The organism is Zavarzinella sp., assembly GCA_041399155.1.
Lineage (GTDB): Bacteria > Planctomycetota > Planctomycetia > Gemmatales > Gemmataceae > JAWKTI01.
This window is the reverse complement of sequence record JAWKTI010000001.1, coordinates 1,499,458-1,557,128: the sequence shown is the minus strand read 5'-3', so window position 1 is coordinate 1,557,128 and position 57,671 is coordinate 1,499,458. Positions and strand designations below refer to the sequence as shown.

Annotated in this window: 38 protein-coding genes (2 of these 38 only partly in view); 24 read left to right on the top strand and 14 right to left on the bottom strand. The window is 46.9% G+C overall.

The genetic code is table 11. The features are described 5' to 3' along the window. A protein-coding gene (locus R3B84_06455; protein MEZ6140197.1) for a DUF4921 family protein crosses the window boundary here: on the top strand, positions 1-106 show its 3' portion. The gene continues 851 nt to the left of window position 1, outside the view; only the last 106 of its 957 coding nucleotides appear in the window; its start codon lies off the left edge, out of view; it ends in the stop codon at positions 104-106. Between the two features lie 6 nt (positions 107-112). Here the strand turns inward: R3B84_06455 and R3B84_06450 are convergent, their stop codons facing one another. Continuing rightward, the gene (locus tag R3B84_06450; GenBank protein MEZ6140196.1) at positions 113-1,318 is read right to left on the bottom strand and encodes a vWA domain-containing protein; all 1,206 of its coding nucleotides are present in this window, start codon (positions 1,316-1,318) and stop codon (positions 113-115) included. Between the two features lie 261 nt (positions 1,319-1,579). Between R3B84_06450 and R3B84_06445 the strand changes: the two genes are divergently transcribed. Then, positions 1,580-4,099: a serine/threonine-protein kinase gene (locus R3B84_06445; protein ID MEZ6140195.1), complete on the top strand. Its 2,520-nt coding sequence runs from the start codon at positions 1,580-1,582 to the stop codon at positions 4,097-4,099. A 100-nt stretch (positions 4,100-4,199) separates the two neighbouring features. On the opposite strand, the gene R3B84_06440 is transcribed toward R3B84_06445, so the two are convergent. Together R3B84_06440 and R3B84_06435 are read right to left on the bottom strand one after the other, a co-directional pair. Beyond that, positions 4,200-4,841: a hypothetical protein gene (locus R3B84_06440; protein ID MEZ6140194.1), complete on the bottom strand. Its 642-nt coding sequence runs from the start codon at positions 4,839-4,841 to the stop codon at positions 4,200-4,202. 133 nt (positions 4,842-4,974) lie between these two features. Next, the gene (locus R3B84_06435; protein MEZ6140193.1) at positions 4,975-5,370 is read right to left on the bottom strand and encodes a hypothetical protein; all 396 of its coding nucleotides are present in this window, start codon (positions 5,368-5,370) and stop codon (positions 4,975-4,977) included. 887 nt (positions 5,371-6,257) lie between these two features. On the opposite strand from R3B84_06435, the gene R3B84_06430 reads away from it, so the two are divergent. The 4 genes from R3B84_06430 to R3B84_06415 all read left to right on the top strand — a co-directional run bounded on the left by R3B84_06430 (position 6,258) and on the right by R3B84_06415 (position 13,797). Further along, positions 6,258-9,035 carry a pyruvate dehydrogenase (acetyl-transferring), homodimeric type gene (locus tag R3B84_06430; GenBank protein MEZ6140192.1) on the top strand — a complete coding sequence of 926 codons (2,778 nt, stop codon included), beginning with the start codon at positions 6,258-6,260 and terminating at the stop codon, positions 9,033-9,035. Between the two features lie 93 nt (positions 9,036-9,128). After that, positions 9,129-10,748, top strand: coding sequence for a 2-oxo acid dehydrogenase subunit E2 (locus tag R3B84_06425; protein ID MEZ6140191.1), 1,620 nt, complete (start codon positions 9,129-9,131; stop codon positions 10,746-10,748). A gap of 44 nt (positions 10,749-10,792) precedes the next feature. Continuing rightward, a complete protein-coding gene (gene lpdA / locus R3B84_06420; protein MEZ6140190.1) occupies positions 10,793-12,220 on the top strand; it encodes a dihydrolipoyl dehydrogenase in 1,428 nt (475 codons plus the stop codon). A 608-nt stretch (positions 12,221-12,828) separates the two neighbouring features. Next, on the top strand, positions 12,829-13,797 hold the full coding sequence (locus R3B84_06415; GenBank protein ID MEZ6140189.1) for an OB-fold nucleic acid binding domain-containing protein: 969 nt from the start codon (positions 12,829-12,831) through the stop codon (positions 13,795-13,797). Between the two features lie 52 nt (positions 13,798-13,849). Here the strand turns inward: R3B84_06415 and R3B84_06410 are convergent, their stop codons facing one another. The 3 genes from R3B84_06410 to R3B84_06400 form a co-directional block, all read right to left on the bottom strand. Continuing rightward, positions 13,850-14,626 carry an FkbM family methyltransferase gene (locus R3B84_06410; protein ID MEZ6140188.1) on the bottom strand — a complete coding sequence of 259 codons (777 nt, stop codon included), beginning with the start codon at positions 14,624-14,626 and terminating at the stop codon, positions 13,850-13,852. A 98-nt stretch (positions 14,627-14,724) separates the two neighbouring features. After that, entirely contained in the window at positions 14,725-15,951 is a 1,227-nt protein-coding gene (locus tag R3B84_06405; GenBank protein ID MEZ6140187.1) for a PQQ-binding-like beta-propeller repeat protein, read from the bottom strand. A gap of 54 nt (positions 15,952-16,005) precedes the next feature. After that, positions 16,006-17,376 (bottom strand): DUF1501 domain-containing protein, encoded by a 1,371-nt coding sequence (locus R3B84_06400; GenBank protein ID MEZ6140186.1) that lies wholly within the window; start codon positions 17,374-17,376, stop codon positions 16,006-16,008. Between the two features lie 169 nt (positions 17,377-17,545). On the opposite strand from R3B84_06400, the gene R3B84_06395 reads away from it, so the two are divergent. After that, complete coding sequence (locus R3B84_06395; protein MEZ6140185.1) at positions 17,546-18,808, top strand: PQQ-binding-like beta-propeller repeat protein; 1,263 nt, start codon at positions 17,546-17,548, stop codon at positions 18,806-18,808. A 68-nt stretch (positions 18,809-18,876) separates the two neighbouring features. Here R3B84_06395 and R3B84_06390 read toward each other — a convergent pair whose 3' ends face one another. Then, on the bottom strand, positions 18,877-20,496 hold the full coding sequence (locus R3B84_06390) for a sialate O-acetylesterase (GenBank protein MEZ6140184.1): 1,620 nt from the start codon (positions 20,494-20,496) through the stop codon (positions 18,877-18,879). A gap of 240 nt (positions 20,497-20,736) precedes the next feature. Here R3B84_06390 and R3B84_06385 point away from each other — a divergent pair, with 240 nt between their 5' ends. Continuing rightward, entirely contained in the window at positions 20,737-21,324 is a 588-nt protein-coding gene (locus tag R3B84_06385) for a hypothetical protein (protein ID MEZ6140183.1), read from the top strand. A 1-nt stretch (position 21,325) separates the two neighbouring features. On the opposite strand, the gene R3B84_06380 is transcribed toward R3B84_06385, so the two are convergent. Next, the gene (locus tag R3B84_06380) at positions 21,326-22,474 is read right to left on the bottom strand and encodes a hypothetical protein (GenBank protein MEZ6140182.1); all 1,149 of its coding nucleotides are present in this window, start codon (positions 22,472-22,474) and stop codon (positions 21,326-21,328) included. Between the two features lie 183 nt (positions 22,475-22,657). Between R3B84_06380 and ileS the strand changes: the two genes are divergently transcribed. Together ileS and R3B84_06370 are read left to right on the top strand one after the other, a co-directional pair. After that, entirely contained in the window at positions 22,658-26,233 is a 3,576-nt protein-coding gene (gene ileS, locus R3B84_06375; protein MEZ6140181.1) for an isoleucine--tRNA ligase, read from the top strand. 243 nt (positions 26,234-26,476) lie between these two features. Further along, positions 26,477-27,178, top strand: coding sequence for a hypothetical protein (locus R3B84_06370; GenBank protein ID MEZ6140180.1), 702 nt, complete (start codon positions 26,477-26,479; stop codon positions 27,176-27,178). Between the two features lie 68 nt (positions 27,179-27,246). Here R3B84_06370 and R3B84_06365 read toward each other — a convergent pair whose 3' ends face one another. Together R3B84_06365 and R3B84_06360 are read right to left on the bottom strand one after the other, a co-directional pair. Beyond that, entirely contained in the window at positions 27,247-29,121 is a 1,875-nt protein-coding gene (locus tag R3B84_06365; protein ID MEZ6140179.1) for a DUF11 domain-containing protein, read from the bottom strand. A 171-nt stretch (positions 29,122-29,292) separates the two neighbouring features. Next, on the bottom strand, positions 29,293-29,640 hold the full coding sequence (locus R3B84_06360) for a hypothetical protein (protein ID MEZ6140178.1): 348 nt from the start codon (positions 29,638-29,640) through the stop codon (positions 29,293-29,295). Between the two features lie 88 nt (positions 29,641-29,728). Between R3B84_06360 and R3B84_06355 the strand changes: the two genes are divergently transcribed. The 3 genes from R3B84_06355 to R3B84_06345 all read left to right on the top strand — a co-directional run bounded on the left by R3B84_06355 (position 29,729) and on the right by R3B84_06345 (position 35,135). Continuing rightward, positions 29,729-31,339 carry a glycosyltransferase family 39 protein gene (locus R3B84_06355; GenBank protein ID MEZ6140177.1) on the top strand — a complete coding sequence of 537 codons (1,611 nt, stop codon included), beginning with the start codon at positions 29,729-29,731 and terminating at the stop codon, positions 31,337-31,339. A 60-nt stretch (positions 31,340-31,399) separates the two neighbouring features. Then, positions 31,400-33,403 carry a hypothetical protein gene (locus R3B84_06350; GenBank protein MEZ6140176.1) on the top strand — a complete coding sequence of 668 codons (2,004 nt, stop codon included), beginning with the start codon at positions 31,400-31,402 and terminating at the stop codon, positions 33,401-33,403. 118 nt (positions 33,404-33,521) lie between these two features. Continuing rightward, the gene (locus R3B84_06345) at positions 33,522-35,135 is read left to right on the top strand and encodes an alkaline phosphatase D family protein (protein ID MEZ6140175.1); all 1,614 of its coding nucleotides are present in this window, start codon (positions 33,522-33,524) and stop codon (positions 35,133-35,135) included. Between the two features lie 24 nt (positions 35,136-35,159). Here the strand turns inward: R3B84_06345 and glgX are convergent, their stop codons facing one another. Together glgX and R3B84_06335 are read right to left on the bottom strand one after the other, a co-directional pair. Continuing rightward, on the bottom strand, positions 35,160-37,364 hold the full coding sequence (gene glgX / locus R3B84_06340) for a glycogen debranching protein GlgX (protein MEZ6140174.1): 2,205 nt from the start codon (positions 37,362-37,364) through the stop codon (positions 35,160-35,162). A gap of 82 nt (positions 37,365-37,446) precedes the next feature. After that, complete coding sequence (locus R3B84_06335) at positions 37,447-40,035, bottom strand: WD40 repeat domain-containing protein (GenBank protein ID MEZ6140173.1); 2,589 nt, start codon at positions 40,033-40,035, stop codon at positions 37,447-37,449. Positions 40,036-40,210: 175 nt separating this feature from the next. Between R3B84_06335 and R3B84_06330 the strand changes: the two genes are divergently transcribed. The 8 genes from R3B84_06330 to glnA all read left to right on the top strand — a co-directional run bounded on the left by R3B84_06330 (position 40,211) and on the right by glnA (position 51,144). Further along, a complete protein-coding gene (locus R3B84_06330; protein MEZ6140172.1) occupies positions 40,211-40,924 on the top strand; it encodes a DNA alkylation repair protein in 714 nt (237 codons plus the stop codon). Continuing rightward, positions 40,924-41,298 (top strand): hypothetical protein, encoded by a 375-nt coding sequence (locus tag R3B84_06325; GenBank protein ID MEZ6140171.1) that lies wholly within the window; start codon positions 40,924-40,926, stop codon positions 41,296-41,298. The genes R3B84_06330 and R3B84_06325 overlap by 1 nt, the downstream gene beginning before the upstream one ends. Then, positions 41,295-42,239 (top strand): amidohydrolase family protein, encoded by a 945-nt coding sequence (locus R3B84_06320; GenBank protein ID MEZ6140170.1) that lies wholly within the window; start codon positions 41,295-41,297, stop codon positions 42,237-42,239. The genes R3B84_06325 and R3B84_06320 overlap by 4 nt, the downstream gene beginning before the upstream one ends. Before the next feature lie 47 nt (positions 42,240-42,286). Beyond that, a complete protein-coding gene (locus R3B84_06315; protein ID MEZ6140169.1) occupies positions 42,287-43,342 on the top strand; it encodes an FAD-dependent oxidoreductase in 1,056 nt (351 codons plus the stop codon). Next, entirely contained in the window at positions 43,339-43,908 is a 570-nt protein-coding gene (locus R3B84_06310; protein MEZ6140168.1) for a class I SAM-dependent methyltransferase, read from the top strand. Before R3B84_06315 ends, R3B84_06310 begins: the two co-directional genes overlap by 4 nt. Positions 43,909-44,508: 600 nt before the next feature. Continuing rightward, positions 44,509-47,697: a YCF48-related protein gene (locus tag R3B84_06305; protein ID MEZ6140167.1), complete on the top strand. Its 3,189-nt coding sequence runs from the start codon at positions 44,509-44,511 to the stop codon at positions 47,695-47,697. 143 nt (positions 47,698-47,840) lie between these two features. Then, positions 47,841-49,652, top strand: coding sequence for a hypothetical protein (locus R3B84_06300; GenBank protein MEZ6140166.1), 1,812 nt, complete (start codon positions 47,841-47,843; stop codon positions 49,650-49,652). 61 nt (positions 49,653-49,713) lie between these two features. Then, positions 49,714-51,144 carry a type I glutamate--ammonia ligase gene (gene glnA / locus R3B84_06295; GenBank protein MEZ6140165.1) on the top strand — a complete coding sequence of 477 codons (1,431 nt, stop codon included), beginning with the start codon at positions 49,714-49,716 and terminating at the stop codon, positions 51,142-51,144. Positions 51,145-51,170: 26 nt separating this feature from the next. On the opposite strand, the gene R3B84_06290 is transcribed toward glnA, so the two are convergent. Next, positions 51,171-51,824: an outer membrane beta-barrel protein gene (locus R3B84_06290; protein ID MEZ6140164.1), complete on the bottom strand. Its 654-nt coding sequence runs from the start codon at positions 51,822-51,824 to the stop codon at positions 51,171-51,173. After that, positions 51,802-52,593 carry a hypothetical protein gene (locus R3B84_06285; GenBank protein MEZ6140163.1) on the bottom strand — a complete coding sequence of 264 codons (792 nt, stop codon included), beginning with the start codon at positions 52,591-52,593 and terminating at the stop codon, positions 51,802-51,804. Before R3B84_06285 ends, R3B84_06290 begins: the two co-directional genes overlap by 23 nt. A gap of 383 nt (positions 52,594-52,976) precedes the next feature. Here R3B84_06285 and amt point away from each other — a divergent pair, with 383 nt between their 5' ends. From amt to R3B84_06270, 3 genes are all read left to right on the top strand, one after another. Next, on the top strand, positions 52,977-55,184 hold the full coding sequence (gene amt, locus R3B84_06280) for an ammonium transporter (GenBank protein ID MEZ6140162.1): 2,208 nt from the start codon (positions 52,977-52,979) through the stop codon (positions 55,182-55,184). Between the two features lie 61 nt (positions 55,185-55,245). Then, positions 55,246-55,599, top strand: coding sequence for a P-II family nitrogen regulator (locus R3B84_06275; protein ID MEZ6140161.1), 354 nt, complete (start codon positions 55,246-55,248; stop codon positions 55,597-55,599). 146 nt (positions 55,600-55,745) lie between these two features. Further along, on the top strand, positions 55,746-57,671 hold the 5' portion of the coding sequence (locus tag R3B84_06270; protein ID MEZ6140160.1) for a glutamine synthetase III. 252 nt of this gene lie beyond the right edge of the window; only the first 1,926 of its 2,178 coding nucleotides appear in the window; the start codon lies at positions 55,746-55,748; its stop codon lies off the right edge, out of view.

Genomic DNA, 57,671 nt, shown 5'->3' with positions numbered 1-57,671 from the left:
ACGGACGCAGACGATTGCAGGGTGGGAATTGGCAACAGGTCAGTTGTTTAATACGGTCGATCCAGCCCACGCTAGTTTCAAACTGCGGGCAATTCTTGAATCATAATTTATGTTAACGTTCTTCCAGATCGATATCGGGTGGCTTGTCGAACTCCAGTTCAAAATCGAGTTCCGGATCTTTGGGCTTATCCAGTTCCTCAGTAATGTCCAACTCCCGATCCTGGGTAGTACCAGTATCGCGTGCAACTGCATCTTCGAATGATTGCTCTGTTTCTTTTGTAACAGTGGGAGGTTCTTCCGCACCTGGCAGGTGGGTTGCTTCTGGAACTTTTTCTGGCTGTGGCTGAATTTCCTGCTCTGCATCCGGCAATTGTCCCACTGGCTGGGCAAAAGGAGCGGTTTCTTCTGTCTTGGGTGCGGGTTTCCCATCCATCAGCGATTGATGAATCCGAAAACCAGGAATTTCGAGTGTGAAAAACGGTATGCTCGCAGGAGCATCGAACTCGATGTATGCGGGGACACCTGTGTCCTCATAATCCTTTAATACTTTGCCATTCGGATCGACAATTCTACCTTTTGGTGCTACCCGAGCATTCTTATCGACAACTTCAGCGAAGATCTGTTCAAGTACCCGCAACTCACTGGCTAGTTTGTGATCCCACAAATCGACTTCAGTGTCCAGATCGTCCAATTCACGCATCTGTTCGGTATCGACATCATTTCCAACACCAAGCAGGATCAGCTTGACCGGATTACGTTTGCCAGCAGCGATTTTTTCTGAAAGTCTGATGGTGTAAGACTTTACTTCATCGAAATCGTGGACCTCTCCATCGGTGACAAATACATAAAAGCCCCACGGTGCGTCTTCGAATCTCTCCAGAAAATAGCGAAGTGCAGGTAGTAATTGTGTGCCAGTGCCAAAGTTTGCAGGTGCACGGAATTGGTGTTTCTCTGCCTCGGCTGCAGTCAGGTCGCCGATTACTTCGATTTCAGACCCACCTGGACCGATCGACCAATAAATGCAGGTTGTGCCACCATCTGCATCGATTTTGCGAGCAAGATAACTGCAGATTTTTTGGGCAACGGGTGTGATAATGTTGTTAGCGGTTGCTTTTCCAAATACCGGAGATAAAGTTGCTCCTGAATTTACACCGTACCACTGAGACATCGAACCAGACCCATCCAATGCAATGCCTGTCTGGGCACCTTCTTTGTTCGGTTCCATCAAGATCGTCGCAGTAACGCGTACTTTCCCACCTGGTGCAATGCGAACATTTACTTCCCCGAATGGATCCACCACATCTTTCAATTGAGCCATGATTCCCTCCCTGATCTGGGACTGCCCATTATTAGGTTATTCGTTTACGCACGCATTTGATTTTGAGAATCCCTTCAGGCGGCAGTAAAATTCACGCAAAAGTTGAAAATTCTACCACAGAAAGAATTTTTTGCCCATAATTCAGTCAGGAGTGCAAAATTTTCTCAAATTCGTGCACAAGGATTCATTCCAGCTTCCTGTTCTTCATTTTTCTGTTGTAAGAATTGATATAGACTTGCACAGCGACGGGATACTCCACCCATGGCGACGATTACCACGAACAGCTTCGTTGAACTGATCAGGAAGAGTCAGCTTCTGTCGGAACAAACCCTGAATGACTTTCTGAAAAGGGTTGGTTCCCAAATAGAGACGATTGATCCCAACGCACTTGCAGCAATGCTGGTGAAAAACCGCATTTTGACAAAGTTCCAGGCCACCCAACTACTTTCAGGTAAGCACAAGGGTTATTTTCTTGGCCCCTACAAAATTCTGGAGCCAATCGGGCAGGGGGGGATGGCAACGGTTTATCTGGCCGAACATTCCTCTTTGAATCGTCGCGCAGCAGTCAAGTTGATCTCTTCGATTGCCAGCAAGCCAGACACAATCGAGCGATTTCTACGCGAAGCGCGATCCAACGCCAAGCTGGATCACCCTAATATTGTGAAAGTTTATGATGTGGGTGAAACGGATAATGTGCACTACATCGCGATGGAGTACATTGAAGGGAAGACACTGGAAAAGATGGTGTCTGAACATGGGCCGATGAATGTTTCACAGGCGGTTCAGTACATTGCTCAGGCTGCGTTGGGACTAGCGCATACACACGAAAAAGGGCTTGTTCACCGCGATGTGACGCCATCCAATCTGATACGCGATAAGAATTCCGGTCTGGTGAAGGTGCTTGATCTGGGACTCACGCGTGAATTCGCCAATGAAGATGATGATGTCACCCGACGTTACGATGGTCAATATGCAGTTACTGGGACTGCTGATTACATGTCTCCTGAGCAGGCCGCGGGTGAATCACAGGATTTCCGCACGGACATTTACAGTCTCGGAGCCACTCTGTACAAGATTCTGGCTGGCAAAGGTCCATTTAAAGGTTCCAATACACAAAAATTAATTGCACATCAGCTACATAGCGTCCCGCCTCTCAGTTCAGTGCGTGGGGATATTCCGGCAGAATTGGATGCAGTGCTGGACAAAATGATGGCAAAATCACCCACCCAGCGCTACCAGTCGATGGCTGAAGTTATTATCGCTCTCGATCCATGGCTGGAACCTGGTTGGGATCAGGAATTTTCCAAAGTTTCCACAATTATTCGCAAAGGTACAACGACCAAACATTTTGTACCACAGGTTGAAAAGCAAACCCCCACTAACGAATCGGTGCGGCAGTCCAAACCACCTGTATTCTGGTATGTATTCAGTGCGGTGGTGGTGACATTGCTGGTGGCAATTGGTGCGGTATTTTTCCTGACTCGTGATCAGGGAACAGACCCCAAAGTAGTTGAACGTGCTCCAGGGCAAACTTCTGCAGCACCGACAACGACGAAAACTATTTCCAGTCCGGCTAAAACAGTCCAACCAGTTACACAGCCATCGACCACACCGGTAGAACAACCCAATCGGATGCCAATTCAAGAAGTGCTCGCACCACTTCATGGTCGTAAACCATTGTTGAATGTAAACTTACGTCAGACACCCACTCAGGGATATCTTTTCGATGATCCCGCGATTAAAGGTTCGAAAGTATTTAGAAATCTGCCTGCGGCACTGCAAGTAAATCCTTATTTCCTGAAAGAAAGTGGTTTTCAGATGGAAGCGAGTGTGCGCGATTTGAATAATGAGAGAGTTTTAAGTTTTCGTCAGGAAAAAGGTCACTATGGCTCTCAGATACTTGTAAGGTTATCTGAATCATTACCCACTAAAGCCTCCGGTTGGTATGTGGCTCGCCTGATTTATTCCGCAGATGGTGCGGGCACTGCCTACGCCGGGGTGCAGTCTTTGAAAGCACCGTATACGCGACTAACCAGACAATTATTAGGAAACTCTAATAATCAGTGGCGTGTTATTGACATTCCATTCGCACCAAGTGGCACCAATGAATGGAGTTTTTTGATGGAAACCGGTGAAAAAACGGGCACTGTGACACCATTTACAGGTTGGATGAATTTTCATTCATTACAAATCTGGGATCAAAAAAATCTCCCACCTTTGGGCACCCCGAGAATGAATTCAAAACCTTTATACAGCACCACTTTCAAGGATTTTCCTAACCAAATGGTGCGAGTGGACAAAAGATTAAGCCTTTCTCAGATAGACGGGAAGCCATTGCCGAAAACATGGGTGATGAACACTTATCAGGATAATACCAAAGTCAGTTTCGCGGCACGCACTTTTGGCAATTTTCAGGCAATTGGTTACGAATGGACAGGAGGTTCTACGCCACCGCAGTTGAAAACGAAATGCAATGATGTTCTGGAAAATCTCCCCCCCACTGCCCAGATTGTCGTTCGTCTTACATACCAGGCGAGCAATGATACCTACCCTGTTCGACTGAATTCAATGGTACGTGGTGCCAAAAACTTTTTCCCATTTCAGACTTATTTGTTGCCAGAAAGCACCAATCAATGGAAAACAGAAGATTTTATCTTTCAACGAGGTGAAGATGGCGAATTCTCATTAGTTATTTCTCATCTTTCTGGCACTGAGCCAATTCAGGCTGCCCAACCGTGGGTATGGATTCGATCCATGGATGTATATCTGGTAGAAGAGTAATTTTCTGGTTTTCGGATCAGTTTAAACCCCATCTCAAAACGAAAAAAAATCCACCGTATAGGTGGATCTTGAACAGCAGAACTTCTTATTTCACAACCACTTAGCGGATTTGGATTCCCAGGCGGAAGTTGCCTTTACCGATGGTGATCGTCTTGGTGGGAGGCACGAACACTGGTTGTTGCACCACCACAGGCTGGGGAATAACTTGCACTGGTTGCTGGAAACCACCATGACCGTGTCGAGGGAAACCACCACCGTGGCTGGGGAAGCCGTGGCCACCATGTACTGGATGAACAGGAACCCGATTGGTGCGGTACAGTTCGTTCTGCATTGCCACAATGGTTCGGTCCAGGTCGAGCACGCTCGATTTCAGGTGGATGTATGCCCGTTGATCACATGGGTGAAACCGCAGTTGATCCACCAGTCCGGAAATATGACTGTTCAGTTTATCCAGATCGTGCACTGCAACTTTCATGGTTCTAAAGTCGGCGTTTCGGGTAGCCAGTTCGTGAATCTGCCCCGCCAACGCTTCCATCTGCTCGATATCTTCGTGCAGGTGACGGTACAGTGGGGTGTTCTTGAAGTGGGCATCCACTTCGGCATGAACCCCGCGTGCCTGACGATCCAGTTGCAAAGCCAGCCGATCGATCACCGCACAGGATTGTGCGTTTGCGGCAGAACCACTAAAGAAACCCGCTGCTACTACGATTGCTACTACTGAGTATTTGCTGATCATGTTCATTGCCGTTCTCTCTTGTATTCAGTTTTTTCTGTGTTGTTGAGTGTTTTTCAGTTTTGTCACTCAAGTACACCAGAAGAATGGTCGAAAATGATCTGTTTGCGCGAAATCTGGAAAAATGACTGCTGGGAACTGCCTACTTGGGTAACGGGACCCCACTCAATTCAAACGGTATCGCAACCTCTCTCATAGTGGCAGGTGTCTGGTAAGTTGCATTCCATCCTTGGGAGAGTACCTTGGCCCCACCACGGAACAGGTAAGTAATGTTGTCATCGCCAATTTGAAAATTATCTGCTTGAAGTGGGGTTTTCTGACCAGTTGGCACCAGTTGGAGGCGATTGGAACGCATCCAATAACTTTCGTAACTCTCCCACTTTGCACTGGTTTTTGGATATATCAGTTGGGCTGTAATCAGATAGTCGTTGCCCGAAGTTTTACCTGTTAGTGAAACAGTTACTCCTTCTAACAATTTCTGCCCACTACCACTTTTTCCATCAATTTGGAACAGAAGAAAGCGATCCGCCATGGTCATCGTGATCTCTCCTTTGAGATTTATTCCCATTGCGGTGCGAGGTAAATTTGTAAACTGGATTACAAACGTTGTTGCAATTCCGGAAACTGGATTTCGCGTGTCCAGACGATTTGTTTTCAGCTGCGGGTTGATGGACACGCCTGCGTCATCATAAGTAGTGCAAATCTTGACATTCGCATGGCTATCTGATCGAAAAACTGGCAGCGAAGCCGGCCAAGCTACCTGAACGGTCATTTGGTGGGTGGAAATCTGGGTTTCGTAATCGATTTTTGAGTTCAATTGTTGTGGGGCAATAAAAAATGGCCCACTAACATCAAAAATTTGTTTCGACTTTGCTGAATGGAATTCAATGGAATTCCCACGGACCCAAATTTGAGAATCTGTTGCCTCAGCACATATTCGAATTACATCCCAAAATGGTAATTTCGAACGCGTGAAATCTACCTGCTGTTGAAATTTATTGCTGCTGCCGAAAATTATTTTTGTTCCCGTCTGAATTTGTGCGGCTTTGAGTGCGTCGTTGGGCGATAAAGTCGGTGAGGGCAGGGTAGTTGTGTGAGGGTTTTTTAATAAATCGTCCCCTACGACCGCGCATGGGGCAACGAGAAAACCAATTATTAACAGCATCATGCGTTTTTTCATGTTTGTATGTTCCGCAAATGAAGAAAAGCGTTCACAGCAAGAGCAAAAGGTATCTTGCCCATTCTCAAAGTTTGTAGACAGGATGCCATCAGAAACCTATCTTAACATGGTAGACGATTGTGTTGCATACACTAAACGCGGTGCGGGCACGGTTGATGATTTGAAAGATCGAATCTACACTGACAATGATTTGCCCTCAATATCTGCCATAATGTACACTGCCACTCGACTGGAGAGACGAATCCATGATCGTCCGTTCTGAAGACTTGGTTCAACGATCAGCTATTTCAAACGAGTTAGTCGACGTTGATCCCTTAGAAACCTACGAATGGCTCGAATCGCTCAGTGCAGTGATCAAAGGCCAGGGTTTAGAGCGGGCACAATTTCTTCTGGATCAGTTGTCGCACAGGATGCAGGCGGCAGGTTCCACTCAGAAAGTTGGCTCGCTTCACTCACCGTACATCAACACGATTCCTACCGAATTGGAAGTTCCATTTCCTGGCGATCGGGAAATGGAACGGCGTATCAAAAGTCTTGTACGCTGGAACGCAATGGCCATGGTTGCCAGGGCAAACAAGACCACCAACGTAGGTGGCCACATAGCCACTTTTGCATCAGCAGCTACGCTCTATGAAATTGGTTTTAACCATTTTTTTCGTGGTATGACAGACGATTCCAGTGGTGATGTCGTCTACTTTCAAGGTCATGCCTCGCCTGGGATGTACGCTCGTGCCTTCTTAGAAGGTCGCCTGAACAAAAAGCAATTAGAAAACTTCCGCCAGGAGTTACAGGAAGGTGGTGGCCTCAGCAGTTATCCTCACCCCTGGCTGATGCCGGATTTTTGGCAATACCCCACGGTCAGCATGGGACTTGGGCCAATCATGGCGATCTACCAGGCTCGCTATGCCCGTTACTTAAAGGGGCGTGATCTGTGCAATACTGAAAACACCCACGTCTGGGCATTTCTGGGTGATGGTGAATGCGATGAGCCTGAAACCCTTGGCTGTCTGTCAATTGCAGCACGTGAAGGGTTGGATAATCTGACTTTTCTGGTGAATTGTAATCTGCAGCGACTTGATGGTCCGGTCCGTGGTAATGGCAAAATCGTTCAGGAGCTGGAAGGTATCTTCCGAGGTGCTGGCTGGAATGTCATCAAATGCGTTTGGGGTTCTGATTGGGATGAATTACTGGCACGGGATACCACTGGTGCATTGACAAACAGGTTGTTAACGATTCCCGACGGCGAATACCAGGAATACGCTTACCACTGCAAGAAAGGTAATTTTGCCATTATTCGGGAAAAATTGTTCAATACGCCAGAACTCAAGGCGCTAGTTGAACATCTGACGGATGAAGATCTTGCCAGCCTTCGTCGCGGTGGGCATGACCCGGTTAAAGTTTACAATGCCTATCGTGCAGCGATGAATACCCGGGGCAAACCATCTGTTATTCTTGCAAAAACAGTTAAAGGTTACGCGACATCATCTGAAGCGAACAATACTGCCCACCAGGAAAAGAAACTAAAAGTTGTGTTGACTCAAGAAGAGCTCGAGCAGATGCTCGATCCCTCGGACAAAGAACACAAAATGGAACTCAAGGCACTTCAGGGTTTCCGTGAACGGCTGCAAATTGATATCCCAGATGCGGTTCTGGAAAAATGCGACTTGTATCACCCAGGTGATGACGCACCTGAAATCAAATACCTGCATGAACGACGGCGGTCATTAGGTGGCTACCTTCCCGCCAGAAATAATGTTTTTGTGCCTTGTAAGGCACCTGCCGCTGAGAGTTTTGAGCGAACGATGCAGGGAACACCTCCCGGAAAGGGTCAATCAACGACTCTTGCCTGGGTGACCTTGATGCAGTCGCTAATGAAGGACCCCAACGTTGGCAAGTTGATTGTGCCAATTGTTCCTGATGAAGGCCAGACTTTTGGTTTGCCACCTTTGTACAAAACCTTTGGCTTGTACAGTCCTGCTGGCCAGAAGTATGTTCCTGTAGATAAAGGAACAATGTCCGAATATCGCGAAGCTTCTAACGGACAGATATTCCAGGAAGGAATTAACGAAGCGGGCAGTATGGCTACCTTCATCGCCGCAGGTACTGCTTACAGTACGCACCGGACGAATACGATTCCGTTTTACATTTATTATTCGATGTTTGGATTTCAGCGAGTCGGGGATTTGATCTGGGCCGCAGCTGATGCCCGAACCCGAGGCTTTCTAATGGGTGCCACAGCGGGTCGCACCACATTGAACGGTGAAGGCCTGCAACATGAAGATGGACATAGTCACCTCGCCGCAATGACCGTCCCTACCTGTCGTGCATATGATCCCGCGTGGGGTTATGAGCTGGCAGTGATTATTGAAGACGGTATTCGCAGGATGTTTGTCGATAATGAAGAGTGCTTCTACTACTTGACTGTCTACAACGAAAGCTACGATATGCCAGCCATGCCTGAAGCTACACGCGAAGGGATTATTCGTGGCATCTATTCTTATCGTGAACGCAAGGTGGCTGAAGCGAAAGCGACAGTTCAATTACTGGGCAGTGGGGTGATTTTGCAGCAAGTTCTGAAGGCACAGGAACTTCTGGCAGAAAAATACAGCATTGAAAGTACCGTATACTCGGTAACCAGCTACCAGCAACTGATCCGTGATGGTGTTGAATGCGAACGAATGAATCGCCTACATCCGGAAGCAGAACAGAAAGTACCGTATATTCAGCAGGTGCTGGCTGATACGGATGGTCCAATTGTTGCTACCAGCGACTACATGCGGGCACTGCCGACTCAACTGGCAACGTATTTAGGTGATCGTTTCCTGCCTCTCGGCACTGAAGGATTTGGTCGTTCTGAAACCCGTCAGAATCTTCGCAGATTCTTTGAAGTTGATGCTCAGCACGTAGTAGTTGCCTCCCTGTACAAACTGGAATTGATCGGCAAAGTACCAGTTGGCACAACAACACAAGCAATTAAGGATTTTGATATTAATCCAGACGCACCTGCCCCCTGGACGGTATAGTGCAGCAATATTGCGATATGATAATACAGTAATTATTTCTGGTTGTTGGAATTTGACAACCATACCCTCCGTTACTCAGAAGAATATTAGATCATGACAGAATTCCGACTGCCTGAACTTGGTGAAGGGATCGAAGATGGGGTGATTGTCGAAATCAAGGTACAACCTGGCGACTCAATTTCACCACAGCAGGAAGTGTTTGTCATTGAAACAGATAAGGCGTCGATGCCAATCGAGTATCCACACGCGGGTGTGGTGGAATCGATCGCTGTGAAGGCGGGGCAACGTGTCAAAGTTGGCCAGATTCTGGCTAACTTCGCTGGAGCTAATGGCAAGGTACCAGAAAAACAAGCACCTAAAACGAACTCAGAATCTCCTAAAAGTGAAGCACCTCCAAAAAATTCTGATGCTGAATCAGCCACTGTCGCCGAATTGAACACTTTTGATTTCGTGCTGCCGGACTTAGGCGAAGGGATTGATTCTGGTGTGGTTGTGGGCATCGCTGCAAAAGTTGGTGAATCTGTAGAAAAAGATCAGGAACTTTTTACGATCGAAACGGATAAAGCTGCAATGCCGATTCCCGCGCCAGTCGCAGGAGTAGTTGAAGCGATCCTTGTGAAAGAGGGTGATCGTCCAAAAATCGGTGCCACTCTGGCAAAAATGAAAGTATCTTCACAATCTTCGCCTACTGCACCGAAACCTGCGAGTGCTCCCACCAAAAAAGTTGCACCCGCACCTGCAGAAAAGTCGGTTACGGAGACTTCATCAACGCCTTCAACTGGTGTGGTGAACGCCACTGGGCCAGTGCCTGCCAGTCCATCTACAAGAAAATACGCCCGCGAACATCAGGTCGATCTGAATCAGGTTGCTGGCACTGCACGTGGCGGCCGAGTGACGTCGGAAGATGTGCGTACTTTTATCCGTGCCAAAATGAATCAGCCTGCTGCGACTTCCAGCGCTGTCGGTTCAGCGCTATTCTCAGCACCACCGATGCCGGATTTCAGTAAGTATGGCCCGATTGTGAAAAAGCCTGTCAGCAATATCCGCAAAAAAATTGCAGAAAACCTGTCCTTATCATGGCATATGGCACCGGCGGTTAACCAGTTTGATCTGGCAGATATCACTGATTTGGAAGCAGGTCGTAAGCGAATCGTTGATGCGATGCCGAAAGGTACCGCCAAGATTACGATGACTGTTCTGGCGATCAAGGCAGTGGTGGCAGCACTGAAAGAATTCCCCCACTTCAATGCCTCACTGGACATGCAGAACGGGGAAGTCATTTACAAGGAATATTACCACATCGGAATTGCTGTTGATACTGAACGTGGATTGGTTGTACCTGTCATTCGCGATGCAGACAAAAAAACAATCCGCGATCTCGCACAATCAGTAGCGGCACTTGCTGACAAGGCACGAAGTGGAAAACTGACCCCAGATGAAATGCGGGGCGGTACTTTCACGATTACGAATCTGGGTGGAATTGGTGGCACTGCTTTTTCGCCAATTATTAACTATCCGGAAGTTGCTATTCTGGGATTATCCCGTTCCAGTATTCAGCCAGCGTATCGTGATAACCAGTTCGTTGCCCGACTGATGATGCCCTTGTGTCTCACCTACGACCACCGCATCATCGATGGTGCTGATGGTGCCCGCTTTACAACACGTTTGGTGCAACTGTTCTCCGATCCGATTCGGCTGTTGATGGAAAGCTAATTCGATTTTCTGGATTCAAACTAACTGGCCCTATCGGTACTGATATGAGTGAAATAAATAAAGAAACACAGCTTCTGGTGATTGGTGCTGGACCCGGTGGTTATCCTGCAGCATTACACGCGGCCGATCATGGGATGAAGGTTATCCTGGTCGATTCTGACCCGAGACTTGGCGGGGTCTGCTTAAATCGTGGCTGTATTCCATCCAAAGCTCTCCTGCATGTGGCGAAAATTCTGGAAGAGACACGGGAATTTGAAGAAATTGGGATCCACTTTCAGCCTCCAACTGTCGATCTGGCAAAACTCCAAAAATTTGTCCAGCAGCAAGTGGTGGGGAAATTGACCAATGGAATCGCCATGCTCTGCAAGGGGCGTGGGGTGGAAGTCATTCGCGCAAAAGCCACATTTACTTCCTCGAATACAGTACAACTGGAAGGGGAGAACACTGGTACAATTCGTTTTGAAAAGGCAATTATTGCCACAGGCAGTCTGCCCGCAATCCCGAAGGCATTCAATCTAGACGATCCACGGATTATGGATTCTACTGCAGCCTTGCTTGTGCAAGATGTGCCAAAGACCCTTTTGGTGATCGGTGGAGGCTATATTGGCCTGGAAATTGGAACTGTTTACGCAGCCCTGGGAACCAAAATCACAGTTGTAGAGTTTACTGACGGGTTATTGCCTTCCGCAGATCGGGATCTCGTGGCACCGCTGGAAAAGAGAATGCGGAAACGGTTCGAAGCCATTTATCTGAACACAAAAGTGGCGTCATTAAAACCAACACCCGATGGAATTGTCGCACAATTGGAAGGTAAAGATGTGCCAGCAGAAATGATATTCGATAAAGTGCTCATTTCAGTGGGACGTCGACCGAATAGTGCCGGATTGGGGTTAGAAACGACGCAAGTGGAAGTGTCAGAACGTGGTTACGTCAAAATCAACAAACAGCGACTGTCCAGCGATCAGAATATTTATGCCATTGGTGACGTTGCAGAAGAGCCTGGTCTGGCTCACAAAGCGACTGCAGAAGCCCGTATTGCCATTGAGGCGATACTTGGTGAGCCAACTGCTTTTGAACCCCGGGCGATTCCAGCTGTCGTGTTCACAGATCCTGAACTTGCATGGTGTGGGATTACCGAAAAAGAAGCGGTTGAGCAAAATATCCGTTTTGAGAAACACACCTTTCCGTGGGCAGCATCGGGACGTGCCATTGCCCTTGCTCGTCCAGAAGGCCTGACGAAACTGCTTGTCGATCCCGCCTCACAGCGTATTCTTGGTATGGGGATTGTGGGAGTTGGGGCAGGGGAGATGATCGCAGAAGGCGTTCTGGCGGTAGAAATGGGTGCGGTGGCCCGCGATCTTGCTGAAACGATTCATGCACACCCCACTTTGGCCGAAACGATTATGGAAAGTGCGGAAATGGCTGCAATGGGCAGTGCTACCCATGTTGGAAAGCCTAAAAAGCGAAATTAAGCGAATCGAACTGAACTAGATCTTCATCTGATTTGTATGTAAGTAATGCGTAAACTTGGGATTTAATGAATTATTCTTCATTAATGGATTTTTTTGCTCATTTCGCATTCTCGTGCAAAGATAGAAATATGGCCACTTTAATTACACACGACCGAGCCTCGTTACCACTAACTCATGGTAAAGGGGTAGTTCTTTTTGACGGAGAATGCCCACTCTGCCTCAAAAGTGTCCATATACTTCGCAGATTGGATTGGTTCAACAGATTAGATTTTCAGAATGCTCGGGATTGGGACCAGATTCCTGTCAATAATGCCAACCTTGTGCAGGAACGCCTGATTGAAGAGATGCATCTCTTGAGGCCGGATCGTCAAAAAGCATACGCTGGTTTTAGGGCGTTTCGCTGGATAGCTGGTCGTCTACCTTTATTGTGGTGCCTTTACCCCCTGTTATTCCTGCCAGGAATTCCCACTATCGGACAACGGATTTACCTTTGGATTGCAAAAAATCGCTTTCATCTCGTGCCATGTCACAATGGCATCTGTACTATTCCATCTAAGCGGAAATAAGAATCTGCACCCTCTACCTCTTACTAGTAAAGTAGCATTCTCATGAGTCGACGGTTTGTTGAAGTATTTGCGGACGGGGACAATGTTGATGAAGTCTTCCTGATTGCTGATAAACATTTGCGAGTGAATCGGAACGGAGCCCCCTACCTATTGCTGGATCTGCTGGATCGCACGGGAACAATCAGTGGCAGGATGTGGAATGTCAGTGATGATCAGCACACATCATTTGAAGCCGGGGATTACCTGTTGATCCATGGCAAAGTACAGTTGTTTCAAGGATCTTTGCAATTAATTGTCAACAACTTCGACAAAGTTGATCCTGCGCAGGTAGATCCCGCAGATTTCCTGCCCACAACAAAGCACAATATTGGTACGTTGCTGGAAAAGCTAAAAGGATTTCTGAGAAAAATCACCAATCACCATCTGCGTGCACTTGTAGATTGCTACCTGATTGATGATCAGTTCATGAAAGGGTTTACGCGTGCTCCAGCAGGGATCAAGGTTCACCACGCATACCTCGGTGGCCTACTGGAACATGTAGTGATGATGCTGGATATTTCGGAGAAAATTCTGCCGTTGTATCCCAATGTCAACAAAGATCTCGTACAGGTAGGTATTTTCCTGCACGACAGCGGAAAAATCCGAGAATTAACTTACCAGCACATGTTTTCGTATTCAGATGAAGGCCAGTTGGTTGGGCATCTGGCGATCGGATTGGAATTTCTTTCTGAAAAAATAAAACTTGCTGCAAAACAGACCGGTGAAGCATTCCCAGATGAACTTTACATGCACCTGCGGCATTTAATTGTCAGCCATCATGGGGAATCCCAGTTTGGCAGCCCCAAAATTCCGATGACTTTGGAAGCAATTGCCCTGCACATCATTGACATGTTTGACTCCCGTCTGTGCATCGCGATGAAAGAAATCGATGATGATCGCAAAGGCAGTTCGCACTGGACACCATTTAACGTTGCCTTGCAACGAAGATTGTACAAAGGGAAGAGTGAATAATAACTTTTTCCTCCCCCTTCACGTCTGAGAGTCAGTATTTCTAAGATTGTGCTTACAAAAGATCCTTGCGAAGGTAAATCGAATTCGCAATCGTTTGACAACGCAATACATAACCATTTTCCTTCAGCAGGTCACCAATCGTATCGATCGATTTCAGTGTGCTGTATTGGACGGTTTCAGCGCAGATGACCATCGGTCGATATTTGCTGAAATCGAGCGTTTTCAAAATGCTGAAATCCAACCCCTCTGTGTCTACTGAAAGAAAATCGGGTGCTTTATCACCATGATTTTCACGAATGATTCGATTGATGTCAACAAGTGGCATTTTCACGACACGGTCAATCCGCAGTTTGCCACCACTATTTGCAACACGTGTTTTCGCTTCTTCCTCATCAAAAGTATTCAATTGTGGGTAGTTCAAGACGTAAAAGTCCGCCTCACCTTCCTCTCCAAGGCCAATTCCGATATTCAGAACCTGATCTTCCGGGCGTTTTGATTTCAGATCGGCAATCATGTCAACATTGGGTTCGATCAAGGTGCCGCGACTACCCGAACGATACAGATTGTAGGTATTGCTGCCAATTGTGGGATGATATGCCCCCACATCCATATAACTGGGTTTGTCAATTTGGAGATGCTGAAACAATTGGCTTACCAGTAAATCTTCTCCACATTGCCCAAAAACAAGCTGGTTTCCTTCTGGTAGCACTTTCTGGTGCCACTCTATCGGCATCAACAAGCCAGTTCCTGCAGTGGCAGCTCCACCTGCCAATGCTCCGAACAAGAAATCGCGACGAAAAAACTGAAAACCTTTGCGTGCTTCGGCCATTTTTGCTATCCAAAGATTGAACATTGCAAAAGTAGCATAAATTTATTCTCGAAAATGGCAGAAATGTATGCCTGAAACTGAAATCGTTGAAATCGAGGTTATTTGCTACCAATCGCGTAAAGTTTTTTATACCCCCGCAAATAAATTCTGCCGTTAGCAATAGCCGGGGAGGCACTGAAATCATCATCAAGACGATTTTCAGAGATCAGTTCAAAGGATTTACCTGCTTTCACAACCCCCACCTGACCGGTGCGGGATGCCACAATAATTTTCCCATCAACATATACTGGTGAAGCGCGGTGGCGACCTGGATTCACTCGTTGACTGTATAATTGCTCGCCCGTTTTGGCATCAACACAGTTCAGTACACCGGTTTCACGCGTGAGATAAACCAAACCATCAGCTAACAAGGGGGATGGTACATCAGGAGTCTCTTTCGCGCGTCGCCATAATTCATGTTCGCTCCCAGCAGAAAACGTGCCTTTCGCAGTGGGTTTTACACCCACAACAGGTCCATTTTTGGCAGTGGGGACCACAATCAGATCGGGCGTAACCAGCGGAGTGGCTACAAAACGCAGGGTTGCATTATAAGCTGACTTTGGGTTCAGACCACCGAGACGCCAGATTTCGCTGCCGTCTTTCAAATCATGGGCAATCGTATAATCATTCCCGTGGGTCACCAGGTAGGCATCTTTGCCGTTCGACCACATCATAGGTGATGCGTATGAATGTTCGCATTCTGCCCGTCCATCACTTTTGCGGTCGATTTTCCAGATATCTTTGCCAGTTGCAGCATCGACACAAACGACATCCTGGTGTTTTGTGTGCAGTAACTGGAGATATAACTTACCATCGTGCAAGACTGGAGTGGAATGCATGCCAAACTGAATCTGAAACTTGTTATACCGTTGTTGCACATTGAAGTTCCAGATTTCTTTGCCTGAAAAATCAAAGCAGACCAATTCTCCACTGCCAACAAAGAACCACACATGTTTTCCATCGGTTGTGGGCGAAGCGGACGCACCGTTGCCTTCATCAGAACGGGCTTTATTCGTTGTTTTGCCTATACTTTTTTGCCATAGAACTTTGCCATCCGTACTGATGCACATTGCGATGAGTTCAACGCCGGCTTCACTCGTCAAAAAGATCTTGTCTTCCCAGATTGCGGGCGTCGCACCTCCCATACCTGGCAGGGTCAGTGACCAGACGATATTTTTTGTTTCAGACCATTCAGAAACGATCCCTTTTTCCTTGCTGATACCATCATTGTGGATACCACGCCATTGTGGCCAGTTATCGGCTGATGCGGATAACAGCAGAGCCAAGTGCCAGCAGTGCAGTCGCAAAATACTTCATAGTTCTCTTCAAAAAAGAATAGGTCAGTGAGTGGTAATCGCCTTGATTACTTCACCACGGGTTAATGGAATGGGTCGATCCAGATGATCGAGAAGTTCGGTTTCTGGAGAGTATCCCAGCCTGTCGAAGACGGTTGCGATGATGTCCTTTGGAGTAACTCGTCCATCGCGTGGGTAAGCTGCTTGTGCATCAGAAGATCCATGAACAACGCCACCTGAGATTCCACCACCTGCAAGTGCCAGCGAAAACACATTTCCCCAGTGGTCACGCCCAGCGCTACCATTGATTTTAGGAGTTCTGCCAAATTCTCCAGTCCAAAGTACCAGCGTGCTATCGAGCAAACCACGCTGATCAAGATCTTCAATCAGTGCGGAAAAAGAATGATCCATCATTGGCATCAGTGGGGAACGAAGAGATTTCGCATGGTCGCGGTGGGTGTCCCACATTCCCTGATTGGGTGCGTCTTTGATGCGGGTCCAGTTGACCTGGATCATGGGCACACCCGCTTCTACCAGACGCCGTGCCAATAACACACTTTGACCAAATCTAGTGCGTCCATACCGATCGCGTGTCGCAGGGGATTCTTCTTCAATTGCGAATGCTTTTCGGGCCTGTTGCGAACTGACCAAATCGAATGCTTTATCGCGAAAATGATTCTTTTCACGCTTCTCATAATTCTCAGCTTCGCGATCCAGCACGACATTTAATTCGCTTAACAAAGATTGGCGGCCTTTCAAACGGATCTCATTTAATTCAGTGCGTGGGCTGATTTCCGGTGCCTGAAAGTTAGGCTGGTTCGGGTCGCAATGGATCAGCCAGGGATTATATTTTCTGCCAAGAATGCCCGCATCCTGTCCTGGCCAGGGGATATTACCATCATTCCACAGATGTTCGGGAAGTACCACTGCGGAAGGCAGTCCGTTTACGGTGTGGCGGAGATACCTCATGATCGCTGTCAGAGATGGTGCCAGATTGGGGGCCTGGGCAGTGACATTTTCCCGATTTCGGGGTTCATGCTCGACACCTGTCAGCATCTGGTAGCCGCTCGATGAGTGGGCATTATCGCCACTGGAGACTGCACGCAGCACCGCGATTTTGTGGGCCAGTTTTGCCGTCTTTGGCATCAGCTCGCCAATTCGGAATCCAGGGATACTGGTGGGAATTGTGCCAAATTCACCCCGTATCTCTGCGGGAGCATCTGGTTTGGGATCCCAGGTTTCGTGCTGTGGGGGCCCACCTAACAGCCCGAAAATAATTACGGAACGTGCCTTGGCACGCTCTGGTTGTTTGGAACGGGCAGCCAGCAGACTGGGTAAAGTCAGGGCACCCAGACCAATTGAGCCAATTCGTAGCCATTCACGCCGCGTTACGTCTGCATCAAAAATGGTTAACATTTGTTAATCTTTCCAGCGGAATGAAATTTCTGCTTGGTATGCCCAAATATTGTGCCAAAAGTTTCTCGCTGATGAAACATTTTTTTCTGAATTCTCGACTGATTTTTCCGTGCAATTTTTCCAATGGTGCGACATAATCAGCAGACAATACTTTGAGGTTACCAAGAGAATGAAAAAAAACTCATTAATGACGCTTTTTCTGGCTTCAGTTTCAATGCTTGCCGCACAGGCGGAAGATTGGACACGGTTCCGCGGTCCTGAAGGGTTGGGTGCGGCAAACGATCAGAACATCCCCACCAGCCTGACAGAAAAAACAACTCTTTGGCGTGTTGAAATCCCTGGTCGTGGCTATTCTTCACCAATCATTTCGAAAGGGAAACTTTTCACTCAATCCGCAGGTGAAAAAGGCGACAAGCGACTGATGCTTTGTTACGATGCAAATAATGGTAAACAACTCTGGTCGAAAGAACTGACCGGTAAATTTGCAAAAACACATGCAAAAAACAGTCTGGCTTCTTCCACACCAACCGCAGATGGAGAGCGTGTCTACGCAATCTTCTGGGACGGAGCAGAAATTTCGCTAAGTGCGTGGGATTATGAGGGTAAGCAGTTATGGAGCAATAACTTAGGGAAATTCGCCAGCCAGCACGGTGCAGGATTATCTCCGATCGTTGCGGGTGGAAAAGTCATTGTGAATCTCGATCAGGATGGCAAGGCAGAATTACAGGCTTACGATGCAACCTCTGGCAAACTGGCATGGTCTCAACCCCGCAAAGCTTACCGTGCGTGCTACAGCACCCCGTTCATTCTGAAAAAAGAGAAAGAAGAAGAATTAATCGTCGCAAGTACTGCTGGCGTAACATCTTACAACATTGAAACCGGTAGCACCAATTGGAATTGGACCTGGACCTGGGAAGCGAAAGGGAAAGGAAAAATCAGTGCACTTCGTAATGTAGGCGGTCCCATCTACCACAACGGCTTGATATATGCCATTTCTGGTGATGGTGGTGGCGATCGACATATGGTAGCGGTGAAATCGGATGGATCCGGCGATGTGACGAAATCTGCATTAGCCTGGGAGATGAAAACTGGCACCCCTTATGTTCCAATGCCTGTTGCTAAAGATGGTATGCTCTTCTGGATCACGGACAAAGAAAATGTGGCCTATTGTGCCGATGCCGCCACTGGTAAAGTGCACTGGAAAGAACGTCTGGGTGGGAGTGGGCAGGTCTATACATCCCCGATTCTGGTTAATGGTGCGATTTACTCAATCAATGAAAATGGGCAGGTTTTTGTGTTCAAAGCCGCGAAAGAATTTGAAATGATTGACCAAAGCGACTTGAAAGAAGGCGTTTACGCTTCGCCCGCTGTTGCAAATGGCAAATTGTATATCCGAGGTGAGAAGACACTGATCTGCTTTGGCAAAAAGTAGACTCGCATTTGTTGATAATTGTTGATTTTAAAGTCAACTAATCAACAATTATATACAGTTATTTCAATTTACTTCACTTCGAAATTATCCGTACGGAATGGCGTTGCTGGTATCCCTTCTTTATTTGCCAGATTCACAATAGGGTAGTTCGCCCAGCCATAACGCACTGCAACAGGCTTTTTGACTTTATCGGATACAACAATAACCTCGTTGCCTTTAATTGTCGCTGTTGCTGGGTGGAAAACTTGATCTTCACCACAGATCGTAAACCCTGTCAGTTCTTTACCATCGCTGGAAATCAAGCCGTTTTCCGCATGTTGGAATGTGATCAGGCATGATGAATCCACCGTCGTCATGCTCGAAAAAACCGGTCCCATGGGGACAATTTTCTTCTGATAATCTTTTGCCAGTGCCAACAGAGCGAGACGTGTTCCTACCGGCGCTTTGTCTTGTGGGTGAATATCAGTGGGATTTCCAACATCGGTGATCACCGCCATACCAGTATTTTTCACAGTTTGTGCGGTTTTCAGTTGCGATTCACGCAGAATAGGCCAGTTTTCACCCATGGGATTGCCCGCATTGAATGGTGCCAGTTGGACAAAGTAAAACGAAAAGTCCCCTTGTTTGAACTGCGTTCGCCAATCAGCGATCATCTTGGAGAATAGAAGTTGGTATTCAGTCGCACGCGCGATGGTGCCAGCGTTTGATTCACCCTGATACCAGATCGCTCCACGAAATCTCAGACCCAGAAGCGGGTGGATCATACCGTTGTACAGCGATGATGGATCGTTAGAATTGGTGCCTGGTTTGCCGGCAAGTCGTGGTTGTCTTGGGATCTGTTTACCATTTTTCTTTGCTGCATCTGCGGCCAAACGCCACTTTTTCATTTGTTCTTCATAATTTGATTTCGACTTTTCTGGATCGTATTTGCTGGACGCCTGATCCAGGTTAGTCGTATAGTACTTCAAAGTTTCCTCGTTTTGCAATCCAGGTCGACTGGTCCATGCTTCAGCAGGTGTCCCACCCCAGGAAGTGTGGATCAAGCCGATTGGAACATTCAATTCCGCCTGTAACTTCTTGCCAAAATGATACCCCACCGCGGAAAAATTAGCGACCGTTTGCGGATTGCAGACAAACCACTTTTTGGAAGCGGGTTCTACTTTAGGATTCAGTTGAGTTTGCGGTGTATCGATCGCGAACTTCGGTACGGTGAATAATCGAATGTTGGGGTTGGAAGAATTTGCAATAACTTGTTGTGCCTGAACGGTTTTCGACAATGGCCATTCCATGTTGGATTGTCCCGAACAGAGCCAAACTTCACCCACAGCGATATTCGAAAAGGTTCGGCTTTCAGGTCCTTTCTGCTTGCCAATTCCTGGCTTCCTTTCTGGCGAACCGGTGACGGTTAATTTTCCGTTGGTGCCAACTGGAAATTCAGCCAATTTGACAGACCAATTTCCAGATTCGTCCGCAATGGTGCTACTCCCTTCTTCACGGGAGCCATCAGCAGTTGTAATGTGTAAATGCACATAGATCTCTTCCTTCGGCCGAGCAGTCCCCCACACGGTGATTTGCTGATCTCTTTGCAGCACCATATTGTCAGAAAAAATCTCATGAACCTTCAACTGCGCGATTGCAGGCGAAAATAATCCCAAAAAGAGAAAAAATGTGAAACTTTTTAGAAACATCGGTAGTACTCTGGAGAGTGTAAGTAAGTGCACGCCATTTGCACTTGTCGTAGTTGTTCTAACAACTGGGATTGTAAGAAGTGGGGGAAAATGATGAGAAATATCTCATAAATATCCATTTCATCAGAACGAATAAATATGAGCACGTGAAATTTGTTGGATGCTCCTTCCGTGCTTATAATGTTCCTGCATTGTCGGAGAGAGTGTTTCTTTCTGCTGAACTGAATTTTTGGAGTTGAAATGAAGAAATTGTTTGCGCTGGCGTTTGCTGTTGTTTTTGCTACCACCACTTTTGCACAAAAGCCAAGCGAAGAGCCAAATCCACTGAAAGATGCCAAGGTAGGTGATTTTGCCAAGTACAAAATGTCGATGTCGATCCTCGGGATGAATATCGACATGGAAGCCACCACCACTGTGGTGAAAAAGTCCGAAAAAGAAGCCACTTTGGAAACAGAAGTGAAATCCGACGGCAACCTGCCTATTCCGAATCAAAAACAGACACAAGTTGTGGATTTGACGAAGCCTCTTGATCCTGCAAAGTCGATGAATCTGCCTGAAGGCACCGAAGCCAAGATCGAAAAGTTGAAAGATGGTAAAGAAAAGATCAAGGTGAATGGCAAAGAATACGATTGCACCTGGGAAACCTACAAGATGAAAATGAAGCAGATGGGCATGGACATTGATGCTGATGTCAAAGTGTGGAATGCCAAAGGCTTCAAGTTTGGTTCGGTCAAGATGGAAATGAAAATGGAAGTTCTGGGGAACAAAATGGACATGACCATGGAACTGATTGAAAGCGGATCTGGCAAGAAAGGCAGCGACGACTGAGTTATTTTTTACCCAGACAGTATCTTAACCATTCCTGTTGCAATTCCTGCACAGTTTCAATCTGATAGTGCGATTTCAAAGCACTTGAAAAGCCCCTGCGTGGAGCCTCTCTCAGAAAAGCAGTAAACGCCTTTGCTCCATGTTGTTGAACGAGATAGTGTACAAGTGATACTCCTTCGGCGAAATACGTACCCGTTTCGTTTTTCTCTGGAAAGTTATCCATTGCCAGAAATGCTTCTAAAGTGTATAGCTTTCGTTGCTTCAACAGGTTGGGCACTGCCTGCAGATACCCCGCAAGTTCCGTTTTGGGTTCCGAAAGGCTTGCCATACCAATAATTGCCCACCGAGGGGGAAGTTGTTCACTGAACAAATCGGTCACCACCATCTGGGTAACAAAATGAGGCAAATGCTTTTCAAATACTTTTGGATCATTAGCATCCAGGTGGATCTGCCGTTGAACAATCTTTTGTGCATTGAGTTCGACAACAACGTAACCACTGGCCGTTGCTGTTTTTTGTTGTTTTTCCAGCCATGCCTGGTAATTCTCGTGAAGAAAAATCTGGCAGGGAACATCCCATGTTGTGCCGGTTGAGCCAGCCCAGCGAAGATACATGGCGGCACGTATTTCTTCGGCGAGTGCTTTTGCGTACTCACCTGAATGTGGATCTTTTGCTAGGCTGATCTGAAATGAGTTCTTTGAGGCACTGATTGAGCCCTTTTCACCCGTTTCCTGTAAATGATTCACCAGGATAGCGCTGAATTTGTCGAGGCCCGGGGACTGTAATTTGCGAATTTCTGATATTTCTTCCAGAAACATCTGTCGCTTCATTTCAGTACACGTACCTGCATTCAGGCAGGTAGCAATTGCATTCAATCTGCAGTAGCCCCACTGTTGCTCCTGAATTGAAGTCAACGGTTCTCCCACAGATTTGGCCTGTTGGAAATATTCCTGCGCCTTTTGGTAATCCTTGGCTTCAAACGATACGGAACCCAGTTTCGCCAATTGAGATACTTGTGAAACCAGCGGACTGGGAGCAGGTGGTACTGCTGGTGGAATCAGGTTGGAATTCGATGGTGCAGGAAACTGAACATACTGGATTTGCAATGCACAGGGGAGAATCAAACACAAAATATTTGCAACAGAAACCATGCTTTCGCCCACTTCCATGTAGGTGCCAGGAATTTAGACAATATCTGTATTTGGAAAAAAATACAAGGCGAACTCGACCACAGGGAAAAATCTCCAAGAATACAAATTACCAGTCCCCCACCTAACGAAATCGGGATGTGGGAGTAAACTGATCCTTTGCGGTTGTACCAGGAACAACGAACGATGCCACTGTTTGAGAAAGTAGAACAACAAGTTGATTTTCCGGCACTTGAACGTGAAATGCTGCATTTTTGGGATGAGAATTCCATTTTTGATCAACTGCGTCAGCAAAATGCTGGCAAGCCAAAGTGGTCTTTTTTGGACGGCCCGATCACAGCGAATAACCCCATGGGTGTTCACCACGCCTGGGGGAGAACCTATAAGGATGTTTACAATCGATATTTTGCGATGACTGGCAGAGAATTGCGATATCAACAGGGGTTTGATTGCCAGGGACTGTGGGTCGAAGTTGAAGTAGAGAAAGAACTGGGCCTGCAAAGTAAGAGGGATATCGAAAATCTCGTTGAGAATGATCGGCATGCGAGTATTGCCAGATTTGTGGAAGCCTGCAAATCCAGAGTCGATCGATTTGCCCGAGTTCAGACAGAACAGTCGATCCGACTGGGGTACTGGATGGACTGGGACCGCACTGATGAAGACTGGGCCAAAAAGCCAGATCAACGCAAATCCTACTTCACAATGTCGGATGAGAACAACTACAGCATCTGGTCTTTCCTGAAAAAATGTCATCACAGGCAATTGATCTATCGCGGGTATGATGTGATGCCATGGTGTGGTCGATGTGGTGTGGGCTTATCCGAAATGGAAGTGAAAGATGGTTACAAAGTCATCGAACATCGGGCAGTATTTGTTCGCTTCCCACTGTTGGATCGACCTGGTGAATCATTACTCGCCTGGACTACCACGCCATGGACCTTAAGCAGTAACGTTGCAGCCGCAGTCAATCCGAAGCTGACTTATCTGCAGATCCAACTGAAGGACCACATTTATTACGTCGCCAAAGGTGCATTCCGGTTCAATCGCATGGAATCAACCGGTGGGGCAGATGAAGAGCCCCAGGAAGCATCTGGCAAGAAAAAGACACGGGAATGGATCGATGGCGTGCCATACCTCAAATCGATCGAACAGATGTTCAAAGAAAAAGCCGGTAAAGATGGCTTTGCAATTCTTGCTGAAATTCCAGGTGCCCAGATGGTGGGTTGGCGCTACCGCGGCCCATTTGACCATGTTCAAGCTCAACAGCACCCAGCTGGCTTTCCGCTGGAAGTATCTCAAATCGTACAGCAAAACGGCTGGGCTGACCCTGTTTCTTCGCAACAGGTTCATCAAGTAATTTCGTGGGATGATGTGGGTGAGACGGAAGGAACTGGAATTGTGCATATCGCACCAGGCTGTGGTCGGGAAGACTTTGAATTGGGCAAAAAATACCGCCTTCCACCGATTGCACCACTTGATGACACAGGAACATTCGTAGATGGGTTTGAGCATCTTTCTGGACGTGCAGCCCACGATTCTTCTACGGCAGATGTGGTGTTTGATTTTCTGAAAGAACAGGAATTGTTATTTGCTGTTGAGCGTTACGTCCATCGATACCCCCATTGTTGGCGTTGTAAAACCGAATTACTGTTCCGTTTGGTTGATGAATGGTTCATTTCAATGGGGCCACGGGAAACGGAAACCGGATTTCGTGGTGAAATCATGAAAGTGGTTGATCAGGTAACGTTTTTACCTGAAAGTATCAACGGCAGGGCTCGTGAGCGCGACTGGCTGCGGAATATGGGTGATTGGATGATCTCCAAGAAACGATACTGGGGATTAGCCTTGCCGATCTGGGTGGATGATGAAGACCCCACACAATTTGAGGTAATTGGGTCACGGGAGGAATTACAGGAAAGAGCGGTAGCGGGGTGGGATGAATTTGCAGAGCATTCTCCCCACCGTCCGTATGTGGATCAGATTAAAATCCGCAATCCCAAAACCGGGAATACCATGTCCCGCGTACCGGACGTGGGAAATCCATGGCTGGATGCAGGTATTGTGGCATTTTCAACGATGAAATATCACAGTGACCGCGATTATTGGGAACAGTGGTATCCGGCAGATTTCATCACGGAAAGCTTTCCAGGACAGTTTCGCAACTGGTTCTACGCACTTCTGGCAATGAGCACCATGATGAGTGATGGGAAACCACCGTTTAAAACGCTGCTGGGCTTTGCAACAGCTCGAGATCAATTTGGCGAAGAGATGCACAAAACTGCCGGAAATTCGATTGAATTTATTGGTGCAGCCAATGAAGGTTACAAAATCGATTACAAGTTGAAGGCGAAGGAACAACCGAAACTTCCCGAAGGTGGGATTGAATTTGAATTGGTGGAAAAGCCTACCAAAGAAGGGCACGTACGGGTAATGCGCACTCTTCATCCTCCCATTGGTGCCGATGTGTGTCGCTGGATGTATTGTCGCCATAATCCTGCTCAGAATCTGAACTTCGGACCGAAACCTTCTAATGAAGTAAGGGCGCGTTTCATCATCAAACTTTGGAATTGTTACGGCTTTTTCGTCAATTACGCACGTCTTGATCAATTTGATCCAGATCTGAACACGGTAGAACTCGCAGAGCGTGAAGATATTGATCGATGGATTGTTTCCGAATTGCAGCATTTGATCAACACGGCACATACAGCATTCACGAAATACGACGTCATGACTTTCTGTCTGGAAGCAGAACGATTTGTCGATGAGAAATTGAGCAATTGGTACATCAGACGGAATCGGGATCGTCTACAAAGCAGTGTTCATAACAATAATCAACTTCAAAGCAAATGGGCTGCACACAGCACGTTGTACGAAGTGCTGCAAACACTTGCAAAATTGTTTGCTCCAATTGTTCCGTTTCTCAGCGAGGCAATCTATCAGAACACTCGCCGAAATACCGACCCACAAAGTGTTCACCTGTGCCCCTACCCGGTTTCAGAAACGAACCGGATTGACCAGGAGCTTTCCGAAGAGATGAACGCATTGCTGACCTTGGTAAATCTAGGTAGCTCGGCAAGAAATCTCGCGAAAATCCGCGTAAGACAAGTTCTTGCAGAACTTGTTGTGCAGTCTAGTCAGCCCGCAGTGGTGCGTGCAGCGCATCGTTTTTCCACTCAATTACTTGATGAATTGAACATCAAAGCTTTGAAGTCTGTAGAAGCAAATTCGAGTCCATTACTGCAGACGATTACCAAACTCAACAAAAAAACTGCAGCCAGCAAGCTTGGAGCAAATCTGGCGAAGGCAGAACAAGAACTGGCATCATCAGTTTCCGCGTCGGAACTCGTTGCTCAACTTGCAAAAGGCACTTGCACCCTTGCTGGAGTAGAATTGGATGCAAACGATATCCAGATCGACTACCTTTCACCCGAGGGATGGGTGGGGGTCGCAGATCGACATACGCAACTGATGATTTCAACTATCATTACACCCGAACTGAAACGCGAAGGGCTTTCACGGGAAATTATCCGAAAAATTCAGGATTTCCGCAAAAAGATTGGCTTAGAAATGGAAGATCGGATCGAATTATTTCTACAAACCGATTCTGAAGTTCTGCAAACAACGATCGATACGCTCGGGGAGACGATCGGATCGGAAACGCTGACCATTCGGTGGGCCGCACAATCATTGGAAAATCAGGTCACAGAAACCATTGATTCAGACAAAATTCTGATTTCAATCTGTAAAGCAACAGCGGATTAAGTTTGAGAATCGAATTATCTGCATTCTTTCCGATATGCAATATCTTCTGCACATTTGAAAAGGTAAGTACAATCCAGAAAATTGTTAAAATCTAAAATCTGGAGGGTTTGGGCAATTTAGTTAAAGCAATTTTTTCCTTTCTCCGATCACCAAAGATGTGTTCGCTCGATCTGTTTTGTATTGAGTGGTACATGAACCTGTCGTAGGAACGACACCGAACCACTGGAAGTGGAAAGAGGAAAAATGAGCAGTACATCTTTAGTTTTCGCTGCATGGATTGCAGGATTGAATCCCGCAGCACCTGTTGTTACCGAACCCGTACCTGCACCGACACAGATTGTTGCGTCAACCAGCAATTGCAGCTCCTGTGGGGCAGCCCCCATTAACTATGGCATGGAAAAAGGCTGTGGTTGTGGGCTGATTTCCAAAATTAAAAGTAAGTTCAGTGGGATTTGTGGTGGTTGCAGTGGCTGTGGCAATGCCTGCGAAGCCCCGAAAGTTGTTCATCATGTGCCTGCAAAAACCTGCACCACCTGCAAAGTGGAAAGCTGCAACACTTGTGAATCAAAGGTGATCTGGTATCCGGGGATGCTGATTCACAAAATCAAGGCGAAAGTGTTTCACAAGGATAAATGTGATACTTGCCATTCTGCTCCTGTAGTGGGCACCACCTCCGGCAATTGTGGTACTGTTGTGATCCCTCCGACAACCGTTGTTGCACCCACTGATGCCCCTCCGGTTCAGGTGATCCCAACGACACCAGTTGTGCCAGCAAACCCTAAGCCTCCAGTACCTCCAGTGAAGGATCCAAAGCCAAAACTGGAACCTAAAAAGACTACCCCTTCGATCAATGCAACTCCTGCACTGATTCATCCGGTTCGTGGGATTCTTCCAGTGCAAACCGCACCAGGCAAGCTGCCGGTTGGCAATGGTAATCCTTTCTAATCAATGAAGAAAATTGGGCAAGTCAAAGACAGGTGTGAAAGTGTTGTGAAAAAACTTAATGCAAGTCCTTAATCGCCATATACTTTGGTCGATTCTTCTTTGATTACGGGTTGGGTCAGACCGCCTGCTGTCATCGTTGCTTTGAAGCGGGCATCACCCTTGGTTACAGCAGTAACCACGACTTTGTAGGTGACATCGGCCTTCACTGCCAACTTGGGAAGATTTTCGAACACGATTTCATTACCGACGATTTCGTACTTCACAGGCCCTTGGGCTGCTTTAAACCGAAATTGTGGTGGGATGGTACAAATCAGCTTCACATCGTTCTCGTATTTTGTACCTGTGTTGGTGATCCGGATTTCGTAAGCGGTATCGTTATTGATTTCAATTGGATCATCCACATCCACCAGTTCCATCAGCAGTGCAGATAGCCCTTCCACTTTCGTGGTGACATCCTGGTTGCTGCGGATACCACGGTCTGCTGTGGCAATGATTCGGTGGCTGTGTTCTCCAATGCTGGTGGGTAACAGTTCCGCACGTACTTCTTTCGACTGGCCTGCTGGAATCTCACCAATAAACCACTTGATCGTGCGAGAAGCATAGTCGTGTTGCCCGCCGTTATCGGAGGCAACGTAACTGAAACCTGCTGGAATCAGTTCTGTAATCACCACATTCGAAGCGGGAGCATTCCCTGGGTTAGTCACTTTAAAGGTGTAAACTGCTTTCCGTTCAAGATAGCGCATTTTGGGGCCATTTACTGCCAGATCAAGTTTCGGCTGTACCACTTCAATACTGGCACTATCGGTGGCATTCAAACCACTGTCATTCTGAACCTGAACAGAGCAAACTTGTTTGCCAGCCGTTTTTGCGATACAAGCAATAGGGATCGAGCGAGTTTCACCCGCACCCAGACTACCTACATCAAACTTCAGTTGATTACCACGCGCACTTTCCAATCCGTCGCCTAACGTGGCTACAAGTTGAATGCCTTCTGCCACATAATCACCGGGATTGCTGACAACCAGCATAACATTGGCAGGATCACCAACCAGTGCCTTTTCCGGTACAGTGGCTTTCACCATCAGTTTTGGTTCGCGAATCTGTACTTTCATCGCCGTGGAACCGGTAAAAGTTACCCATGACTGACAGGTGATTTCACCCCGCTTCGGTGCGACAAACTTCATCTTCAACAGGTGGTCCTGCTTCGCCAGCATCGTGCCCAATTCCCACATTAAAACACCTTCGGGACCTTGTGCTTTTGGTTCGGTGCTTTCGACCTTAACTCCTTCAGGAATCCGTACTTGCACAACAACTTTCTGCAATGGAATATTGCAGGTATTGCGGACAAATAGTTGATATTCTGCCGGCTGACCCACTTTCAGTGCAGTGGGGCCCAGCCATTCCATACTGATGGTTGAATCGGATTTTGAACTTCCGTTGCCTGACGTGGCAAAAGCAGGTTCTGTGCCAGCCACTTTAATTGTTTTTGCTGGCTGTTCTGCGATGCCTGCCGGAATCTTGATCGCGCCTTCAATTCCAGTGGGAGGCACTTTTCTGGTTTCTGGTAATGAAGGAACTTTAATATCTTCAACTGGTTCCAGTACCCGTACCGGTGGTTTGGGCTGTGGGAGCAGCTGGTCCGGAACATTTTTCTCAGTTGCAGGTGGCATCACGAATGGATTTGAGCCCATGTCCGGTCGTGGGGCAGGGGGGAGATCGTTAATAATCGGAGCCTTTGGCAAAGGTCGCTCAGGTTCGGAAAAATCAGGCAATTTTGGCACTTCCGGCATGGAAATGGTATCGCTGTCACTGGCAAACAGATCTGTACCAGGCGTAACCATTTCTTCATCTTGGGCAATTGGTCTTGCCTGACCCAAAGTAGACCAACCAACTAAACCCACTACAAAGGCTGTAATACCAGCCAGAAAATACAGTTTTCGCATCCTGCCCCCCTAACAATCTAGAATGTGCAGTGTCCTGCACTCCGTGCGATATGGTGCACAGGCACCAAGCACACGCCATAGCGTACTATCGGCATAATCGTCAAGAAAACATTAATCAACACAATCAATAAAGCCGGAACAGCTTATCTAAATTAGCAAATTGCTTTGCAATTAGTGGTTTTGAGGTGATAAATCACTTGATTGAATGAGTTGATGAGAGAAACTTAATTTTTTAACAATTTGTGCAAGTGATTCTTCCTGTTCAGCCAATTGTGCCTGAGTTGTGCGAATGACATCCGCAGTATTTGAAAACCCAACTCTCCAACGTTCGTACTGATGTGAAATTAATTCTAGCACCGATTCAATTTCTGTTCCTTCAGGAAGTTCTGCTTCTGGCACTGCAGAGAGTTGGTGGTCTAATTTTGTTAAATGACTCTCTAAATCAACGAATATCTGGTCAAAGAACTCGTCTAAAGGCACATTGATGAGTGAATTTTCATTTTCTGGCTGAGTCATCATATTCAATCCACAATTTTTGATGTAGATAACCACAATCGGTCGGTTATGACAACCCAACTCGTAGTCGGATTGACGGAAAACCAAATTTGTGAACAATTCTGTGAAACAGGATGTGGATGAGATTGCTACCATGGATGCACCGAAAAAATTGTGGGAATGGGGTCCGTATTTCTGGCAGAATGTACTGTTTCCATGCAAAAATGAAACGCAAGCACTTAGCAGGGTAAAACTTACGTCAATTGTGCTGTTGGTCATTCTGCCTGGATTGTTACTTTACCCAACGATTTCTTACTATTTGTTAGAGCCTGATGAAGGTCGATATGCCCAAATCCCCCGTGAAATGGTACTCACAGGTGATTGGGTGGTGCCGCACCTGCAAGGAGAACCATATCTTGATAAACCCCCACTGTTTTACTGGTTGGTGGCTATCAGTTACCACATTTTTGGTGTTTCTGAAGCGGCTGCCCGCCTGATTCCAGCAATTGCAGTCCATCTGACCATATTGTGCATTTATTTGATCGGTCGCAGGAGTCTGGGTGAGCGAGCTGCACTGTGGGGAGCATTGCTACTAACGGTAATACCAGGTTTTACTGGTGTTGCTCGATTGCTGGTCCTGGATGGTCTGTTAACTTTTTTCGTAACCCTAGGACTGTTAAGCATTTACGAAAGTATCCGCACACCACAGTTTCGTCGGTTCTGGTGGTATCTGGGTGCCACCGCAGTGGGAGCAGGAATTCTCACGAAAGGCCCAATTCCGCTGCTACTCATCCTTCCCGTGGTAATTGCCTATCGATGGATCAGTGGCAACGCTACTTCAATCCCACGCAAACATTTGCTGGGTGCGGCAGCAATCCTGTGCATCATCAACTTTCCCTGGTATTTCGCGATTTACTTGCGTGAGCCAGTATTTTTGCGGTATTTCTTCTGGGAACACAATATTCTCAGATTCATTAAGCCGTTTGATCATCTTGAGCCGGTTTGGTTTTACCTGCCAATTGTGGTAGGCAGCGTAGCGACTGTAGTTCTGTTTCCGCTGATTTATTTTCGTCAGTGGATCTTTCGCGCGGTTGATGAAACTCCTTATCGCACCAAAGAGCATGGATTTTTTCTGATGGCTGGGTTGTGGTGCATTTTCTTTTTTTCGATGTCCGGATGTAAGTTGCCCACCTATATACTGCCCGCCTTCCCACCGTTAATGTTGGCACTTGGGCATTTTCTGGTACTTTCTGGCCGCCACCGTACAAAACTGGTTCAGGGCGGCACCACCTTTGCGTGGATCTTTCTGGCATTTGCTATCCACGTCGTGGTGCCGTGGTACGCCGAATTACGTTCACCAATGGGCCCGCAGAACGTTGCCCAGCGTTTGCAGCGTGCGGATGATGAAAAAGTTTATTGTTTTCCGCGAAATGTCGATTCCGTGGCTTTTTACACAGGGCGCAATGATCTACAAAGTTTGCGATCGAAGCATTCTCAAAAACTGGTCATGGCAATTGAAAACGATGGCAAAGCATTGGTTCTCTTCACCCACAGTCATTCATTAGAAACCTTTAAGCAAGTCTTACCACCGCACATGAAAGTGACGGAAGCGATGCCTGCCCGCCACCAGGGCACTGGCTTTCGCTGGTTGGATGGTTTGATCGGTGAAACCCCCTGGGGACTGTGTGATATTGCAGTGGTGGAGCGTATTGATAACAAGTAGAGAAATTGTATCATCGTAATACACGAAAATCCTGCTCGCCCAAGACTGGAGAGTACGGCGATGATTTCCCACCGATTGACCATTTTTTTCATTCTGCTTTTTACTGTATCCCACAGTGCTACTGTTTTCAGTCAGCCAAAACCCACACCAGTGGGTAATCCTCAGGATCCCACACTTAACAAAGGTGTTTATGCAATCCAGCGTGGAAAACCGAATCGGATGAAGTTCAGTGGGACCAATCTAGCGGATACATTGGCCGTTTACACAAATTTTGCCTCAACGAATAAGGTAATCGCAGCAACGGCAACCACGTTAGAAGTTGAAATTCAGCCCGCCCCAACTGTCGAAATCGGACTTGGTTCTGTTCGGGTACTCACCAAAGTGGGGATTTCAAGCCCACAGATACTGCTGATTGATGATTTCGCTGTGGTTGAGGCCAACAACCAGAATCGCACACTTTCTACCGCCCAAAAGATTCCCGTGCCAACATTAACTCATGGTAAGATTGCAGCAGAGCAAAGCCACTATTTTCAATTCCAAGCGAAAAAAGGAGACTGGCTTACTTTTGATTGTTTTGCCATCCGAATTGGCTCACCATTGGATCCACTGATTCGTTTGTATGACATAGCCACAGGCAACAGTATTCCTGGTATCTATAGCGACGATCAACCTGGCCTTCAGGGTGATGCCCGCCTGCAATTTCAATTTCCGAAGGATGGGGATTATGCAGTGGAAGTTCGAGATAGTCGGCATCTTGGAGGTGCCGATTGGTTCTACCATTTGCGAATCTGCAATTGCCCTGTCTTTCAGACCGCTTTTCCGTTAAGTGCGAACCCAAACCAACAAACTTCGATTGCGTTTACAAGTGAATCCGCTGTGATGACTCCAGCAACAACAGTTCAATTGAAACAGGAGTTTTTTGCACAACAGATCTCTCAGAAAACGGTTCATTCAGGCTGGCCTGTCCCAGTTTTAGTGCGTGACTTTCCAGCTCTGGCAGAAAAAGAACCGAATAATATTCCAGAACAAGGCCAGTCAATCTCAATTCCTTCCGAAGTCAGTGGCAAATTTCAAACCAAAGGCGACAAGGACTATTTTCGATTCGCTGGCAAAAAAGGCAGAAAATACCAACTCGTCGCAGAAACGTATAATATGGGCTCCACTTGCGAAGTTTTTCTCCAGATTGCTGATTCGAACAAAAAAGTAATTCAGCAAAGTGATCCGGTAAAGATCCCAGCGACGATTGATTTCACATGTCCAGCAGATGGTGATTATTTGGTGATCGCAGAACACCAGAACTACCTTCACGGAGATGCGGAAGTGTATCTTTTGAAGATCGCCGATTCTACCGCAGATTTTGAAGTAGAAGTACTGATAGATCAATTGGCGATCGGAAAAAACCAGATCGGGTCGCTGCCTGTCAGCAAGGTAACCCGCACGGGATTTGCTGGTCCAATTACATTGGAAATCGAAGCCAATCCCGTGATCAAAGGGAGGACTTTATTGGAAACCACTCCGTACGCTGCTGGTATAGCCAGCAGTTTTTTACCCGTTTCCGTAACTCCTGATACCAAACCAGGAGTGTACCCTGTCAATTTGATTGCTTCCGCAATGATTGACGGAAAATTAGTCAAAAAGCGGGTAAATACGTTATCTGTGCTGGCGACACGTTATCCTGCATTGCAGCAACCCCTCTTTGTGTACGGAGATGATCTGGTAATCGGTGTTCTACCAGAATCTCCTCAATTAACAGCAGAATTTATTCCTGCCAGTGTTGCTCATGGTGGGAATACGGTGCTGAAATTATCGCTAACTGGGATTCCATTAACAGAAAATATGGTGTTCACCGTTGAAGGAAATGTTCCCAATTTGAAGGCAGTAATGAAACCAATTGCTCCAAAAACGTCCAGTTCTGAGAGCACTATCGCTTTTCCGGCAAATATTCCTACCGGAAAATATCATGTTGCGGTTCGTGGTACCACAAAAGTGGGCGGCAAACCAATCCAAATCTGGTCGAAACCGCTGGAAATAGCAGTTACAGCCCCACCAGCAAAGAAAAAATGAAGCAATTCTCACTTAAACAAGCGGAAACTTCACCATTTTTTCGCAATCCTTCAATGTGATTACGGTACACTTGACATCACTGAAGAGCACGTTTCATCAAACAAATATGGGAAATATAATGGACCGAACTCTGATTGAACAAGCAATCAAAGCAGAAGGTGGACTTAGCCGACGCTTATTTCTTCAATACACAACTGCGCTGGCAAGCTTGCCGTTATTCCAGGAGCAAGTTTTTGGTCAAGTGCGAAAAATGACTTTTGAATCAGATCCTTTTTCATTGGGCGTTGCTTCTGGCGATCCTGATTCAAAAAGCGTTGTTCTGTGGACGAAACTTGCTCCAAAACCATTACTACCCGATGGTGGTATGCCCACCCAGCCGGTTTCCGTGCTCTGGGAAATTGCGGAAGACGACAGGATGAAGAAGGTGGTGGCGAAAGGTGAGGCAATTGCAACACCACAACTAGGCCACTCCGTTCATGTGATTCCCACCGGTTTAAAGCCCGACCGGTGGTACTGGTATCGCTTTCATTGTGGTGATGCCAGCAGTATTATTGGACGCACCAGGACCATGCCGGAAAAAGCGGCAACTCCCAATAAACTTCGCTTTGCATTTGCTTCCTGCCAACACTACGAACAAGGACTATACACTGCCTATGAGCAAATGGCAAAAGATGAGTTGGACCTGGTGTTTCACCTGGGTGATTACATTTACGAATACCCACACAATCCCAAAGCAAAGACCGTGCGAAAGCATTCCGGACCAAAAGACAGGAAAATACAGACCCTGGCAGACTATCGAGAGCGTCATGCACAATACCGGGCAGATCCGTTATTGAATGGTATGCATGCACTGTGCCCCTGGTTTGTTACCTGGGATGATCATGAATTCGACAACAATTATGCCAATGACATTCAGGAAGAACAACGGGGTGATAAAAAGCAAGCTGATCCAGTCGATTTTCTGGTGCAGAGAGCTGCAGCTTACCAGGCTTACTACGAAATGATGCCACTGCGACCGCGTGCTCTACCCACTGGACCAGATATGTTATTGTATCGTTCAGCTTCTTTCGGAAATCTGGCCGACTTTTTTGTTCTGGACACCAGACAATATCGCACCGATCAACCCAATAAAGATGGCTTGAAACCGTTGAACGAAGAAGCCTTGAAGAAAACGAATTCTTTGCTGGGTAGAAAACAACGAAATTGGCTTGATGCAGGACTGTTGAGATCTACCTCAACATGGAATGTACTTGCTCAACAGGTAATGATGGGGATGGTGCATCTGAAATCCGGTACACGAGAAGGATTTTCAATGGATCAATGGCCGGGTGCAGCTCACGAACGAATGGAATTGATGAAATTTATTTCAGACAGAAAAGTGCCGAATCCAGTAGTACTCACGGGTGATATTCATTCCAACTGGGTTAATAATTTAAGGGTGGATGATCGACAGCACGATGCCCCAGTCGTCGCAACAGAATTTGTGGCAACGAGCATCAGTTCTGGTGGCAATGGTTTGAAAGAGATACCGCTTGTCGATCAGTTTTTGAAAGATAACCCCTGTGTACAGTTTTTGAACATGCAACGTGGCTATGTCCGATGTGTGGTTACTCCCGAAACTTGGACCAGTGATTATGTGGTTGCAGAAGATGTGCTGAAACCCAATGGTAACGTTGTTACGAGGGCGTCTTTTGTTGTAGAAGCGGGTATGCCGGGGGCGAAGAAGGCCTGATTTTCTGTTTTACAGGTAATCCTGTCAATCATTCTGTTGATCTGAAATCAACACAATCAAAGAGTATGCTGCAACCACATAACGAGCATCCACAGCGATCAATTCTTCACTGCTTTCAGCAAGGATATCGTTGGGTGAATCCAGGGCCGTATCGACAATTCTCTTCCAGGAAAATCCTTGTGGTGATGGTGGGATGCGGAATGCGTGGGCAGTGTCATCGCCATTAATAGCCACGTATAAATCGTGATCTGGCTGATTTCCAAGAATATCTTCTCTGCCTGAAAATCGCCCATCCAGAGAATATGCGATCATCCTTGAGTAAGCACTGAATTCGGGTTGATATGGTTCCAGTCCGTGCCAGTGGATATCCGCCTGACGTGGGAGACTACTTGGTTGTGGTGGTGATGGGAGTTTTTCTGCTTTTGGGTCGATTGCTATGGAAGAAGGCATTTTTACAGTAGATAATTCTCCCCGAAAGTATGAATTTCTACGCAACACAGGATGTCTTTTGCGAAACTGAATCATCTCCTGAACAAAGCGCAGCATGCCAGAATTTTTTTCTGTGAGATTCCAGTCAACCCAACTGAATTCATTATCCTGGCACCAGGCATTATTATTTCCTTGCTGGGTGCGTAAAAACTCATCACCAGCCACGAACATCGGTACTCCTTGTGACAGCATCAAGGTAGCAAAAAAGTTCTTTGCCTGGCGGGTTCTCAATCGCAAAATCTGCTCATCACTGGTTTCTCCTTCAATGCCACAGTTCCATGAATAGTTTTCATTCATCCCATCCCGGTTCTGCTCTCCGTTGGCCATATTGTGTTTATGGTTGTAGCTCACCAGATCATTTAAGGTAAAACCATCGTGGGAGGTGATAAAATTCACACTATGACAAGGGTTACGGCCATTCCATTGATAAAGATCACTACTTCCACAGATCCGAGTGGCAAGCAGTGGTAAAGTTCCGAAATCTCCCCGCCAGAATTGGCGAATTTGATCCCGATAATGATCGTTCCATTCACTCCAGCGGGAACCGTATGGAAAATTGCCAACGTGCTGCAGTCCCACCGCATCCCACGGCTCAGCAACTAATTTCGTATCGCGCAACAGGCCATCTTCCGTAATCATTTCCACAATCGGTGGGTGGTTAATAACATTCCCATCCGCATCTCGCCCGAAAATACTGGCGAGATCAAATCGGAACCCATCAATATGCATTTCTCCAACCCAGAAACGCAGACAATCGAGGATCATATTGCGCACAATGGGGTGGTTGCAATTAACCGTATTTCCACAACCAGTGAAATTCTGATATCGACCATCTTTGGTCAGCATGTAATAGATGGAATTATCGAGCCCACGAAAAGAAAATGTGCGGCCGCGGTCATCCGCTTCCCCAGTGTGATTGAAAACAACATCCAGCCACACTTCTATCCCTGCATCGTGAAACGCCTTCACCATATCTCGGAATTCATGAAACTGGCCGTGCTGTGCAGCTGTAGCAGCGTAAGCTGCTTTTGGTGCGAAAAATGCCAGTGAATTGTAACCCCAATAGTTTCTGTTGTATTCGCCAGTTTCCGGGTTCTGAAAAGGGCAGTCGCACTCGTCAAATTCATGGATTGGCAGCAGTTCTACTGCTGTGATACCAAGCTTCTTTAGGTATGGAATTTTTTCAACCAAACCAGCAAACGTTCCCGGGTGGGCAACCCCGGCACTCGGATGGCACGTAAAACCACGCACATGAAGTTCATACACAATGCTGTCCGGCATTGGTGTATTCGGACGAATATCATCCTGCCAGTCGAAATGTATCGCCGGAATGTAAATTCCACGGCGATTTGTCGAATGGCGATCGACTTCACAGGTGGTGCCCCAGCCTGATGCATCAGAAAGGATTGCTGCGTAAGGATCTACAAGGTGCTGGGTGGGATCAAATCGGTGAAATGTGCCCAGCGGGCCGTCGATCAGCCAGCTATAGCGAAAACCACTTGTGGGCAGACCAACGATCTGCACATGCCAATGGGCGCCTGTACGATTTGTATCTACATCCAATTCCACATGCAATAGTGGCCGATCGTCTCCGGTTAATGGCTGGATATACAGCACAACCTGGGTTGCGTGTCGACTATGAATGACAAAATTCAGCCCTTCAGCTAACTCACTGACCCCCATCGGCAGTGGGTGCCCACGTCGAATAGTAAAGTTCGCCTGTCCGAAATTGTTAGTCAACGAAAAGCTCCTAAATGATCACGCGTGTGAGTGGAGCTATTTTACGAAATGTTGTGTCAAACCTGCCAAATCTGAATTCCAGCTATTTTTCTACCCATTTGGCAAGATTCCAAATAAGCACATTTCCCTGGCGGTCGGCACTGACGGTTTGCCTGCCAGTGGGGGTAAAGTTTACATGTGCAACCGCACTCGAATGTTTTTGAAATACAGCAAGTTCTTTTTGCTGGCCTGCATGCCAGAGCCGCACCGTGCGGTCGCTGCCACAACTCGCCAGCCATTTGCCGTTTGCGGATTCTTCAATGGAACTAACAGGGCCTGTGTGTGCCCGATAGGTATTCGTTGCTCTAGTGTTGCCGGAAGTCCACTGTTGGATTGTTCCATCATCACCACCTGTAAACCAATGTTTGCCGTTTTTGCCAAATGCAACACAACTGATGTTCGCTGAGGATCCCGCATACTCCTGAATTACTTTACCATTGTCAAAATCCCAGTGGTAAATTGTTCGGCCAGACGCTAGTAATGCCGACTTTCCACGTGGTTGTACCGCAATCGCTTGAATATATTTCATAGGACCTTTCCAGCGTCGGATTTCCTTACCTGTGCGAAGATCCCACAGAATTACCCAGCCATCAATCCCACCTGTCAGTCCATGCCAGCCGTCATCGGTAAAGGCTACGGCACTTACCAGACCGGAATGCCCCTGAAGCACTTGAAGAGTATCACCGTTATCTGCATCCCAGTAGCGGGAGGTGCCATCCATACTACCAGATAAAATTCGGTTTGTTTTCTCGTGGTGGGCGACGCACCAGACCGAAGCAGTATGACCCGTCAGACTCCTTTTGGTGCGGTTGCCCTGAACATCAAAAATTCGCAAAGTACGGTTTGCATCAGCAATGATGGCTGTTTTGCCACCTTCGCTGAAAACGGCTGCGTTCAAATGGCCAGAGGTTACTTCTAGTGGATCCAACTCTCCGGTGTTGTCTGGCAGAGCTGCTCCAATTTGATTCGCCTGAAACAGTGTACCAAGCTTGAAATCGCGAACCAGGTCGCCAAATGTTTGGATCCAAACAATCCGTGAAACAGTCCCACCCGGGATTAGGAGCGAACCGAGCGCTCGACTGAGTAATTCATGTTTGCCGATCTGGTTGCGAAAATCTTCCAGAGTCATTCCAGCTTCCGCAGCAGCAGTGGAGGCATCAATATCCGCTTCATAGCGTAAGGTGACTCCAATTGTCGTTTCGAGTCGTGTAACCTGATTTCCTGTTAGTTTTAATGCTGTCAGGAACTGCTTAGAATCTTCTTCCATCTGAGCAGTAGAAACTTTTGCAGAAGGGTATAGCGCCATCGCAATTTCTCGGTCCTGTTTTGGTACTCCCTTGCTGTTCTTTAACAGGTGATTATGCATCTGATCTGCCTTAGGCAGTATGCCCGTGCTATGGCAACCCATGCAGGAAATACCCAGTTCCACAGCGCGATCCGGTCGTTTCGGATCGCTGACAATTGCAACAGGCGCTTTATCCAGTCGATTGTTAGCATCATTCATGATGTAGTAGCCTTGAAGGCCGTTCGGTAAACTGAAAATTGCCTCCCCACCTGCATGCAAAAAGGTATTTTCCACACTTCCTGGTCCCAGCGGGTATGCAAAGACGTTCCTTCGATCCGGGGCCAACAGCCCACGATCAATCAGATTCTGTGGAATATCTTCAAAATCATAAGTTCGCCAATAGTAGCCGTGGGCAGCATCGTGTCGTTCCAGCACGCGATTGTTTTTGGCAATCCCGGATCCATTGAATGCCACCCGCATCACCCGTTCCTGGGTAATATTGATGTTTGGATCCACGCGCAATTGCCTTTCCAGTTCTGCCAGGTTCCCAGGTAATTGCAGAATCTCCTGATAGAGTGGTGGGCGGGTGGCAGTGGCAATAAACCAATCAGCTCGAATCGTTGGCACTCTGGTTGCAGTGAAAACCGAAACTAACCGTGCCGTACTTGTTTCTTCAAGAATTCCATACGGGTATTCACCGAGAATGCGATTCCACAATGTGGCATCCCAAAGATACCAGCGTAAGTCGATACGAAATAAAGTTTCCTGCCGGTCAATCGGAATCGGATTGCGAATTTTTGGGTGCCAGGACAATGAATTGATCGATTTGTACAGGGCATTGCGATAAGTTCGCAACTCATCTTCACCTGCACCTGCATTCCATAAATGTTCCAAGGATAAATATCGCTGAAATCGTCTGGAACGTGGTTCGAGCTGTTCCAGATCTGCCAGAATCCAGCTATTAATCTGTTCTTTGGAAATTCTCCCGCGTGGGGCTTCGTTTGCCAGCGGTAGTGCCCCACCAGCGATCCATTCTTCAACCAACGACTTTTCTTCCGCACTCAGGACATCTTTCGTATCTGATGGGGGCATCGTGCCATTGGCGATTCTCTTGAACAGTGGGGAGTCGTGGGGTTTTCCGGAGATTACTTTTCCCCGTTGCACAAGTCTGGAGATATCCATCACATAGTTGAATCCGCCTTCTGCAACACCTTCTAAACCATGGCAACGGTAACAATGTTTCTTCAGTACCGCCTGAGCCTGAGCGGTTTTTTCGTTGATTGGTGCCCCCACGGTCAATGTGGGTGCCATTATCATGCAGGCAGTAATTAACCATATTTTCTTCATTCGCGTGCCTCTCTGCAGCAGCTACTACCTAGCCTACCACCTATCCAGACGATCCTGAAGGTGAAAAAGATTGTGTAACGACTTCCTTTTTCCTGGAAAAGTGTGGTACGATGGCGAAAATTAAATCATGTGTTAACTAAATCAATGTTCACCAATCTGATCACATAAGTAAGTTATGGGACCCACCGTCGATGAAATCATGCACCAGTTGGAAATGCTGGGCAGCGAGCAAACCAAAAAGGTACTGATGCGGCACGGTGCCTGCGAGCCGTTCTTTGGCGTGAAGATCGAAGAATTAAAGAAAATTCAGAAAAAGATCAAGAAGGACTATCAGCTTGCCAAAGATTTGTACGCCACGGGCAATTCTGATGCGATGTATCTGGCAGGGTTGATTGCCGACGACCAGAAAATGACCAAAAAAGACCTTCAACTGTGGGTGAAAAATGCGTACTGGTACATGATTAGTTGCTGCACGGTTGCTTGGGTAGCAGCGGAAAGCCGATTTGGCTGGGAATTAGCCACCGAATGGATTGAATCAAATAAGGAACAAATTGCTGCTGCAGGTTGGTCTACTTTCAGTTCGTTGGTGGGATTCTTACCCGATGAACAACTTGATTTAGAAAAACTGGAAGATTTGATTCAACGAGTTGAAAACACCATCCACGATCAACCTAACCGCGTACGCTACACAATGAACGGTTTCATTATTGCTGTCGGAGGTGGCGTAGCTGCACTAACGAAACGTGCGAAACAAGCTGGCACTAAAATTGGCAAAGTTGAGGTAGATATGGGCGGCACTTCCTGTAAGGTGCCAGAAGTGGTGCCGTATCTTGAGAAAATGGAAAAAATGAAGAAAATAGGAAATAAACGAAAAACAACGAAATGCTGATGAGTTTTCTCTCATTAAATACCCGAAATTGCACTGTTTATGTATCTGATGGTGTCGGAGTGATATCAATTTTGCAAAAAAAGTTCGAAAAAGTTTATCCTGTCGCAAGTTATTTTTCTGCAAATACTTACGCAGATTTTCTTCTGGGGTTATCGCTGGATTCTGAAAAAAATTGCTTCAGAATAATTCGGCGAGGCAATATATATACAGTGGAAAAAGTTTCACATGTTGAGGTTGGACTGATTTCTGTTGTTGCGGTCCAGGTTTCACAAGTAGTAGAAGAAGTGTTCATTCGTTGCGAAACCTGCTCCACTTTTCTTTCCGGGAAAGATGCAAACCAAAGCAACAATCTGTTAAAAGGTGGTATTCAATGAATCGTCGAGATTTTATCGCAGCAAGTGCCACCATTGCCGGCACTGCTGCAATGGGTAATCAGGGATCTTCAGGAAAGGAAAAGCCAGCAATGCAGCCAATTATCGATACGCACCAGCATCTGTGGGATCTATCGAAGTTCAAAACAAACTGGTTGACTCCAGATTCTCCATTAGGAAAAAATTATACGCCAATAGAGTATGCGAAAGCAATCGACGGTTTGAACGTGGTGAAATCTGTCTACATGGAAGTCGATGTTGTCGTTGAACAGCAGCAACAGGAAGCAGATTATCTGCTGGAATTGATCGTTTCAAAAAAGACCCCCACTGTGGCAGCGGTATTGTCTGGCAGGCCTGCCTCCGATCAGTTTCAAAAATACGTCGACCAATTCAAGGATCTCCCACAAATCAAAGGGATTCGGGAAGTAATTCATGAAAAACGCACTCCCAAAGGATATTGTCTGGAACCTGCATTTGTGAAAGGTGTGCAATACCTGGGCAAAATTAACAAATCATTTGATTTGTGCCTGCGACCTGGCGAAATTGCAGATGCCATGAAGCTCGTAGACCAGTGTAAAGATACTCGCTTTATTTTAGACCACTGTGGCAATGCTCCATTGTACGATGAGAAAGCCTTTGCCACCTGGCAGACAGATATTGCCAAAATTGCAGAACGTCCCAATGTGGTGGGGAAAGTTTCCGGAATTGTGGTCCAGTGTGCTGGAAAGAAATGGGATGCGTCCATCTTGGCACCCGCTGTGAAGCACACCATTAAAGTTTTTGGCTGGGATCGCGTGATGTTTGGTGGTGACTGGCCTGTATGTACACTCGCGGCTACCTACGCAGAATGGGTGAACGCGCTCAAGGAAATTGTTGCGGAATTCTCTGCTGAAAACCAGAACAAACTGTTTCACGACAATGCAGCGAGGTATTACAGCATCTGATTCGAGCAACAAACAGAATCTGGCATCAATGTGTTGGAAAGAAATGCATGATCCATTGTGAAGTGTTGGTTATCGGCCAGGGACTTGCAGGCACCATCCTGTCCTGGGAATTACTTCGACAGGGTTTTCAGGTACACATTGTCGATCACCACCATGGTAGCACATCATCTCAGCTGGCAGCAGGTCTGATTACTCCAGTTACCGGGAAACGCTTTGCACATTCATGGTGTTTTGAAGATTTGCTGGTAACTGCCACAGAATTCTACCAGCAACTGGAAACTGATTTGGGAAGCAAGTTGTTTTTTCAACAACCCCACCTCAGGTTGTTGCAGACAGAACTAGAGCGATCGGTGGTTGAAAAGAAGCTACGTGATCCGATGTTTCAGAGGTATTTGAAGATTTGTGATGAGCAGTTATCAGATCCGTGGATTGCCCACCCTTTCGGTGCAGTAGCATTGGAACAATGTTATCGGGTTGATGTGCCAAAAATGCTTCAAAAGTCGCTAGCCGACTGGCAGCAGCGTGGGATCATCACAGAATCATATTTGCAGGAAAGTGATATCGAAGTGCAGCAATCAAAAGTGGTTATTCCAAATCTGGGTATCACGGCAAACCGAGTTGTTTTCGCGCAGGGATATCTCGGTCATAGTGGTGGATTGTGGCAGCACATACCGTTTAATTGTGCAAAAGGAGAAACGATTACCGTCGAAATCCCGGGGTTTACTGAGCATCGCCTGATTCATCGCCGTATCTGGTTGTTGCACCAGGAGAAATCTCTCTACCGCGTCGGTGCTACCTACACTTGGGAATCGCTTGATTGTCTACCGACAGAAACCGCCCGGGGAGAATTACTGGAGTATCTCTCACAGATGTTAACACGTCCGGTAACTGTTGTGGATCAACAAGCTGGAGTTCGACCAATCATCATCGACCAACGGCCCGTAATTGGATGGCACCCGGAGCACCCACACCTGGGTATTTTTAATGGGTTTGGTTCCAAGGGTGCTCTTCAAATTCCCGCATTTGCTCGTGAACTAGTGGGAAATATTCGCAATGTTGCGGCGATTACGCCAGAAGCGAACGTAGCGAGGTTTGTTAGGTGACTCCTCTGACCCAACTTGCTCACCAGCGATTACGAGAAGTAATCAAAGAGGGTGATTTTGCGATTGATGCCACTGCAGGCAATGGTCACGATACGGTCTTTCTTGCACAAATGGTGGGTATTGGCGGTCGGGTGATCGCATTTGATATCCAGACAAAAGCACTGGAACAAACCAGAATTCAGTTGGGACAACTTGCTGAACGAGTCGATCTGGTACATGCAGACCATGCAGCGATGGAAGAATATTTACCATCGTCTTGGCGTGGAAAAGTTGCAGCAGTGGTAATGAATCTGGGTTATCTGCCTGGGGGTGATCATGCGATTACAACCAAAGTACTTTCAACAATCCGCGCCTGCAAAACAGCAATCTCATATTTGCAAGTGGAAGGCCTGCTGTCGATGATCGCTTACCGTGGCCACCCAGGTGGCAACGAAGAAGCCACTGAGTTGTTACGATGGTTGGAAAACGAACAGATGAAAGGGTCTGGTACTTTATTTATTTTGGAAGGAAATCCAGCGAACCAATTCAGTCCTGTGTTGTATTGGTTTACGAAACAGCAGCTTTAGTCAGCATTAATTGTGATTTTCACCCCAACGGAATGTGTAATTCAAATCTAACCAATCCAATAAATCCTGTAACGGAAAATCTTCATCAGACCGAACCAGGATAGGCCAGGGCAATTTTTCCGTGGCATGAAATTGCAATGCACCCAGGCGGGTATCAGCATGATTCCACAACCGCAAAAAATGAATCACTCTCCGAACCAACAGGGTGAGTTCCTCATCATACTGTTGCAGTTGTTCTGGGGTGGTGCAGTAAGTTGCCGAATCCTGAAGGTGATAGATTGCCCAGCTTCGCAGCGCTATCTTGTCTCCTTCTGATACATCGTGAAAAAAGTTCTCCTGAAGTGCCCACTTTTGTTCCAGTTGTAACGCAATTTCATGTAATGATGGAATCGTTCGCTCCTCGATTCTTCTGGGAATAAGAACATTGAAATTTTAGGAGGAATCAGCCGGAATGTACCCACATTCGGGAAGAGAATTTCAAAAGAGTTGATTAAGAAAAACTCAGGATTTGCTGCCCCGATGGCGGACTGCCAAGTTCGCCTAGATTCTCAGCACGCATCGTGGTATAGGCAATGTGTGACATCTGAGGAGAAGATACCAATGCGAGCTGCACTATTCGTTGTAACCCTATGCACAGCAGTAAGTTACGGCGAAATGAAAGACCATATGCCAGATGCCGGCATTCGGGCAGTTTATTTTGTAGATCACCAGGAAGGTTGGGTTGCAGGTGATGATGGCCTGATTATGCACACCATAAACGGTGGTGCCACCTGGGAAAAACAGGTTTCTGGCAGTCGTAGCACCATTACTTCGATTTGCTTTTTATCCCCATACACTGGTTGGGCTGCAGGACGCACCGAACTTCCAGGTGGGAAATCGGAAGGGACAATATTGTTCACCTCTGATGGTGGCTTAAATTGGACCAATATCTCCAAAACAGGATTACCGGGTATTAACCGGGTGCAATTTTTCGATGCTCGCAATGGCATTGCCGCAGGTGATGGAACTCCAGAAATGCCAAGTGGGTTGTTCAGCACCATTGATGGTGGAGTAACCTGGAAAACCCGTCCTGGTGTGTTGAATCCTTCCTGGCTTGCGGCTGACTTCACCGATGCGGATACTGGTGTACTGGCAGGTGTCTGGAATCGACTAGCGCCTGTACGCGATGGCCGCATGGGTGTTGCGGATGTGGATTCGCTACACGGTAAAAATATTGAAGACGTGAAAGTGAGAGGCCAACTTGCAGTCGCTGTAGGGCAGGGTGCCTCGATTTTACTTAGTTCGAATACTGCTGGCGTCCGCTGGGGGATGGTAGATCTGCAACTGCCACGGATGTTGAAAAACTCGATCGATTTTTCTGCAGTCAGTGTCGTTTCCAATGAAATTTGGGTCGTGGGCAGGCCTGGTAGTGTGCTCTTTCACAGTAAAGATGCTGGAAAAACCTGGGAAATACTACCCACCGGACAGAACCTGCCACTGTATGCCATCCATTTTGTAGACAGCAAACGTGGATGGGCAACAGGTGCCTTAGGCATCATTTTGGCAACAACCGATGGTGGTAAAAATTGGACAGTGCAGCACCGTGGCGGTAATCAGTCTGCCTTAATGGCAATTTCTGCCCGGCCTGAAAATCTGCCTTGGGAATTAATGACTGCCCTGGGTGCGGAAGAAGGTTATCTAGTTAATTCATTAAGTATTTTCCATGCAGACCCACCGATTTTGTCCAGTCGGTTTGCGAGTGATGCGGAAAGAATTGCAGCTGCGATGAAATCGGGCAACCCGAAGCGTGCACTGGATCGGTTTCGGGCAACTTGTTCCGTTCGGCAAACGGGCGGTGCTTCTGCAGAGCAATTATGGCAATTCCCACTGCCCACATTCCAGAATGTTGATCAGACCACGCAAATAGTGATTAATGAAGCACTTGCAGAAAATTCGAGTGTTGAATCGCTGGTTTTTCGATTGGTGGTGGCCTTCCGCATCTGGCGACCGGAAGTTGTGGTGATCGATCAGGAAATGGCCCAAAACGAAATGGTACACCAAGCCATCACAGAAGCATTTAAACAGGTTTCAGAAAGTAAGTATGAAGCGGAATTGTTGCAACAAGTGAAATTAGCTCCCTGGTCGCCCAAAAAACTTTTTGTGGAACGGATTGCTGCCAAACAAGGCACCGCTCGAATTGACACGACGCGAATCCTGGATCAGGTCAGCAATTCAGCCAGCGTCCACGCCTTTCCCACTCGCCAACTGTGGGAAGAAGAAACCAAAGTGGATTCAGTGCTGTGTTATGAACTGACTCATTCTCGATTAGGTGAGAATCTCGGCAAATCGTCATTTTTCGAAGGGATCCCACTTTCTGAAGGGGGTATTGCCCGCAGAAGACTATCCGTACCTGCCAAAAATCTCTCTACTGATTCGGTGGCTCGAAAAAATGCCCTTGAACGGGAGCGAGTGTTCCAGCATGTCATTCAGAAACCATCTCGATTGGCAACTGGCGAACAGGTACTTGCACAAATTATGGCGAATACCGAAAAACTACCCCCACACGATGCAGGTATGGCGATGTACCGCGCAGGGCAGGGGTATGCAAAATTGGGACAGTGGGAATTGGCGAAAGAAGTTTATCGAACGATGGTGCTGACCTACCCAGGTCATCCCATGACATTACAAGCAGCACATTGGCTGATCCTCTACTCAGGAAGTTCGGAAGCCCGTCGGCGGTACGAACTTGGCCAATTTGCAACAGTTACTTCACTACAACACGAGCTTGTTGATCCCACATCAAAAACTAATCAGAAAATGCCTCTGACGAGTGGGAAAAATCCCACGCCACAATTGCCAGAAACCAAAATCATTCGTACCCAGTTTCAGGAACATGTGCCCTGGATGACTTCTGCCAGAGAATGGAATGCAGAAGCATTAAAAACCGCTGGATTTATCGAAGGCCTGGGGCAGAATTATCGCCACAATATCCCGACGCTGCTGGCATTACAGGCAGTTCGTAGGGAAAACGGTAAATTGAAAGAAGCGAATGAAGAATTTCGTGCAATTCTTGCAGAAAAAGTGGTTTATCAGGAAGGATTGCCGGGCACAAATCCCTGGCGGGATTGTCTGTTGACAGAAGCGTGGCTACTTTCCGGGAAGCAGACCAGTCCACCACCAAAAAATCTCTATCGCTGCCTAACTTCTGCCACCCGACCAAAACTGGATGGTATTCTGGATGATGAATGCTGGATGAGCGCCAGCCCAGCCTTAATGCAGAATATTTCTGGGAAAATGGCAGAAAGCTATGGCATGCAAAGTGGGGTAAATGAAGCTGATCTTGAAAAACAAAGTTATTTCAAAATGCGGGCAGATGACCATTTCCTGTATGTGGCTGTTCAATGTGTCCACCCCGCTGGGGAGATGAAGTCACGGGTAATCGATCGTCGACATGATATGCCCATGAATAACAACGACCGCGTTTCAATCCTGCTTGATCTGGATCGAGATTACCAGACTTACTTCCAACTGTCTGTTGATCAGACTGGTGCAGTGGCTGATGACTGCTGGGGCGACATTAAATGGAATCCCAAGTGGTATGTTGCCGTCCAACCGTTGGAAAACAAATGGACCTGCGAAATCGCGATTCCATTAACCGAACTGACCGGAGCAACTGTGACACCCGGCAAATTGTGGTCTGCGAACGTGGTTCGAACAATTCCTGGTAAAGGGATTCAGGCATGGTCTGGACCAGCGGCAGCAAAACCACGTCCGGAAGGAATGGGTCTGTTGCAATTTTCCAGTAAATAATGTTTAAAGATTTAATAAAAAGCCAGCACTTTTCGTCGCATTTTGGTTCAATCCCGTTGCAAATTATGCTTGTCATCGCAAACCGTTAGTGGATAATGAAGTGTAGGAAACCTGTCTTGGTGTAATCTTTAGGATCAACCTTCATGGCCATTAACACCAATTGTCCATTCTGTGGTGCGGAATATCGGTTAAAAGACGAATTTATCGGGAAGCGTGTCACGTGCAAAAAAAATGACTGCAGAAAAGTTTTTGTTGTTCAAACCGAGCAGGTAGCTGCACCGAACGTTGCTGAATTAGAGCAATTGGCTGCAGCAGCCTTCTCGGATGATGGCATACCCACGGAAAGTGGGGGAGAAAGTAGTGGCCCTCCGATCTCCGTCACTTGCATACGCTGCGACCACATTTGGGATGTGGAAGCCGAACGTGCTGGGAAAAATGTGCTTTGTCCCGAATGTCGCTCACCAAATAAGGTGCCTGCCAAGAAAGCAGAAAAGAAAGCAGATTGGCGGGATGCCGGCAAACGTTCGGGAATGCTGAAAACAACCGAACCGGAAGTAGTTGGTTCGTGGGGGGCAGGGGATGTCAGTACCGCCAGCGATCAAACCATCCGGGATGCCTATCAGCGCCAACAGGAATTGGATCCGGAAGAAATCTCTGAGAAACGGGCAAAATTTTTCAAACGCATTCTACTTTTACTGCCAGTTCTTGCTGGGATCGGCGTTGCAATCTATCTGATGATTGGGTCGGTGCGTCAGGGGCGAATTGAAGGAAAGATGGAGGACTCACTAACGGAACTGCGTGATCCCAAAACTGGTCATCCTAACAAGATGTTTCATTCGATCGCACTTGCGGGCAGTGGGGAATACAAAGTTCGTACCGCAACAAATACCGAAGAAATGAATAAAGGATTAAAGGATTTTCAATTGGCACGAAATTTGCTGACTGATTATCGCACTCCGATCGATCGCACAATGATGTTAGGTAAAATTGCAGTCGCCATGACCTGTATGTTCGGGACAGAAGAACAGATTGCCAATGGAACTCGTCTTGCTGATACAGAAGTCTTGAAAGAAATTCGTCAAACCTTGCAACGCATTCCAATGGAACACCGGCACTTGCTCGAGATGACCTTGCGTGAGTTGGTGCGAAAGTTGAATGATGAAGGTCGTGCCCACCTGGTAATTCAAACTGCGTCTCTGGTCGTTACCACCGATCAGCCCCAGTGGGCGGATTTTGTCGGTCAGGTGGGAATTACACTCAATTCTTTAGGTGCAAAAGAAGCTGCAATTGATGCTGCGAGCAGATTGCCGGAAAACACCACCTCCCACGCAGCGAATGCCCTGAAAACAATCCTTGAGATTAAGCCGAAAGAAAAAGGGGGCATAGTGTCCAGTCGTGAAAGCGAAAGTTATGTCGCTGGTGCAAAGGTGGATGCCACAAAAGTGCAAACACTCGCCAGTGCGGTGAAGAACCTGGATAAAATAAATGTTCTTTCTGCAGGATTAATAGCAGTCCCTCAGGACAAACTTTCTGACTTTACCGCTGTGGCGAACTTGCTTCAGGAAGAATTGGCGAAAACCACAACAAATGATCTTACACCCGAACAATCGTTAGGTTGTTTAAATATTTTAGCCCGTTTCGGACCTGTTTCGCAAATGGAAGCAATCGTTGCCAGAATTCCGGATGCACCCACCAAATCGTGGGGCAAATTAATTGTAATGCGGAATAGATTTCAACCCGATGCCCCTACCGTTGCCAAATCGGATGTTGATTCAATTGGCGATCCCGAAAAAGATTTTGCTGCTGCGAACGCACTTTTAGAGCTGGCAAGATTCAAAGCGAGTATTGGTGAAAGCAATTTCAGTAAGGAAGTTGCAGTCTTATCGACTGGTAAAGTACGTCCTTTTGGTACTGTGGGGTTGATTTTAGGCCAATTGGATGTCGACCAACGCTAATGGCATATCTTTTGCAACAGTCCTTGCATAACAAAATTTTGATTTTTCGTAGCGGTACAAAATGACACCACGGGAACTACTGGCCTACATTCGTGAAAAAGAAGTGAAAGCGATCGACTTGCGTTTCATGGATTTTCCCGGCCAATGGCAACATTTCACAATCCCAGCCGAATCTCTGGATGAAGATACATTTGAAGATGGATTAAGTTTTAATGGATCAAACGTTCGTGGCTGGAAGGAAATTAACGAATCGGACATGCTGGTAAAGCCGGTGGCAGACACTGCATTTCTGGATCCGTTCTGCAAGGAACCCACATTAACATTATTATGTAATATCCACGATCCGATTACCCACGAAGATTACAGCCGCGATCCCAGAAATGTTGCCAGAAAAGCGGTCAATTACATGCGCTCAACTGGGATTGCCGATGAGGCATTTTTTGGACCGGAAGTTCAGTTTTTTGTGTTTGATGATGTGAGATATGATCAAACAACTCAAGCTGCCTACTACTTTGTGGACAGTGCCGAAGCAGCCTGGAACACAGGACGCACAGAACAACCTAATCTTGGCCACAAGCTGCGTTATTCAGAGGGCTATTTTCCATGCCCCCCATCAGATTCAATGCACGATTTGCGATCGGAGATGATGCGGACAATGATGGAATGTGGGCTGGTAGTTGAATCCCACCGACACGAAGCGGCCACAGGTGGACATGGAGTGGTTGAAACGCGTTATGTGGATCTGGTGCGTAGTGCCGATAATGTGTTGAAATATAAGTACATCGTCAAAAATGTGGCACGCAAACACGGAAAAACAGCCACATTTATGCCAAAACCACTGTTTAATGAACATGGTAGTGGTCTACACGTCAGCACTTCACTCTGGAAAGATGGTCAGAATATATTTGCTGGTTCACGTTCCCCGGGTGGGGCGCGTTACGCAGGACTATCAGAAGTCGCAGAGTTTGCTATTGGTGGCTTATTAAAACATGCCGCAGCCTTGTGTGCATTCAGTAATCCCACCACAAACAGTTATAAACGTCTCGTTCCTGGATTTGAAGCACCAATCAATCTGGCTTACAGTCAAAGAAACCGTTCTGCTGCGATCAGAATTCCTGTTTCGAGGCCGATTTCACAAACGAAAAGGATTGAATATCGCCTTCCGGATGCCGCCGCCAACCCCTATTTGTTGTTCGCTGGAATGTTGATGGCCATGATCGATGGCATCAAGCGAAAAATCCACCCTGGGGAGCCATTAGACAAAGATATTTATGATCTGGGCGTAGAAGAATTGAGCATGGTGCCAAGCACACCACATTCTCTCGAAGAAGCACTGAAAGCACTTGAAAGCGACCAGGAATTCCTGCACCACCTCGATGTATTTACCCCTGATGTAATCGAAACCTGGGTAAAAATGAAGCGAATGGATGAGGCCAATGCTGTGCGAATTCGGCCCCACCCCTACGAATTTTATTTATATTACGATATTTGATTGATCGCAATATTGCAATTTGCTCATTACCAGACGATGACAAATGCATTGCTGAGCATCAGTAAGCTCCGGTTGCCACCAAAAGCGTTTGATTTATCATTGAAATCGTAACGAATTTCCGGTCGGAGAAAAATCGATTCTGTGACTTCGACTGTCAAGCCAAGGGTGCTGGAAACATACCACCCTTCAAAGCCAGTGCGTTGCCCATTCAAATCATTAAAGAACTCTAATCTGAATAGTGCCCCCATTTGATCGCTCATCTGGTATGTCAGATAGTTTGCAAAAGAATACCACTGTGCGTTCATCGGGCGATTTCGCAAATCCACAATTCCACCAGGTACGTTGGCGGGCACATTAGTCTGATAGCCATAGAGTGCTTCCAGTGCATACCCCAGCTTATATCCAAATGCGTGGGTATACAAAATATGAAAAACATTTTCATTGTTTCTGCCAGCAGGCTCCACCGCACTTGCGGTAGTGGGGGCATTAAACGGGCGGGAAGTATTGAATTTTCCACGACCCACACTCGATCCAAAACTGACCGTGTCTCTTTTACTGGTGGTCGTCCACTTCATCGCACTGACAAAACGAATTTCCTGTGCTGGATCGATAAAGACATCGTTACCATTGGCCACCATGAAATACCCAGTTAACTGGTCATTGAACCGAGAGATCGCCATGGCACCGATATGGGTTAAAGGTCGCCCGTAGGTGGTGAGATAGCTTCTTGAAATCAATGGAGTAGATATTGCATATCTTCATAGCCGAATGGCGTGAGCAGTTTCCCAGCTCGGAATTCCGTTCCTTCAAACAGATCAGGCATAAAATAGCTGCCATAAACTTGTGGCATATCAAAACCAGTCGTGTTTTGCCTCCCACGGCTATTTTGGAGTTGACCATTGAAGAAACCACGTTGTAGCGTGTAGCGATAATCTGCACTTGCAGATCTGCCCTGAAGCCCCAATCAGCAAATTCCGCATCCAGATCGACGTCACGACGAATTGTTAGCCACTTTTGCTGCAGTAAAAATTGATCAGCCCGATCATTCCAGCCTGCCGGTAGATTCGTAGTGTTCTTGCTGGAGTGGGTGTAGCCGCCCTGCGTCCAGCCGCCAACACGAATTCGGTGCTCCAGAAGGTGATCGCCAAGCTGGGTACCGTACAACAACCGCATTAAATGGGCATCTTCTGGGTGTTCGCAACCCAGTTCGCAACCATATTCACCACAATTTTTCGTGTGCATGTATTGTGGGGGTGGTTGTACCACCATCGGAATCTCAATCGGCTTTTCAGCAGGCTTGGGTTTCACTGGCAAAGTGGGAAGCTGAGATTCGGTGTTTTCTTCCAACAGCTCATTCTCCAGGTCAATAATCACCGGTTGTGCCTGAAGCGAGGCGGAGAAAATCCACGATAGTCCAATTCCAACCACATAATTGAATATGGAACGCATCAGTCCCCCCTAATTAGCTGCTGTCTTATCAATCGGCATTGGTGCAGATTGTGCTGAAGAAATCGGTCGCACCAAGAAGTTGAAAGAAACCGGCGGGTAGAAATATTGATTCAAACAACCTAAATCGCCCATATTAACAAAAATAACCTGCCTTATAATTGGGCAGCGATTGCCTTATTTGTGAGCACAAATGTCGGAGTGCAAAGGATCCCCCGGCGATATCTGGCAAAAAATCGCAAAAAAATTTCAATGTGCAACGGAATATAGCATCAATGTTCAAAAATTGAGCACTTCAAGGATATTCTGGCATTCAAATTGCGTTAACAACTTGTGTTGATTCGTACCTGTACTGTAACTTATCGCACTATTAGGGAGCATTAAGAGTGTTGCGCGAGTTTTGCAAGAAAACCATCACCTTGACAGCAACTATTGCTGTTGTTGCGTGCACTTCGTTAGCAAGTTTGCATGCACAAGAACTTGGGCCCCAACCACGATTGGTGAAAATAGATTCACCGATGCTGGTTCAGGTACCAGCCAACAACAACCCTGTTCAGCCACCTGCGCCTGAACAAAAACCGAAGGTGGCACCCGCGAATCCGGTTGTGCCCGCCCCACAGGTAGAACCTGAGGACAAAAAAGAACCTGCGAAAGATCCCACCGAAGAGTTGAAGGCCGAAATCGAAAGCATGAAAGGCGACATTACTGTTGCAACCCAACGTGGTGACAACGCCTGGCTGCTTACTTCCTGTGCACTCGTGCTTTTCATGACTCCCGGTCTCGCTCTGTTTTATGGCGGGATGGTGCGGAAAAAGAATATTCTGGCAACGATGATGCAAAGTTATGCCGCGATGGCAGTTGTCGGCGTTTACTGGATCGCATTCGGATATGGGCTTGCCTTCGGGCCATCGCAGATCACGGTCGGATTATTTGGTGTGGAAGGCGGGATGGTTGGTTGGAGCTGGGATTTGTTTTTCCTCAGCGGCGTAAAGACCACCGATTACTTGCCAGGTACCAACATTCCCATTTACACCCACATTATGTTTCAGGGGATGTTTGCCATCATCACCCCTGCATTGATTTCGGGTTCTTTGGCAGAGCGTATCCGTTTCTGGCCATGGTGTATTTTCATGATCCTGTGGGTAACTTTGGTTTACTGCCCGCTGGCTCATATGGTCTGGGCATTTGACTGGTTCTACGTCGATCCTGCCACACCAGGTGGTAGTATTGGTGGTACAGCGGTAGGTCTCTTAGGTAAAATGGGTGCCCTGGACTTTGCTGGTGGCACCGTCGTTCACATCGCTGCAGGGTTTGCTGGCTTGGCATGCTGTATAGTGTTGCGAAATCGCAAAGGTTTCCCTGACCACGCTGTTCATCCTAGCAGCTTGGTGCTCACCTTACTTGGTGCTGCAATGCTGTGGTTCGGTTGGTTTGGGTTCAACGGTGGATCGGCAATTAACTCAGACACGCTTGCTTCTGTTGGTTTTGGTACCACCCAGGCTGCCGCTGCCGGGGCTGCATTCAGTTGGATTTTTGTTGAATGGTTGTTCAAAGGCAAGCCAACTGCACTTGGACTTGCTTCTGGGATCGTTGCGGGGCTAGTTGCAGTAACACCTGCTGCAGGCTTCGTTTATGCCTGGGGTGGTCTGGTTATCGGTTTGATAGCTGGTGTTGTTTGCTACTTCACTGTTCAGTTAAAGAATAAGTTTAAGTTTGATGACTCTCTTGATGCATTTGGCGTGCACGGAATTGGTGGATTTCTTGGAGCTGTCTTAACTGGTATCTTCTGTTACGCAGCCGTCCAGGGTGCCAGTGTCGACGGTTTCTTTGCTGTCAGCGGATTGGAAAGCCGCAAAGAGGCTATTCCCGCCAAAATCGAAGAAGTTAAATCTGAAATCGAAGGAATCAAGAAGGAAATTCCTGATTTAGACAAAGCAGTTACTACTGCTAAAGAAGAAAAAGAGGTCGAGGAAGCCAAAACAAATCGGGCTTTTGCAGACAGCAGAATTGAAAGCCGCAATGCAAAAATTACCGCACTACAGGACGAAGAAAAAAGTCTCGTAGAAACAATTGCTACGTACAAAGAAGACGGAAAGGGGCCATTAACCCAATTCTGGATTCAGTTGAAAGCCGCAATCTTCTCTGCTGTGTTTGCGTTTGTGTTGAGCTTATTGCTCGCATACGGTGTTCAGGCAATGACTTTAGGAAACTTTACCGTTTCTGCAGAAGATGAAGCTGCTGGACTGGATACTGTCGAACATGGCGAAGTTGGCTTTGATTTCTCAGGTGGTGAAATGTTGCCAATTGCTGGCACCTTGCCAAAGGCAGCATCTGTGCCACCCGGAATGAAACGCTATGTCCTTGTAGTTGATGGAGCAACCAGCACAGAAGTGGAAAAGGCCTGGATCAGTATTTGCAATCCACAGACTGCTTCTACAAACGAAACTTTCAAGGAAATCTACCCATTCATCACGACAGTTCAAGGCAATCAGGTACGTGTGCGAGGTGGAGAACCTGGAAAGATTGCGATGAAACTCCAAACTCTTTTCCAGCAACAGCTTGGAAGTGCTGTCAAAGTTCGCATTGTTCAATAATTGCAGGTAGACACAGATATAAAATAACTGATGATTTGATAACACTTACTGAGGTATGCACGTGAAATTAATCACCGCGATTATACGCCCTGAAAAGCTGGAACAAGTACAGACTGCGTTAAACGAGATGGACATTTACCTGATGACCGTCACTGATGTGAAAGGTTGTGGTATGCAACGTGGACACACGGAAGTGTACCGAGGTCAGGAAGTGCAAATCCGACTATTGCCTAAAGTAAAGCTGGAAATTGCAGTAAATGACTCATTTGTGGAAGCGGCTGTTGAAGCAATCATTCACTCCGCGCGATCGGAAGTAATCGGCCAGATTGGGGATGGCAAGATATTCGTTCAGCCATTAGAGGATTGCGTACGCATCCGAACTGGTGAAAGAGGAACAACAGCGATCGGACCGTGATCGCATTGAAGTACGGTCTTTTAAGCCCGATATTGTTGAAACGTGTTGCCAGGTACACTTTACCTGGCAACACGTTTCCTTTTGTCATTTGGTTAGTTAAATATTCTTTGCAGTAGTAATTCATCAAGAGTAATACAGGGGATAAGATGGGCGAACATTTTGGCAGAAAAGACATTATTCAGTCGATTGCGACAGCACAGCACAAATTGAATCGGGTAGATTATAAAAATCTGCACTTCAAGGATTGTTTTGGCTGCGATGTCTTCAGTGAAGCTGTTCAACGGGAAAATTTACCGAAATCTGTATTTAAAGCACTGCAGAAAACTATCAAAAAAGGTGATGAGTTATCGCCTGAAATTGCAGAAGCATTTGCAAGTGCATTGAAAGAATGGGCAATCAAGAAAGGTGCCACCCACTTTACCCACCAGTTTCAGCCGATGACTGGTATTACTGCAGAGAAACACGATAGTTTCGTTTCTCCGAATGGTGATGGGACTGCAATCGCTGAGTTCAGTGGTAAGGAACTGGTAAAAGGTGAGCCTGATGCCAGTTCATTCCCTTCAGGTGGCATTCGAGCAACCTTTGAAGCACGTGGATATACTGCGTGGGATCCTTCCAGCCCGCCCTACATTATGGAATTTCCTAATGGGGCGACTTTGGTTATCCCCACTGCATTCGTTTCATGGACTGGCGATGCACTTGATAAGAAGACGCCGCTTCTGAAATCGATGGATGCTCTTTCGAAACAAGCTGTTCGAATCTTGAAATTGTTTGGGAAGTCAGCCAGCAAAGTCTACACCACCGTGGGGCCAGAACAGGAATATTTCCTGATTGATCGACAATTCTTTATGCACCGACCTGACCTGATTAATGCGGGCCGGACATTGTTTGGTGCAACCCCACCCAAAGGTCAGGAAATGGAAGACCAATATTTTGGCACCATTCCAGAACGCGTTTTAGCATGCATGGGTGATGTGGAACTTCAATTGTTCAAGCTGGGAATTCCCGTAAAAACACGCCACAATGAAGTTGCACCCAGCCAGTACGAATTTGCTCCGATCTTCGAAAATTCGAACCTAGCCACCGACCATAACCAGTTGGTAATGGAAATCATCCGCAGCACTGCTCCTCGTTACGGCTTAGCTGCATTGTTCCATGAAAAACCATTTTCTGGTATCAATGGTTCCGGAAAACACAACAACTGGTCGATGTCATCGGATGACGGGGAAAATCTGCTGAACCCTGGAGATACCCCTCACGAGAATGCGCAGTTTCTCCTGTTCTGCACAGCAGTGATTCGCGCCGTAGCCAAATACCCAGAATTGTTGCGGGTAACGATTGCAGGCGCGGGCAACGATCACCGTTTGGGTGCCAATGAAGCGCCACCTGCCATTATTTCTATTTTCCTTGGTGAACAACTTCAGGATATCATCGAGCAATTAGAAAAAGGCCCACCTACCTCCACGAAGCAGGGCGGGTACATGTCGATCGGAGTTGCTGGATTACCACAACTTCCCAAAGACGCTGGCGACCGAAACCGCACCAGTCCGTTTGCCTTTACTGGCAATAAGTTTGAATTCCGTGCTGTAGGAAGCTCGCAATCGATTGCTGGACCGAATACGGTATTGAACACTATAGTTGCTGAATCACTTGATTACATCGCTACAGAACTGGAAAAGGCCACAAACGCTGGCAAACCAATTATCCAGGCAGTTCTCGAATTGCTGCCTTCGATTATTACCGAATCCAAAAAGGTAATCTTCAATGGTGATGGCTATTCCGAAGCATGGCATCACGAAGCCGCAAAACGTGGATTACCAAACCTGAAGAACACAGTTGATTCACTTCCAGTCGTTGTTGCGCCAGAATCGATCAGTCTCTTTGAGAAATATGGTGTTTATTCTGCCAATGAACTGAAGAGTCGGTTTAACATTCTGTGTGAAAACTATGTTAAAACGATTGCGATTGAAGCAAAACTGACTCGTACCATTGCCCAGACAATGATTTTGCCTGCTGCAATTCGCTACCAGTCCGAACTTGCAACTGCTGCTGGCAGTTCGAAATCTGCAGGG

What these genes read in the sequence shown, in the direction of transcription:
- R3B84_06450 (MEZ6140196.1), bottom strand. Translation starts at nt 1,318, where the DNA reads ATGGCTCAATTGAAAGATGTGGTGGATCCATTCGGGGAAGTAAATGTT.
- R3B84_06445 (MEZ6140195.1), top strand. Translation starts at nt 1,580, where the DNA reads ATGGCGACGATTACCACGAACAGCTTCGTTGAACTGATCAGGAAGAGT.
- R3B84_06440 (MEZ6140194.1), bottom strand. Translation starts at nt 4,841, where the DNA reads ATGAACATGATCAGCAAATACTCAGTAGTAGCAATCGTAGTAGCAGCG.
- R3B84_06435 (MEZ6140193.1), bottom strand. Translation starts at nt 5,370, where the DNA reads ATGACCATGGCGGATCGCTTTCTTCTGTTCCAAATTGATGGAAAAAGT.
- R3B84_06430 (MEZ6140192.1), top strand. Translation starts at nt 6,258, where the DNA reads ATGATCGTCCGTTCTGAAGACTTGGTTCAACGATCAGCTATTTCAAAC.
- R3B84_06425 (MEZ6140191.1), top strand. Translation starts at nt 9,129, where the DNA reads ATGACAGAATTCCGACTGCCTGAACTTGGTGAAGGGATCGAAGATGGG.
- lpdA (MEZ6140190.1), top strand. Translation starts at nt 10,793, where the DNA reads ATGAGTGAAATAAATAAAGAAACACAGCTTCTGGTGATTGGTGCTGGA.
- R3B84_06415 (MEZ6140189.1), top strand. Translation starts at nt 12,829, where the DNA reads ATGAGTCGACGGTTTGTTGAAGTATTTGCGGACGGGGACAATGTTGAT.
- R3B84_06410 (MEZ6140188.1), bottom strand. Translation starts at nt 14,626, where the DNA reads ATGGCCGAAGCACGCAAAGGTTTTCAGTTTTTTCGTCGCGATTTCTTG.
- R3B84_06400 (MEZ6140186.1), bottom strand. Translation starts at nt 17,376, where the DNA reads ATGTTAACCATTTTTGATGCAGACGTAACGCGGCGTGAATGGCTACGA.
- R3B84_06395 (MEZ6140185.1), top strand. Translation starts at nt 17,546, where the DNA reads ATGAAAAAAAACTCATTAATGACGCTTTTTCTGGCTTCAGTTTCAATG.
- R3B84_06390 (MEZ6140184.1), bottom strand. Translation starts at nt 20,496, where the DNA reads ATGTTTCTAAAAAGTTTCACATTTTTTCTCTTTTTGGGATTATTTTCG.
- R3B84_06385 (MEZ6140183.1), top strand. Translation starts at nt 20,737, where the DNA reads ATGAAGAAATTGTTTGCGCTGGCGTTTGCTGTTGTTTTTGCTACCACC.
- R3B84_06380 (MEZ6140182.1), bottom strand. Translation starts at nt 22,474, where the DNA reads ATGGTTTCTGTTGCAAATATTTTGTGTTTGATTCTCCCCTGTGCATTG.
- ileS (MEZ6140181.1), top strand. Translation starts at nt 22,658, where the DNA reads ATGCCACTGTTTGAGAAAGTAGAACAACAAGTTGATTTTCCGGCACTT.
- R3B84_06370 (MEZ6140180.1), top strand. Translation starts at nt 26,477, where the DNA reads ATGAGCAGTACATCTTTAGTTTTCGCTGCATGGATTGCAGGATTGAAT.
- R3B84_06365 (MEZ6140179.1), bottom strand. Translation starts at nt 29,121, where the DNA reads ATGCGAAAACTGTATTTTCTGGCTGGTATTACAGCCTTTGTAGTGGGT.
- R3B84_06360 (MEZ6140178.1), bottom strand. Translation starts at nt 29,640, where the DNA reads ATGATGACTCAGCCAGAAAATGAAAATTCACTCATCAATGTGCCTTTA.
- R3B84_06350 (MEZ6140176.1), top strand. Translation starts at nt 31,400, where the DNA reads ATGATTTCCCACCGATTGACCATTTTTTTCATTCTGCTTTTTACTGTA.
- R3B84_06345 (MEZ6140175.1), top strand. Translation starts at nt 33,522, where the DNA reads ATGGACCGAACTCTGATTGAACAAGCAATCAAAGCAGAAGGTGGACTT.
- R3B84_06335 (MEZ6140173.1), bottom strand. Translation starts at nt 40,035, where the DNA reads ATGAAGAAAATATGGTTAATTACTGCCTGCATGATAATGGCACCCACA.
- R3B84_06330 (MEZ6140172.1), top strand. Translation starts at nt 40,211, where the DNA reads ATGGGACCCACCGTCGATGAAATCATGCACCAGTTGGAAATGCTGGGC.
- R3B84_06325 (MEZ6140171.1), top strand. Translation starts at nt 40,924, where the DNA reads ATGAGTTTTCTCTCATTAAATACCCGAAATTGCACTGTTTATGTATCT.
- R3B84_06320 (MEZ6140170.1), top strand. Translation starts at nt 41,295, where the DNA reads ATGAATCGTCGAGATTTTATCGCAGCAAGTGCCACCATTGCCGGCACT.
- R3B84_06315 (MEZ6140169.1), top strand. Translation starts at nt 42,287, where the DNA reads ATGATCCATTGTGAAGTGTTGGTTATCGGCCAGGGACTTGCAGGCACC.
- R3B84_06305 (MEZ6140167.1), top strand. Translation starts at nt 44,509, where the DNA reads ATGCGAGCTGCACTATTCGTTGTAACCCTATGCACAGCAGTAAGTTAC.
- R3B84_06300 (MEZ6140166.1), top strand. Translation starts at nt 47,841, where the DNA reads ATGGCCATTAACACCAATTGTCCATTCTGTGGTGCGGAATATCGGTTA.
- glnA (MEZ6140165.1), top strand. Translation starts at nt 49,714, where the DNA reads ATGACACCACGGGAACTACTGGCCTACATTCGTGAAAAAGAAGTGAAA.
- R3B84_06290 (MEZ6140164.1), bottom strand. Translation starts at nt 51,824, where the DNA reads ATGGCGATCTCTCGGTTCAATGACCAGTTAACTGGGTATTTCATGGTG.
- R3B84_06285 (MEZ6140163.1), bottom strand. Translation starts at nt 52,593, where the DNA reads ATGCGTTCCATATTCAATTATGTGGTTGGAATTGGACTATCGTGGATT.